A 56,778-nucleotide genomic window follows, 5' to 3' on the forward strand; every position below is an offset into this window, starting at 1 on the left:
CGTCATTCGGTGGCGGTGGCGCAAGGCCATATGAAGCCAACACTTGCGGCGAAAGCACGAGGTGGCGACATTGCGGGAAGCGCGTTGTTAACCAGTTAAGCCGCTTTTCAGGTTCGTAACCGCGTATTTCCGGCGACGAATAGCTGATGATACAAACCGTCTCGCACTGCTCAAGTGCCGTATTGATAAGCGCTTCATGGCCCTCATGTAATGGTGCGAATTTGCCTACCACCAGACCGTTGGCATACAGCTTCATTGCGCGCGGATCTCCTTACGCCACTGATACAGTCCATGCCATGCGTTAAACCAAAACAGCAGATATAACCCGGCGGTCAGATGCAAATCCCTCATCGCATACAGTGGTACCGCCAGCGTGTTAACGGCAATCCAGACGTACCAGTTTTCCAGACGTCGCCCCATCAACATAAACTGAGCAAGAACGCTGAATGTCAAAATGATGGAGTCCAGCCAGGGTGCCCAGGCGTTGGTGTAGAGATGCAATATCAGTCCGTACACCGCCGCCACGCTCATGGCACAGGCCAGGAGAATAAAAAAATGCCCCGGTCTGGTACGACGGACAGGCAATACGTCCCCGCTATTGCCTTTCAGCCAGTGCATCCAACCGGTTATGCTCGTGACAATGAAGAAGAATTGAAGCGTAACGTCAGCATAAAGCTGCACAGAATAAAAGACCCACGCGTAAAGCCCGCTGCCTATGATGCCAATCCACCACGTATGGATGTTATTTCTGGCGGCCAGCCAGACGGAGAGCGCATAGGCCAGACAAGCAGCGATTTCTGAAGGGGACATTATCCTTCCCTGGAATGAAACGTTAGTCGATGTACTTCATCGCCACCCTTGACGTCAGGCGCGTGATAAGTTCGTAAGCACTCACTTTCGCAATTTCAGCAATACGTTCGACGGGCAGCCCCTCGCCCCACATCACCACATCGTCACCGGGCTTATCCTGGGCTTCAGGCCCCAGATCGACACAAATCATGTCCATTGCCACGCGGCCAACAATCTTCACCTCGCGACCGTTGACCAGAACCGGCGTACCCGACGGTGCGGCGCGCGGATAGCCGTCACCATAGCCCATCGCCACTACGCCGAGACGGGTGTCACGCTCGCTGGTCCAGGTACCGCCGTAGCCCACAGGCTCGCCCGCTTTATGGTCACGCACGGCAATCAGGTTAGAGACCAGCGACATGACCGGCTGGAAGCCAAAGTCCGGCCCCCAGGGCTTATTCTCCAGCGGCGACACGCCGTAGAGAATGATGCCCGGTCGCGCCCAGTCGAAATGCGACTGCGGCCACAGCAGAATACCACCGGATGCCGCAATCGAGCGCATCCCCGGCTTGCCTTCGCAGAAGGTGTTAAAGATATCCAGCTGGCGCTCGGTCGCACCGCACTCGGGCTCATCGGCACGGGCGAAGTGGCTGACAATATTCACCGGCTGACGTACGTTTTTGCACCGGCATAAACGCTGATAAAACGCTTCCGCGCTTTCCGGACGCACGCCCAGACGGTGCATGCCCGTGTCGAGCTTCATCCAGACGGTCACCGGCTCGCTCAGTTCGGCGGTTTCGAGTGCGGCGAGCTGTTCTTCGTTATGTACCGCGGTATGCAGATGCTGGTCAGCAATGGTCGGTAAATCTGTGGCTTCGAAAAAGCCTTCGAGGAGCAGAATGGGTTGAGTAATGCCGCCCGCGCGCAGGCGGAGGGCTTCTTCAAGACGGGCGACGCCAAAGGCGTCGGCATCGGGGAGCGTTCGCGCGGTCTCCAGAAGACCGTGTCCGTAAGCGTTCGCTTTCACGACTGCAACGAGCTTGCTGGCGGGCGCCAGTTCACGCAGACGTTGCAGGTTGTGTCGCAGAGCGCGGCGGTTAATAACAACAGTTGCCGCTTGCATTTGAATTCCTTAGAAATTACTCATCATCATATTGAGGACCGGCATAGTTGTCGAAACGCGACCACTGTCCGTTAAAGGTCAGACGCACCGTCCCGATTGGGCCGTTACGTTGTTTACCAATAATAATTTCGGCGATCCCTTTCAGGTCGCTGTTCTCGTGATAAACCTCATCACGGTAGATGAACATGATTAAGTCGGCATCCTGCTCGATGGAGCCGGACTCACGCAGGTCAGAGTTGACCGGGCGCTTGTCGGCGCGTTGTTCCAGGGAGCGGTTCAGCTGCGACAGCGCGACTACCGGTACGTGCAGCTCTTTGGCTAACGCCTTGAGCGAGCGGGAAATCTCCGCGATTTCCAGCGTACGGTTGTCGGAAAGCGACGGAACGCGCATCAGCTGAAGGTAGTCGATCATGATGAGGCCGATGCCGCCGTGTTCACGGGCAATACGGCGCGCGCGGGAGCGCACTTCCGTCGGCGTCAGGCCGGAGGAGTCATCGATATAGATGTTACGTTTTTCCAGCAGAATGCCCATGGTGCCGGAGATGCGCGCCCAGTCTTCATCATCGAGCTGGCCGGTACGAATGCGGGTCTGATCCACGCGCGACAGCGACGCCAGAGAACGCATCATAATCTGCTCGGAGGGCATCTCAAGGCTGAAGATCAGCACCGGCTTATCCTGCAACATCGCCGCGTTTTCGACGAGGTTCATCGCAAAAGTGGTTTTACCCATCGACGGACGCGCGGCGACGATAATCAAATCCGACGGCTGCAGGCCGGCGGTTTTCTTGTTCAAATCGTCATAGCCGGTGTTCACCCCGGTGACGCCATCGTGCGGCTGCTGGAACAGCTGTTCGATACGGGCAACGGTGGCGTCGAGGACATCGGCGATGTTTTTTGGACCTTCGTCTTTATTGGCGCGGCTTTCGGCGATTTTAAAGACGCGGGATTCAGCCAGATCGAGCAGGTCTTCGCTGGTGCGCCCCTGCGGATCAAATCCGGCCTCGGCGATCTCGTTCGCCACCGAGATCATCTCGCGGACGACGGCACGTTCGCGCACGATATCGGCATACGCGCTGATGTTCGCCGCACTAGGCGTGTTTTTTGACAGCTCCGCCAGATAGGCAAACCCGCCGCAGCTGTCGAGCTGACCAAGACGCTCCAGCGATTCCGCAAGCGTGATCAGGTCGATCGGGCTGCCCGACTCCTGCAGACGCGCCATTTCGGTAAAGATGTGGCGGTGTGGGCGGGTGTAGAAATCTTCCGCGACGACGCGCTCGGCGACGTCGTCCCAGCGCTCGTTATCCAGCATTAAACCGCCCAACACCGACTGCTCCGCTTCAATCGAGTGCGGCGGGACTTTTAACCCTGCGACCTGGAAATCACGCTCGCGAGGTTCAGTCTGTTTGTTGAAGGGTTTGTTTCCTGCCATAGTGAATGGAGTTACCGAGATAAAGAGTGGGTCGAAAGATTACCATATTTTTCTTACGGAGGGAGCATGGCAACGCGCATTGAATTCCAGAAACACGGTGGGCCAGACGTACTGAAAGCGGTGGAGTTTACCCCCACCGCGCCTGGCGAAAACGAAGTGCAGGTTGAAAACAAAGCCATAGGCATAAACTACATCGACACCTATATTCGCGGCGGTCTCTACCCGCCGCCGTCAATGCCGAGCGGCCTGGGCACCGAGGCGGCCGGTGTCGTCGTCAAAGTGGGCAGCGCGGTTAAGCATATTAAAGAGGGCGACCGCGTAGTGTACGCGCAGTCTGCGCTGGGCGCTTACAGCTCCGTTCACAACGTTCCGGCGGATAAAGCCGCCCTGCTGCCTAACGCTATCTCCTTTGAGCAGGCGGCGGCCTCGTTCCTGAAAGGGTTGACGGTTTACTACCTGCTGCGCAAAACCTATGAAATTAAGCCCGACGAGCAGTTCCTGTTCCATGCCGCAGCGGGTGGCGTCGGGCTCATCGCCTGTCAGTGGGCAAAGGCACTGGGCGCGAAGCTGATCGGCACCGTCGGAAATGCACAAAAAGCGCAGCGCGCGCTGCAGGCGGGCGCCTGGCAGGTGATTAACTATCGTGAAGAGAGCATTGTTGAGCGGCTGAAGGAGATCACCAGCGGCAAAAAAGTGCGCGTGGTGTATGACTCGGTGGGGAAAGACACGTGGGAAGCTTCGCTGGACTGTCTGCAGCGCCGTGGTCTGATGGTCAGCTTCGGCAATTCGTCAGGCGCGGTAACCGGCGTTAACCTCGGTATTCTGAATCAGAAAGGTTCGCTGTATGTGACTCGCCCTTCCCTGCAAGGATACATCACCAACCGGGAAGAACTTGAGGAAGCCAGCAACGAGCTTTTCTCGCTGATCGCCAGCGGCGTCATCAAAGTGGAGGTGTCAGATGCGCAAAAATTCGCGCTGACCGATGCGCAGCGCGCGCATGAGGTGCTGGAGAGCCGGGCGACGCAGGGGTCGAGCTTGTTGATTCCCTGAGTCCCAAAAAGAAATTGGGCTTCCCGTAGGAAGCCCTTTCTTTTTTTAGTTCGGCTGTATGTAGGGTACAGCTCGATGAATTCTTTAACGGCAGTCATAGTGACAGATTCGATAACTAAATCCTATTCTGTTCTAAGCCATGCCGCCGGAAAAGTTACAAGTATGTGACGAACCCCTCAATACCTTAGTAACGGAAGCGGTTATTGCGCTGATAACTGGGCACTTTTGGCGCTTTTATCGCCCGAATCACCCACACGACCGCAATGGCCAGCAGTAGCCACGGCAGCAGTTTGATCGTCAGCGCAAACAGTCCGCCAATAAACATGACCACCGTCGCCACCACGATAGCCGCCAGAATGCCGAGCAGCGAAACGCCTGTCGCTAACAGCATGACAAAAAAGCCAATCACAAAAAGTAGTTCCAGCATGGTGCTCTCCCACGAGTTCCCGAGTAATGCAGTAAGCATTACAAGAACCATGCCAGCATTAACCTGTTGTTATTAAAGCAAAACGCCCCGCGAACGTTCGCAGGGCGTGGTGAATTTGACGAACTTTTAGCGAAAGTTATCGCTTGTCTGCCACCAGTCGCAGCGCATGTTCCAGCACCTCAATATCGGCTCCGGCTTTATGCGCATTCTCGCTCAGGTAGCGGCGCCACTGGCGCGCGCCCGGAATACCCTGGAACAGGCCAAGCATATGGCGGGTGATATGGCCGAGATACGTGCCATTGCTCAACTCGCGCTCAATGTAAGGGTACATCGCACGCACGACGGCAACCGGATCGGTGTCCGCACCTTCGATGCCAAAGATTTCGCGATCGACCGTCGCCAGAATGCCCGGGTTCTGATACGCCTCGCGCCCGACCATCACGCCATCCACATGTTCCAGATGCGCTTTGGCCTCTTCCAGCGACTTGATGCCACCGTTGATGGACATCGTCAGGTGCGGGAAGTCACGCTTCAGTTGATACACGCGCGGATAGTCCAGCGGCGGGATCTCACGGTTCTCTTTCGGGCTGAGGCCGGACAGCCAGGCTTTTCGCGCGTGGATGATAAACATCTCGCATTCTCCTTTCCCGGATACCGTGCTGATAAAGTCGCACAGGAACTCGTAGCTGTCCTGGTCGTCAATGCCGATACGGGTTTTGACCGTGACCGGAATGGAGACCACGTCGCGCATCGCCTTGATACAGTCCGCTACCAGTTGCGCATTCCCCATCAGACAGGCGCCAAACATACCGTTTTGCACGCGGTCGGACGGGCAGCCAACGTTAAGGTTGATCTCGTCGTAGCCGCGTTCTTCTGCCAGCTTCGCGCACTGCGCCAGCGCGGCCGGATCGCTGCCGCCCAGCTGCAGGGCAACCGGATGCTCTTCTTCGCTATAGGCCAGATAGTCGCCCTTCCCGTGAATGATTGCGCCCGTGGTCACCATTTCGGTGTACAGCAGCGTATGGCGGGAGAGCTGACGCAGGAAGTAGCGGCAGTGTCTGTCCGTCCAGTCGAGCATCGGCGCAATGGAGAAACGATGTGCAGGGAAAACGGTCTGTAATTCTGACGACATGGCGAAGTTTTAAGCATCTGGTGGAAAAGGGGCACTACTATAGCACAAAGAAAAGCCGGAGGCGCAGCGCCTCCGGTGGACTTTAGAACGTCATGCTCAGCTGAGCCCCGGCGCCCCAGGTTTCGTCCTCGCCGTACAGGCCCATCAGGTCAACATGAACGGTGCTGAACGGTGCGAAACCGACACCACCGGTAAAGACGTTGCTGTCGTTACCCTTCACGTCCGCGCGATAACCCGCACGCACCGCCAGCCAGCTGAGCGGCGTAACCTCGGCACCGACACCAACGTACTGCGACGTATCTTCGCTCTTGAAGCCTTTGGTTTCCGTCAGATCGCCATCGGCGGTCAGCGTCACCAGGTCGTTATGCCAGGCGGCACCGGCGGTCACCAGCGGACGGATCTGATAGGTGTCTTTATAGCTCACCACTTCTCCCGTACGGCCGTTGCGGATACGGATATCTTTGGTGTCGATGTCGCGCGACATCAGGTTTTGGCCGCTCACGCCAACGGTCCAGTGTTCGCCGAAATCAGCCGCAATACCGGCATCGACGTTAAAGCCCGTGTCGTCCGTGCGGTAGCGGCTGTCGTTCCACTTGTTACTGTCGTAATCGTAGATTGACGTGGTGTAGTTATAGACCCAGGTTTTTTGCAGCTTTGGCGTAACCCCTACGGAAACCGGGACGCCGCCGAGGTCAAACTGACGGGCAACGGCAACGCCGTAGTCGGACACAATCGCCGCACGGCCAGACGCCGTTGAGTTGAGGTTTTTAGTGATCTGATCCGTGCCGTTCAGCGCAGCGTCCAGGGCAACACCGGCAGCCACCACATTGCTTCGTTGAATACCGCGCAGATAATCAATATCTTGCTGATCGATAGACGAACTCACACGGCCATGGGCGTACCCTTTCGCCATAAAGGCCACGGAAAGCACATCGTTAGGAATACTCACGGCAAGCCCAGCGCCTGCCGTCGCGCGTGCGGTTTTACCCTTGAGATAGTCCAGCTCATCGGCCAGATCTTTGGCCGCGCCCTGGAATTGATTAATGGAACCTAACGGATTGGTGATGACCTGAATTGGCGTAAGGTTATCAACCACATCCTTATAATGATTGATTTTGTCGTTGATGGTATCAATCTCAGCCTGAAGATTGTCCTCATCCGTCACCTGGACGCCAACGGCCGGCAAAATGACCGTCACATCATCGTCCGGTTTTGCCTTTGCCAGCAACGCGGGGTTGATTAACGCCCCGCTACCATAGCTCCCGGAGGCAACGCCAGTGCCACCCATTGCGTCACTCCGTGATTCTGTCCAGGTATTGGCTGCTCCCGCCTGATTTGCCATAAACAAGGAAACAGCGATACTCACCACCGAAAATTTAAAATATTTTTTCACAGTATGCCCGTTATAGTCTGTTATGAAATAACCCCTGTCTGTTATCACCCAAACAGGAACGAACTATTGCTGTGAATAAGTAGTAAAAGACCCGCTATTTCTATCCCTAAGTAAAACTCCCTTACGGCCTGTTATATTTTGTGACGGCCCTCAATATTTATAGAAGAGGAAATTATTTTTTCCCAGGTTTTCCATCATGCGGTCCAAAAAACTGGGGCGGGTGGTCTACCCAGCGATCCTCACGGGTAGCGGCATACACGGGGTTAAGAGGATAGTAGATGCGGTTGTGCTTCTTGTTGGCCTCGCCAACGACTAGTAACCGCACCTCTTCGTCCGTGTTGTTGATAAAGGTGTGGCAAATACCGGTTCCGGCAGGAAACCCCACGCTGTCGCCCGGTTCAAGTTTCCATAAATAGCCATTGATCCACGCATCTGGATGACCTTCGAGCACATAAACGAACTCTTCTTCATCGCTTTCCGCATGCGGATAGGACGTCCTGCGCCCGGGCGGTAAACGCTCATGATGGATACCAATGCGCCCGAGCCCAAGCTTGCGCGCCAGCGGGGCACCGATAGAAAACAGCTCGTCGCTGTCGGGATAGGTCGAATCATCCGCGCCTTCTACGTCGCGCCAGTGCCGAATACAGTCAGGTTTTTTCATTGTTTATTTCCCGGTTTGTAATGGGTCAGGTATAGCACAGACTGGCGGATCTCGGCGTTTTTACCAGAACATGATAAAGTGAGGGTTTTCCGTCCTATAACATCCGGGGTGCTAAATGGATAAGTCCACAAAAGAGCTGTTAGCGCAGGCCGAAAAGCTGTGTGCGCAACGCAATGTGCGCCTGACTCCGCAGCGCCTTGAAGTCCTACGTCTGATGAGCCTGCAGCAGGGTGCCATCAGCGCCTACGATCTGCTCGACCTGCTCCGCGAAAGCGAGCCGCAGGCGAAACCACCGACCGTGTATCGCGCCCTGGATTTCCTGCTGGAACAAGGGTTCGTGCATAAGGTTGAGTCCACAAACAGCTATGTGTTGTGCCATCTGTTCGATCAGCCCACCCACACATCGGCGATGTTTATCTGTGACCGCTGCGGCGTGGTGAAAGAAGAGGCTGCGGAAGGTGTGGAAGATATTATGCATACGCTGGCAGCAAAAATGGGTTTTGCCCTGCGTCATAACGTGATTGAGGCGCACGGGCTGTGTTCTGCCTGCGTGGAAGTGGAAGCCTGCCGTCATCAGGACGCGTGTCAGCACGACCACTCTATTCTTGTGAAGAAAAAACCGCGTTAACGGCAAAAGAAAAGGCGGCTCATGGCCGCCCTCAGGGTGTACTTCCTTGTACTTGCGGGTATAGCCCGGTTACCAGCGGTAGTCGTTGCGTTTTTCCCAGTCGCCCACTTCTTTTTCCGCCTGGTCTTTCGCGTAGCCGTAACGCTCCTGGATTTTACCGACAAGCTGATCGCGTTTACCTTCAATGACGGTCATATCGTCATCGGTCAGCTTACCCCACTGTTCTTTCGCTTTACCTTTGAACTGCTTCCAGTTGCCGCCGATTTCGTCTTTATTCATCATCGTGTCCTCTTAGTTAAGCGTCGGGTCGTAACGTCCGTTACGTTCTTTTCTGCTGGACGTGATAATTATTGTAGTTAAGGACTCGGCAGTTGATTTCATATTCGGAATCTTTAACCGTTACGATATATCGTGCCGCGAGGGGAGCCAGGTATTGTTCTGCCAGTGGCGCCGCCAGATAAAAGCCAGCGATAACCCACGCAGCGAGAGGAAAACGGCCAGGGCCAGCCACAAACCGTGATTACCCAGCCAGGGAAGCGTCAGCAGCGTCAGGCCGAACCCTGCGGCCGCAACAGCCATGCTGTTTCGCATTTCGGCTCCGCGCGTCGCCCCAATAAACATGCCGTCCAGCAGATAACACCAGACGCCGACCACCGGTAAGATGACTTGCCAGATGAGATAGTGACTCGCCAGTTCGCGTAGCGCAGGGATAGACGTCAGCAATGCAACAATCTGCTCACCAAAGCAGGCGTAAACCAGGCCGAACGCCAGCGCCACCAGCCCTGACTGGCGGCAGGCTGCCCGCCAGACGTCCCGCAGCTGCCCGCTTTCACGCGCACCGTACGCCTGCCCGGAATGCGCTTCAACCGCATAGGCAAAACCGTCCAGCGCGTAGGCGGTGAACGTCAGCAACGTCATCAATACCGCGTTGACCGCGACGATTTCTGGCCCCAGTCGAGCCCCGAAAACCGTCAGCGCGCCGAAGCAGAGCTGAAGCAGCAGCGAGCGCAGCATGATGTCACGGTTGAGGGCCAGCAGCTTACGGATATTGCCGCGCCATGAGGTTTTGAGCAGCGTCAGGGAGATCCCGCGCATCGCCAGCACGCGCCAGACCATCCACAAGCCAATGATAAAGGTCCCGTATTCGGCAATTGCCGTCGCCAGCGCCGCGCCCCGCACGTTCATATGCAGGCCCATTACCAGCCAGACATCCAGCACAATGTTGAGAAGGTTGCCTACCACCAGCAAAATCACTGGCGCACGGGCGTACTGCACGCCCAGTAGCCACCCCAGCAGAACCAGGTTTGCCAGCGAGGCGGGCGCGCTGAGCCAGCGGATTTCAAGGAAACGGCGCGCCTGAGCCAGCACCGCCTCGCTGCCGCCGACAACATGGAGCGCAAGGTCGATCAGGGGCGCACGCAATACAATGATTAATGCTCCCGCACCAAGCGCAAGGATCAGCGGCTGGACCAGCGCGCGCGCCAGGCGCAGCGGATCTTTTGCACCATAAGCCTGTGCCGTGAGCCCAGTGGTGCTCATGCGCAAAAAGAGCAGCAGCATAAACAGGAAACTGGTTGCCGTCGCGCCAATCGCCACGCCGCCAAGATAAACAGGCGAACCAAGATGACCAATAACGGCAGTATCGACCAGACCCAGCAAGGGCACGGTGATATTGGAGAAAATCATCGGCAGAGCAAGACGCCACAATGCCTTATCTGATGCCGTCAGCAGTGACATGAAAAATACCGGGAGTGTGGAATGAAGCAGGCTACAGCGGCGCCATAGCCTGTCAGGAAGAGATTATAGCCATTCACCGTTGCGAATGACCCCAACCGCCAGTCCTTCGATAGAGAAGTTGTGTTCGCGAAGATCGACCACAATCGGGGAGAACTCGTTGTTTTCAGGCAGCAGCTGAACGGTGTTCCCCTGTTTTTTCAGACGTTTGACGGTAACTTCATCATCAATGCGCGCGACAACCACCTGGCCGTTACGCACATCCTGCGTTTTATGGACCGCAAGCAGATCGCCGTCAAGAATACCGATGTCTTTCATAGACATACCACTGACGCGCAGCAGGAAATCAGCGCTCGGTTTGAACATGCCAGGATCGACCTGGTAGTGGCCTTCAATATGCTGCTGTGCCAGTAAAGGCTCACCGGCGGCAACACGGCCTATCAGCGGAATGCCCGTCTCTTCTTCCACCAGCAGGCGGATACCGCGTGACGCGCCTGAAACAATCTCAATCACGCCTTTACGCGCCAGCGCTTTCAGGTGTTCTTCGGCAGCATTCGGAGAACGGAAACCCAGACGCTGCGCGATTTCCGCACGCGTGGGTGGCATACCCGTCTGGCCGATATGATCCCGGATGAGATCAAACACCTCTTGCTGCCTGGTCGTTAACGCTTTCATTCCGCCCCCTGGGTGTATATACAGTTATGCTGTGAGTATATACAGTCAAAGGCGATTTTGGAACCAAAAACTGCACAAAAAACCAGGGACTTAATTATTCCTCGAGGCTCATCGGAAATGTGACCAAAGCAGCGTGACCCAGGTGATAACGGCAGTGATAATCGCCAGCAATACGGCAGCAGAGCCCATGTCTTTTGCGCGGCCAGAAAGCTCGTGGAAATCTGAACCAATGCGATCGACAACGGCCTCAATAGCGCTATTAAGAATTTCCACTATCATCACCAGAAGCACGGAACCGATAAGAAGTACGCGGGTAATAGCATCAACATCAAGGAAACAGGCGACGATCACCGCGATGATAGCGGCGACGCCCTCCTGGCGAAAGGCGGCCTCGTTGGCCCATGCGGCACGGAAACCTTTCCATGAATAGCCGGCGGCTTTGATGATACGCGTTAACCCAGTGGTATTATTGGCCATTAAAAGAACCTTTTATGAAAAAAAGCGTCAGTAACAGGAACTGTAGCGCGTTTCGCTACAGCCTGAAGTATGACGGGTAACAACAGAAATTTTGCGCGCTTTCTGTTATCCTTGCGCCGCAATTGCATTATTAACCAGAGGCTTTACATCGTTTATGTCCGGCTGGCCACGAATTTACTACAAATTACTTAATTTACCATTAAGCATCCTGGTAAAAAGCAAGTCTATCCCAGCAGAACCCGCGCTGGAATTGGGGCTCGATACCTCGCGTCCTATTATGTATGTTTTGCCTTATAACTCGAAGGCAGACTTACTGACGCTTCGCGCCCAGTGTCTGGCGCATGACTTACCGGACCCGCTTGAACCGCTGGAAGTTGACGGCACTTTACTGCCGCGCTACGTGTTCATTCACGGTGGACCGCGCGTGTTTACCTACTACACGCCAAAAGAAGAGTCCATCAAGCTGTTCCACGACTATCTTGACCTGCACCGCAGCAACCCCGATCTGGATGTGCAGATGGTGCCGGTATCGGTGATGTTTGGTCGTCGTCCGGGCCGTGAAAAAGGTGAAGAGAACCCGCCGCTGCGCATGCTTAACGGCATCCAGAAGTTCTTCGCGGTCTCCTGGCTGGGACGCGACAGCTTTGTGCGTTTCTCCCCTTCCGTTTCGCTGCGTCGAATGGCGGACGAGCACGGTACCGACAAGATCATCGCGCAAAAACTGGCGCGCGTGGCGCGTATGCACTTCGCCCGCCAGCGCCTGGCTGCCGTAGGGCCGCGTCTCCCGGCGCGTCAGGATCTGTTCAACAAGCTGTTGGCCTCCAAAGCGATTGCCCGCGCCGTTGAAGACGAAGCGCGCAGCAAGAAAATATCGCATGAGAAAGCCCAGCAGAACGCCATTGCGCTGATGGAAGAGATTGCAGCGAACTTCTCTTACGAGATGATTCGCCTGTCCGATCGTATTCTCGGCTTTACCTGGAACCGCCTGTATCAGGGCATCAACGTTCATAATGCCGAGCGCGTACGCCAGCTGGCGCACGATGGCCATGAGATTGTCTATGTTCCCTGCCACCGCAGCCACATGGACTACCTGCTTCTTTCCTACGTGCTCTATCACCAGGGGCTGGTACCGCCGCATATTGCTGCCGGTATCAACCTGAATTTCTGGCCAGCAGGTCCGATTTTCCGCCGCCTGGGCGCGTTCTTTATCCGTCGCACCTTCAAGGGCAACAAGCTCTACTCCACCGTGTTCCGCGAATATCTGGGCGAGCTGTTCAGCCGCGGCTATTCCGTTGAGTACTTCGTGGAGGGCGGTCGTTCCCGTACCGGACGCCTGCTCGATCCGAAGACCGGCACGCTGTCGATGACCATTCAGGCGATGCTGCGCGGAGGAACCCGTCCAATCACGCTGGTGCCAATCTACATTGGCTATGAGCACGTGATGGAAGTGGGCACGTACGCCAAAGAGCTGCGCGGTGCGACCAAAGAGAAAGAGAGCCTGCCGCAGATGCTGCGCGGCTTGAGCAAGCTACGCAATCTGGGTCAGGGCTACGTGAACTTCGGCGAACCGATGCCGCTGATGACGTATCTGAACCATCACGTTCCCGAGTGGCGCGAATCCATCGATCCTATCGAAGCGATTCGTCCGGCCTGGCTGACGCCAACGGTCAACGGCATCGCGTCCGAGCTGATGGTGCGCATTAACAACGCCGGTGCGGCTAACGCCATGAACCTGTGCTGTACGGCGCTTCTGGCTTCGCGTCAGCGCTCGCTGACCCGCGAACAGCTTACGGAGCAGCTGGATTGCTATCTGGACATGATGCGCAACGTGCCCTATTCCGTTGATTCAACCGTGCCTTCTGCTACCGCCAGTGAGCTTATCGATCACGCGCTGCAGATGAACAAGTTCGAAGTCGAAAAGGACACGATCGGCGACATCATCATTCTGCCGCGCGAGCAGGCAGTGCTGATGACCTACTACCGCAACAACATCACCCATATGCTGATGCTGCCGTCGCTCATGGCGGCTATCATCACCCAGCATCGCCGTATTTCGCGTCAGGAGCTATTGCGTCACGTTGAGACGCTCTATCCGATGCTGAAAGCGGAGCTGTTCCTGCGCTGGAGCAAAGACGAGCTGGCGGGCGAACTGGACAAACTGACGGAGGAGCTGCGTCGTCAGGGGCTGATCACCGTCTCAAACGACGAGCTGCACATCAATCCGTCGCGTTCCCGTACACTGCAACTGCTGGCGGCTGGTGCGCGTGAAACGCTGCAGCGCTACGCCATTACGTTCTGGCTGCTGAGTGCGAACCCGTCTATCAACCGCGGCACGCTGGAGAAAGAGAGCCGGACGCTGGCACAGCGCCTGTCCGTTCTGCACGGCATTAACGCCCCTGAGTTCTTCGACAAAGCGGTCTTCAGCTCTCTGGTCCTGACGCTGCGTGACGAAGGCTACATCAGCGATACGGGCGATGCCGAGCCGGAAGAGACGCTGAAGGTGTACCAGATGCTGGCCGAACTGATCACCTCGGACGTTCGCTTGACGATCGAGAGCGCGACGCAGGGCGAGTGATGTGACAAAGCCGGGTGGTGATTTCACCTGACCCGGCCTAGCGTTCTGCAAAATATAAAGGCCCGGTAAGCGTTAACGCTACCGGGCCTTATTTTTGAGCCTTGTTAAATCACCGCATTCAGCTCAGCAGTGTGAAAGCAATCATCCCGACAATCGCACCCGTCGTGCCGAGGATGGTTTCCATCAGCGTCCAGGTTTTCAGGGTTTGCGCTTCGGTGGCGCCGGTAAATTTACCGAACAGCCAGAAGCCCGCGTCGTTAACGTGAGAGACCACAATCGAACCGCCCGCGATACAGATAGACAGCGCGGCCATCTGCGCACCGGAGTAGTTCAGCTGTTCAATCACCGGCATCACCAGACCCACGGCGGTTAAACACGCCACGGTGGCGGAACCCTGGATGATACGTACCGCCGCAGCGAGCACGAAGCAGGTGACCGCAATCGGCAGGCCCATCCCGGTCAGCGCTTCGCCCAGAGCCGGGCCCACGCCGGAATCCACCAGCACCTGCTTGAACACGCCGCCGGCGCCGATCACCAGGAGAATAATGCCCGCCGGCTGCAGCGCGGCACCGCAGATCTCCATCACCCGGTCTTTTGGCATTCCCTGACGCATCGCCAGGCCGTAAATCGCCACCAGACACGCCACCAGGATCGCCGTGAACGGGTGACCGATAAACTCAAACCATTCGTAGGCGCTGGAACCCACCGGCACAAAGCGCGCGGCGATGGTTTTCAGACCCACGAGAACCAGCGGCAGCAGGATCAGCGACAGGCTGAAGCCGAAGGACGGCATTTTGCCCTCGCCCAGGTGCGGCTCGGTGATGTCATCCGGAATATGCAGCTCAACGTAACGGCTGATGAAGTTGCCCCACAGCGGGCCGGCAATAATCATCCCCGGAATTGCCGCGCACAGGCCAATCAGGATCATCCAGCCAAAGTCGGCGTGCATCTGGGATGCCAGCAGCATCGGCGCAGGCCCCGGCAGCAGAAACGCTGCAGCCGCCGCCACGCCCGCAAACAGCGGAATGACCAGCTTCACGAGGTTAGTGCCGGTATGGCGTGCCATGGAGAACGCGACGCTTATCAGCAGCACAACGGCCACTTCGAAGAACAGCGGCAGCGCGCAAATCAGCCCCGCAAGACCAATCGCGTAGTGCGCGCGGCTGTGGCCGAAGGATTTCAGCATCTTGACGGCAATCTGGTCGACCGCCCCCGTCTCGTGCAAAATCTTGCCAAACATCGCGCCCAGCGCGACCACAATCGCCAGGAAGCCCAGCGTGCCGCCCATCCCTTTTTCCATCGTCGCGGCGATCTTGTCGAGCGGCATACCGGAAAAGAGACCTGCACCTATAGAAACCACCATCAAAGCAACAAAGGCGTGCATACGCGCCTTCATCACTAAAAACAGCAGCAGCAATACCGAACCCACTGCTGTCAAAACTAGCGTTAATGTACTCAAAACTTACTGCCTTTTATTGATGACCTCGATGGTGCTGGCAACAACACCCTCCAGTGACTGATCGATATCAACCACTAAGACGTCTTTCTCGTCTTCACCCGGCTCCTGCAGCGCTTCGAACTGCGTCACCAGCATCTGGGTTTTGAAGAAGTGACCTTTACGCGCCTTCAGACGACTTTCAATCACCTCGAAATCCCCTTTCAGGTAGATGAAAGAGAGGTTCGGGTTGCCGTCGCGCAGCAGGTCGCGGTAGGTTTTTTTCAGCGCGGAACAGACGATCAGGGAGACTTTGTTGGTGCGCTGCATCGCGAACGCGGCGTCATTCAGCGCCTGCAACCACGGTTTGCGGTCGTCATCGTTCAGCGGCTCGCCGGAGGCCATTTTCATGATGTTGCTGCGCGGATGGAGGAAGTCGCCATCAAGAAACGCAGCCTGGAGTTGATGCGCCACTTCGCTGGCTACGGCTGATTTCCCGCTACCGGAAACGCCCATCAGGACGTAGACGTGGTGATCGTGATTAGTCGTGCTCAAAGGGTGTCCCTCAGTCAATTGTTACGGGTAACAGTTATCGGTAACATTGTCCTGCCGGGGCAAAAGAGAAGCAATATCCAAACGTGCGCGAAGTGAATAAGTGTGAGCTACTTCAAATTTGTCAGTTCAAATAGATCCACCCGGTGACAAGGTGAAACCTAAATCTAACATTTTCGGGGTAACTGCCTCACCACGAATGCGCGCCAGCAGGCGTTCTGCGCCAATGCGGCCCATACGTTCACGCGGGGTCAGGACGCTCGCCAGACGCGGCTCCATCACCTGGCCGATGTCGTGGCCGTGGAAACCGGCGATCGCCATATCATCAGGGATCTTGAGCCCCAGACGCTGACACTCAAACGCCGCGCCAACCGCCAGGTCATCGTTAGTACAGAAAATACCGTCCAGTTGCGGATACTCGCGCCGCGCCTGACGCATCAGCTCAATACCCGACGTATAGGAGGAGGACTGCTCCACCATCACGCTGTACGGGGTTAAGTTCGCGTCGAGCATCGCCTGCTCGTATCCCTTCTGTTTGATGATAGTACGTTCATCAAGACGCGCACCCAGATAGGCGATATGACGATGCCCACGGGCAATGATGGCCGCCGTCATCTGCCGCGCCGCTTCGAAGTTATCGAACCCCACGGCGATGTCGAGGCACGGCGACTGGCTGTCCATCAGTTCCACTACCGGAATACCGGCCACTTCAATCATTTTGAGCGTGCGCGCAGTGTGGGTACGTTCGGTTAAAATCAGGCCGTCGATGTTCCAGGAAAGCATCGATTCAAGACGTTCCTCTTCCAGTTCCGGCTTGTACCCGTAGTGGGCGAGCATGGTCTGATATCCAAAAGCATCGGTGACGCTTTCAATGCCGCGCAAAACTTCGGCGAAAACCTGGTTGGTCAGGGAAGGAAGCAGGACGCCCACTGCGCGGCTGGTCGCATTGGAGAGAATATCTGGCGCGCGGTTGGGGATATAACCCAGTTCATCAAGGGCAGCGGCAATCTTGCCACGTAACGCCACGGAAACCTGTTCCGGGTTACGTAAAAAACGGCTGACCGTCATTTTGGTCACACCGACGCGATCGGCGACATCCTGAAGTACGGGGCGTTTCTTTTTCATCGTCCTGAGAAATCTTGAAGTGAGAGATTTGCTCAGTTTATCACGGACAAAGCCCATCCTTCCCCTGTCAAAGGGAAGGATGGGCATTTATTTATGATTTATTACACCGGCGGCAGGTCAAACAGCAGAATTTCACTTTCGCTGTCGGCATGCACGGAGAGCGCCTGCTCATCCCAGACGGCCAGGCCATCGGCGGTTGTCGCTTTGGTGCCGTTGATGGACACTTCACCTTTCACCACCTGGATCCAGACGCGGCGGTTGGCGGCAATCTGGTGCACAGACTGTTCGTCTTTCGCCAGCGCCCAGCGGTACAGCTCCATATCCTGATGCACCTTCAGGGAACCTTCACGCGCATCCGGGGACAGCACCAGCTGTTTGCCCTGTTTCGCGTCGAAGCGACGCTGCTCGTAGCGTGGCGTGATGCCGGTTTCTTCTGGAATGATCCAGATTTGGTACAGGTGCAGTTTTTCCGTTTTGCTCGGGTTGTACTCGGAGTGACGCACCCCGGTACCCGCGCTCATAATCTGGAACTCGCCCGCCGGAACCTGCTCTTTGTTGCCCATGCTGTCCTGGTGTTCCACCGCCCCTTCCAGCACATAGGTCAGGATTTCCATGTCTTTGTGCGGGTGGGTGCCGAAGCCCTGGCCTGCATCAATCACGTCGTCGTTAATCACGCGCAGTGCGGAGAAGCCCATGAAGTTCGGGTCGTAGTAGTCGGCAAACGAGAATGAATGCCATGAGTCCAGCCAGCCATGATTCGCGTGACCACGTTCGTTTGCTTTGCGTAAGTAGATCATTGTTTCACCCTCAGTTCGTTTCGATGGAGTAAGTGTGGACGCAAACGGCCTGGGATCATAGAGGGTGAAAATTGACTCCTCTGTTCAAAAATTATGAATAAGCGCAGAGGAGCCGTTTTTGCTTATTTCGCGAGGGTTATCGTGGCAGGAGAAGCCTGCTCGAAGGCCCGCTCGAGGATTTCTAGGTTGGTCAGAACGTCAGATTCCTTGACGTAATTCGCCGTGCCGGATGTGAGGGTTTCATACAGCGCATCGTAGACGCGGCCATAATCGCCAATTTCCGGTTTCAGCTCTTCCCTGACCGTCACGCCCTCATCGTTCACGTATTCCAGCACACCCACGGAATCGTCCGCCGCAAAACCCGGTTCGCCCGGCATGATGTTGGCCTTCAGGCTGGTCTCCTGCTGGTCGATGCCGTACTTAATGAACGAGCCTCGGGTGCCGTGAACGATAAATTTCGGATAGTCGATTTTCACCAGATGGCTGGTTTTGACGATGGCTTTCAGGTCGCCGTAGAACAGCTGCGCTTCAAAGGTGTCGTCCGGGTTAGCTTTGTTACGCAGGCTGCGGATGTCGTATGCGACATGATCCGGTCGGCCAAACAGGGAGATGATCTGGTCCATCGTATGCACGCCCAGACCAAAGAACGAGCCGTCCTGCGGCAGTCCGGGTTGCGTTTCCGCTACCGGACGGTAGTAATCGAAGTGGCTTTCGATTTCCACAATGTCGCCCAGCTTGCCGCTTTCAATCGCTTTTTTCGCCGTCAGGAAGCAGCTGTCAAAGCGACGGTTCTGATACGGCGTAACGGTCAGGCCTTTACTTTTCGCCAGCGCGAACAGCTCTTTTGCTTCGGCAATAGTTGGGGTGAACGGTTTTTCTACCAGCACGTTTTTACCCGCTTCCAGCGCGCGTTTGGCATAGTCAAAATGGCTGTCGGCGTGGGTGCAGACAACAACCAGTTTGACCTGCGGGTCGTTAAGCACTTCATCAAGATCGCTGGTGAAATGGATATGAGAATACTGCGGGGATTGCTCTTCCGGCTTCGCGCGGCGGCGATAGATATGGGCCACATGCCAGCTGCCTTTACGGTTGAGAACATACGGCAGGTGGTAGCGGGTCGTACTTTTACCAAATCCAATAAATGCGCAATGTAGTGTCATGGCTCAGTCCTTTTGGAAGGTTACTGAGTCTAACCATAACAAAAAAAAGCCAGCTAAAAGCTGGCTAAAGTAATACTGGAAGCAATGTGAGCAATGTCGTGCTTTCAGGTTCCCGTAGCGGTCTTCCTGAATGCAGAGCAATAATAATCATTCTCATTCGCACTTGTCCAATACTTTTTGCAAAAAATAGCGGTTGACTCAAATTTTAAAGTCATTGATGTTGGAAGGGACATTTAACTGACTGAGGAATAAGGAATGAGTGAGATAGTGATACGCCACGCGGAACCGAAAGATGCCGAAGCCTTACGCCAGAACTACATGCATCCCGGGGTGTATCACGATACGCTACAGCTACCTCATCCATCCCTTGAGTACTGGCAAGAACGTCTGATTACAAAACCAGGGCAAAGACGTCTGGTTGCCTGCATTGATGAACAAATCGTCGGCGATCTGATGCTTCAGGTGGAAGCCAGCCCGCGACGCAGCCATGTAGCAACGTTCGGCATCAGCGTTGCGGCGCACGCTCAAGGACGCGGCGTCGGGAGCGCGCTCATGCGCGAGATGATCAACCTGTGTGACAACTGGCTGCGTATTGAACGGATTGAATTAACGGTGTTTGCCGATAACCCTCCCGCTCTCGCGCTTTACCGAAAATTTGGTTTTGAAATCGAAGGGACCGGCAGGAAATTTGCACTGCGCAACGGCGAGTATGTGGATGCGTACTATATGGCGCGAATGAAGTAGTTTGTTGCCCTCACCCTAACCCTCTCCCACTGGGAGAGGGAATGATAAACGTAGGCCGGGTAAGGCGAAGCCGCCACCCGGCAACAACACGTTAATACCCCGCCGTCAAATCATCCACCGACCGCGGATCCGACGCGCCAAACAGCGCCCCGTCCGGCCCCACCATAATGCTCTGGGTGCTGCCCATCGCCTCCTTCACCGCCACCTTCTGCCCGCGCTGCTCCAGCAGCTTGATGGTGTCCGGGCTAAAGCCCTTCTCCACGCGCAGCTCGTCCGGCAGCCACTGGTGATGGAAACGCGGAGCGTTGGTCGCTTCGGCGACGTTCATCCCAAAGTCGATGCTGTTCACCACCATCTGCAGAACGGTAGTGATAATACGGCTCCCGCCAGGGCTTCCGGTCACCAGCCAGGTTTTCCCGTCTTTCACGACAATGGTGGGCGACATGGACGACAGCGGACGTTTCTTCGGCCCCACCGCATTCGCATCGCCGCCGACCAGCCCGTAGACGTTCGGCACGCCCGGCTTGGCAGAGAAGTCATCCATCTCGTTGTTCAGAAGAATGCCGCTATTGCCTGCCACAATCCCGGTGCCGAAAGTGGTGTTGAGCGTGTACGTCACCGCCACCGCGTTACCATCTTTATCCACCACCGAGAAGTGGGTGGTCTGGTTGCTTTCATACGGCGCCAGCTTGCCGGGGCGGATCTCGCTCGACGGTTTAGCCTTGTTGATGTCGATCTGATCGGCAATGGATTTGGCATACGCCTTGTTGGTCAGCGCCTGCCACGGCACCTTCACGAAGTCCGGATCGCCGAGATATTCCGAACGGTCGGCGTAGGCGCGTTTTTCCGCTTCCGCCATCACCTGCATGGCGTCCGCGCTGCCGAAGCCGAACTTGTGCATATCGAAGTTTTCAAGAATGTTGAGGATCTGCACGATGTGGATCCCACCGGAGGACGGAGGCGGCATGGAAAATACCTCGTATCCGCGATAGGTGCCGCTAATCGGCTCGCGCTCCACCGCCTTGTATTCCGCCAGATCCGCTTTGGTGATGAGCCCTCCATTCTTTTGCATCTCTTCGGCAATCTGGTCGGCAATCGCCCCTTTGTAGAAGGCGTCCGGACCGTGCTCCGCAATCAGCTCCAGGCTTTTGGCGAGGTTCTTCTGCACCAGCTTATCGCCCTTCTTCAGCGGCTCGCCGTCTTTCCAGAAGATGGCCTTGCTGTTTTCATGATTGGGAATGACTTCGCTGCCGTAGGTCTTAAGATCGTCCGCCAGCGCATCGTTCACCACAAAGCCGTCCCGCGCCAGTTTAATGGCAGGCTGCACCACCTTGTTCAGCGGCATCGTGCCGTATTTTTCCAGCGCCAGCGAGAAGCCCGCAACGGTGCCCGGCGTGCCGGTGGCGAGGTGCGAAGTCAGGGATTTTTTGCTGTCAGGGTTACCCTGGTCGTCGAGGAACATATCGCGGGATGCCTGAGAAGGCGCCATTTCGCGGAAATCGATGGCGGTGGTTTTGCCATCTTTGGTGCGCAGCATCATAAAGCCGCCGCCGCCCAGGTTCCCCGCCTGCGGATGCGTTACCGCCAGCGCATAGCCGACGGCGACCGCTGCATCCACCGCGTTACCGCCCTGCCTGAGAATATCGACGCCCACTTTTGTTGCCAGGGCATCCACTGACGCCACCATGCCATGGGTTGCCCGCACGGGATGAAAAACATCTTCCTCCACGCCGTAAGAGACCGGAGGTGCCGCTGGCGGGTTGGCCGCCACGCTAAATGTACCGCCTGCCATCAGCGCGGCGATGGCGACCCAGCGCAAAAACGTTGGTTTCATCATTATTGTTCTCCAGGTGAAGGGATCCATATTCCCCGCTTAAGCCTGGTTCACAACTCCTAAAAAATCATCGTCATGGTGAAATCAGGGTAAACTTAAGAGAGACCTCAAAAGGAGGAAATGACAATGAAACGCTTACTGATTCTTACGGCGCTGATCCCGTTTGCCGCGCTCGCACAGCCGCTTAACACCATGAACAACCCGAACCAGCAGGGTTATGTCATTCCGAGCCAGCAGCGTATGCAGACGGAGATGATGAGCCAGCAACAGCAGCAGAAAGGGATGCTTAACCAGCAGCTTAAAACGCAGACCCAGATGCAGCAGCAAAGCCTGCAAAATCAGATGAACGCCAACACCCAGCGCGTTCAGCAGGGTCAGGTGCGCGAGCAGCCGCTGCCGAATAAAAACGGCGGGATGTTAGGGGGAATGACGTCGTCAGGCAGCGGACAGCAGCACATGCTGCCGCCGCAGTCGAATGGCAGTATGCTTAATCCGCAGAACTAAAGTCCGGGCCGATCAGGTCGATTGCATCGGTACAGATACTGTCCACGCCCCAGCGCAGCAGTTCGGCTGCGCGCTGGGGTTTGTTAACCGTGTAGACCAGAATATGCAGGCCCGCGTCCTTCAGCATCTTCACCCGCGCCTCATCCAGCAGCCTGTGGTTGAGATGGATAGAGACACACGCTAAGCGTGTCGTCAGCTCGCGCCAGTCCTCGCGCCACTCGTCCAGCAGCAGCCCGCGCGGCAGCTCCGGCACGGCCGCCTGTGCGGCCTCCAGCGCATCGATTTCAAATGATGACAGCAGCGGTGCGGTCATCCCTTCCCACAGCTCGCGCGCGGCCAGGGCAATAACTTTGCCCGTCAGCGGCCCGGTGCCGGTGGTCGGTTTGATTTCGATATTGGCCATCATGCCGTGCTGGCGACAGCGGTCTGCCACTTCCGCCAGCAGCGGCAGCGGTTCGCCTTTGAACTCGCCACTGTACCAGCTTCCGGCGTCCACCTTCAGCAGATCGCGCCACGGCAGCTCGCCCGCCACGCCCCAGCCGTTGCTGGTGCGTTCGAGGTTATCGTCATGCAGCAGGAAAATTTCGCCATCTTTCGACAGCTTGGCGTCGAACTCGATCATCGTGTGACCGTAGCGCGCGCCAACGTCAATCGCCGCCAGCGTGTTTTCCGGGGCCAGCTTACCGCCGCCCCGGTGGGCGACGACGTGGGGATAAGGCCAGTTGCTCATACTCGTTGTCCTGTTTCACCGTCAAACAGGTGCAGATGGTTTTCCGGCAGGTGCAGCCACAGCGTGCTGCCGGCTTTAGGGCGCTCCTGATGTGCCAGGCGCACCACCATTTTTTGTTCGCCCCAGCGCCCGTGCGCCAGGTTATCTGCACCCAACATCTCCAGCGTGTCCATCACCAGCGGCACGCCGCCTTCCGCCTGAGAGGCTAAACCGATATGTTCCGGGCGGATACCGAGCGTCATCTTACGCCCGGCGTAGCCACGATAGTACCAGTTGATCGGCAACGCCATCCCGCTTTCCAGCTCAAAATGCGTGCCCGCGCTGCTGATACGCCCTTCCAGCAGGTTCATTGCCGGGCTGCCGATAAAGCTCGCCACAAAGCGGGTGGCCGGTTTCTCGTACACTTCCACCGGAGTGCCAATCTGCTCGGCGATGCCTTTGTTCATTACCATCACGCGCTGGGCGAGGGTCATGGCTTCGACCTGATCGTGGGTCACGTACAGGGAGGTTGTTTTCAGACGACGGTGCAGCTGCTGCAGCTCAAGACGCATCTGCACGCGCAGCTTGGCGTCGAGGTTAGACAGCGGCTCGTCGAAGAGGAATACCGCCGGGTCGCGCACGATGGCGCGCCCCATCGCCACGCGCTGGCGCTGGCCGCCGGAGAGCTCCCGCGGGCGGCGCTTCAGCAGGCCGTCGAGTTCCAGAATGCGCGCCGCTTCTTTTACGCGCTCGTCGATATGGCCTTTGCCCATGCCGCGGATTTTCAGCCCCCAGGCCATGTTCTCTTCCACGCTCATGTGCGGATAGAGGGCGTAGTTCTGGAACACCATCGCAATGCCTCTGTCTTTCGGCTCCATCTCGGTGACGCGCTGGCGGTCAATCCAGATATCCCCCGACGTCACGCGCTCCAGCCCCGCCACCATGCGCAGCAGGGTGGATTTGCCGCAGCCGGACGGGCCGACCATCACGATGAATTCCCCGTCCGCCACGTCGAGCGTGAGCGGCTGAATCACCTGGGTTTTGCCGTCCCAGCTTTTGGTTACTGCCTGAAGTTTTAAACCTGCCATCTTATTTCTCGCTATCGACCAGGCCGCGGACAAACGCGCGCTGCATGGCTAAAACAATGACTACGGGTGGGATAAGGGTGAGCAGCATCGCCGCCATCACCTGGTTCCAGAGGGTGGTGCCTTCGCCGGTGGCGATCATGCCTTTGATGCCCGCCACGGCGGTGCCGAGGTTAACGTCCTGAATAATCAGCAGCGGCCACAGGTACTGGTTCCAGCCGTAGATAAAGGTGATCACAAACAGCGCCGCAAGATTGGTTTTCGACAGCGGCAGCACGATGTCGCGGAAGAAGCGCATCGGCGACGCGCCGTCGATACGCGCCGCTTCAATCAGCTCGTCCGGCAGGGTCATAAAGAACTGGCGGAACAGGAAAGTGGCGGTCGCCGAGGCCATCAGCGGCAGGGTTAAGCCCGCGTAGCTGTCGAGCATCTTCAGGTTGGCAATCACCTCCACCGTCGGGAAGATACGCACCTCCACCGGCAGCATCAGGGTGATAAAAATCATCCAGAAGAAGAGGTTACGCAGCGGAAAGCGGAACCAGACGATGGCGAAGGCCGAAAGCATCGACACCGTGATTTTGCCCACCGTAATGCCGAACGCCATGATGAAGCTGTTGAGCATCATCAGCCAGAACGGCGCGCTGTTGGCGCCCACGCCCTGGGTCCAGATGGTTTTCATGTTCTCGAAAAGATGCGTGCCTGGGATCAGCGTCATCGGCGTGTCGAACACCGCTTTGGTGTCCAGCGTGGCGGCGACAAAGGCCACGTACAGCGGAAACAGGATGACGATAATCCCCAGAATCAGCATGGTATGGCTGAAAATCGTCAGCCCGCGACGGTTCTCAATCATTGGTAGCGCACCTTACTTTCGACATAGCGGAACTGCACCACCGTGAGGATGATGACGAGGAACATCAGCACGACGGACTGCGCGGCAGAGGCGGAGAGATCCAGCCCCGCAAAGCCTTCGCGATAGATCTTATAGATAAGCGTCGTTGTCGCCTGCACCGGGCCGCCTGCGGTCGCCGCGTCGATCACCGGGAAGGTATCGAAGAAGGCGTACACGAGGTTAACCACCAGCAGGAAGAAACTCACCGGGGCGATCAGCGGCAGCGACAGCCTGAAGAAACGACGAATGGGCCCTGCGCCGTCAATTGCCGCGGCTTCCACCAGCGAGCGCGGAATGGACTGCAGCGCGGCAAAGAAGAACAGAAAGTTGTAGCTGATCTGCTTCCACACCGAGGCGAACACCACCAGGAACATCGCCTGGCCGCTGTTCTGGGCATGGTTCCAGTCGTAGCCGAACTCTGCCAGGAAGTGGGTAATCAACCCGCGCCCCGGGTTAAACAGGAAGATCCACAGCACGGCGGCGACAGCGGGAGCTACGGCGTAAGGCAGCAGCATCAAGGTTTGATAAATACGGCTGCCGCGCACCACGTAGTCCACCAGCGCGGCGAAAAACAGCGAGGCAACCAGGCCGCTGACGGTGACCAGCGCGCTGAACTTCATCGTCGTCCAGAAGGAATCCAGGTAGTAGCTGTCGTGAAACAGCGCGGTAAAGTTGTCCAGGCCAACAAACTGGCTGGAAAGCCCGAACGGGTCGACGCTTTGTACCGAGTACCACAGCGCTTCGCCCGCAGGCCAGATAAAGAAGATAACGGTGATGACCAGCTGCGGCGCGACCAACAGGTACGGAAGCCAGCGGGAACGGAACACCGGACGGGATGATGACATTGAGATTTGGTTCCTGGCGATTTCGGTTTTCTCCCTCTCCCTGTGGGAGAGGGTTGGGGTGAGGGCATCAGGCCGCATTAATCCGTAAGCCCGGAACGCTGCGCGTCACCGGGCATTTTTTTACGATTTCGTCGACTGCTCAAAGCGGCGCAGCAGCTGATTCCCGCGCTCTACCGCAGAATCCAGCGCCTGCTGTGGCGTTTTCTTCCCGGTCCACACGCTTTCCAGCTCTTCATCCACGATGGTGCGGATCTGCGGCATGTTGCCCAGGCGCAGGCCTTTGGTGAACGGCAACGGCGGCTTGTTCAGCATCTGACGCGTCGCAATGTCCGCCCCTGGGTTCTTGCTGTAGAAGCCCTGCTCGCGGGTCAGGTCGTACGCGGCTTTGGTGATCGGCAGGTAGCCGGTCTTCTGGTGCCATTCGGCGGCGTTTTCAGGCTTGGCCAGGAAGTCGAGGAACTCGGCTACGCCTTTGTAGGTGCCCTTGTCTTTACCCTGCATCACCCACAGGCTGGCCCCGCCGATGATGGCGTTCTGCGGCGCACCCTTCACGTCAGCGTCGTATGGCATCATGCCCACGCCGTAGTTGAATTTGGCGTAGTGGCGGATATCCGCCAGCGATCCGGACGAGGCGGTGGTAATGGCGCAGTCGCCGTTGTAGAACTTCTCGGTGGATTCGTCTTTACGTCCGAAGTAGCTGAAGTCGCCCTTCTTGTTAAGATCGGCAAGCAGCGCGATGTGCTTCACCTGTTCCGGCTTGTTGAACTCCAGCACCGCGTCGGTACCGTCGAAGCCGTTGTTTTTGGTCGCAACCGGCAGGCCGTGCCAGGCGCTGAAGTTTTCAATCTGGATCCAGCCCTGCCAGCCGCTGGCGTAGCCGCACTTCATCCCCGCTGCTTTCAGCTTCGCGGTGTACTCCGCCAGATCCTGCCAGGTTTTTGGCGGCTGCTCCGGGTCTAAACCGGCTTTTTTGAAGGCGTCTTTGTTGTAGTACAGCACCGGCGTGGAGCTGTTAAACGGCTGGGACAGCAGGTGGCCGGTTTTGGAATCGGTGTAGTAACCCGCTACGGTCGGCACGAACTGCGACTCGTCGAAGTTGATGCCCGCTTCTTTGAACACTTCATAGACCGGCTTGATGGCTTTGGAAGCCATCATGGTGGCGGTACCCACTTCATAAACCTGCAACAGCGCAGGCGCGTTGCCGGTACGGAAGGCGGCGATACCCGCGCTCAGGCTCTGCTCGTAATTGCCTTTGTACACCGGCACAATTTTGTAATCCGGATGGGCGTCGTTGAAACGCTGCGCCAGGGAGTCAACTTCTTTACCCAACTCCCCTTCCATGGAATGCCAGAACGGAATGGTCGTCACAGCCATTGCGTTCGTCGCAAAAGCCAGACCCAGTGCCAGACCCAAAGCTGTGTGTCGTAACGATGTCATTGTCATCTCTCTTATTGTGCCGGATGCGCGATATCACGCGTTTTATGCTCGCGAGGTAACATGACATGCTCGAATTACAGAAAAATAACTGTTTGTTTACAGATAAGTGACAGCCAGGCGTCAGGGGGATGATGGTTGTGTGAAGGGGGGGTTGGTTTGGGTGCTGTCTGGTGCCCTCACCCACGGGGCGAGGGAGAAAACATTAAAAAAGGCAACTTGCGTTGCCTTTTTGCTTTTACCTATCCGCCCAGATACGCGCTCCGCACCGCTTCGTTCGCCAGCAGCGCGTCGCCGGTATCCTCCAGCACCACGCGGCCGTTCTCCAGCACGTAGCCACGGTCAGCGAGCTTCAGCGCCTGGTTGGCGTTCTGCTCAACGAGGAAGATGGTCATCCCCTCTTTGCGCAGCTGCTCGATAGTGTCGAATATCTGCTGGATGATGATCGGCGCCAGACCGAGCGACGGCTCGTCCAGCAGCAGCAGGCGCGGCTGGCTCATCAGCGCGCGGCCAATCGCCAGCATCTGCTGCTCACCGCCGGACATGGTGCCCGCACGCTGAATGCGGCGCTCCCACAGGCGCGGGAAGAGTTCGTACACCCACTTGATGCGGGTCTGGTATTCATCGCGGTGGGCGAAGAACCCGCCCATCGCCAGGTTCTCTTCCACCGTCATGCGGGAGAAGACGCGGCGCCCTTCCGGGACAATCGCCACCGCCTCGCGCATGATTCTGGCGGTCTGCCAGTCGGTAATGTCTTTACCATCGAACACAATCCGCCCGCTGGTGGCGCGCGGGTCGCCGCACAGGGTGCCGAGCAGCGTGGTTTTGCCCGCGCCGTTGGCGCCAATCAGGGTGACGATTTCACCCTGATTGATGTGCAGGCTGACGTCGTGCAGCGCCTGGATCTTGCCGTAGTGCGCGTTGACCTTGTCGAACGTTAACATCGCTTTTTCCATCTTATGCCTCACCAAGGTATGCGCGGATCACGTCCGGGTTGTTGCGGATCTCTTCCGGCGTGCCGTTTGCCAGCGGCGTGCCCTGGTTTACCACGTAGATACGGTCCGAAATGCCCATCACCAGCTTCATGTCGTGCTCAATCAGCAGGATGGTGGTGTCGTGACTGTCGCGCAGCTCGGCAATCAGCTCGTCCAGCTCTTTGGTCTCTTTCGGGTTGAGCCCTGCCGCCGGTTCGTCGAGCATCAGGATTTCCGGCTGCGTCACCATGCAGCGCACGATCTCCAGGCGACGCTGGTCGCCGTAGGCCAGGTTGCTCGCCTGACGGTTGGCGTGCTGCAGCAGGCCAATTCGGTCGAGCCAGGTCGCCGCGCGATCGAGCGCTTCATCCTGCGCGCGGCGGAAGGCCGGGGTTTTCAGCAGGCCGGAGAACAGCCCGGTTTTCAGCTGCTGATGCTGTGCCACCAGCAGGTTCTCAATCACCGTCATCTCGCGGAACAGACGCACGTGCTGGAAGGTACGCACCACGCCCATGCGGGCGATCTGCTGGCCCGGAAGCCCTTCCAGGTGCTGATCGCGCAGCATGATGGTGCCGCCCGTCGGCTTGTAGAAGCCGGTCAGACAGTTAAAGACCGTGGTTTTCCCCGCGCCGTTCGGGCCAATAAGGGAGACAATCTCTTTCTTGTGCAGATCCAGATTCACGTTGTTGACCGCCAGCAGGCCGCCAAAACGCATCATCAGGCCGTTAACGGATAATAATGGCTGACTCATGCCTGTTCTCCTTTCGCCTGAGTGCGTTTCAGCTTCAGCTGTGGACGGGTCATCGGCAGTAGACCCTGCGGACGCCAGATCATCATCAGCACCATCAAACCACCCAGCATCAGCATGCTGTATTCGTTAAAGTCGCGCATCAGCTCGCGCGAGACCACCAGCAGGATAGCCGCGAGGATAACGGCGAACTGCGAGCCCATCCCGCCCAGCACCACAATCGCCAGCACAAAGGCGGATTCGGCAAAGGTGAACGATTCCGGGCTAACGAAGCCCTGACGCGCGGCAAACAGCGTTCCGGCGAAACCGGCAAACGCGGCGCTGATGGTGAACGCGGTCAGCTTGATGCGGGTCGGGTTCAGGCCCAGAGAGCGGCAGGCGATCTCATCTTCACGCAGCGCTTCCCACGCGCGGCCCAGCGGCATGCGCAGCAGACGGTTGATCACAAACAGGGTAATCACCACCAGCAGCAGCGCCACCAGATAGAGCCAGATCACGCGGTCGGACGGGTCATACTTCACGCCGAAGAAGTTGCTGAAGGTATCCCAGCCGCCTTCGCGGGCGGTACGGCTAAATTCCAGTCCGAAGAAGGTCGGTTTCGGGATCTGGCTGATGCCGTTCGGGCCGCCGGTCACTTCGGTGTTGTTGAGCAGCAGGATACGGACGATTTCGCCGAAGCCTAAGGTCACAATCGCCAGGTAGTCACCGCGCAGGCGCAGCACCGGGAAGCCGAGCAGGAAGCCTGCGGCAGCTGAAACCAGCCCCGCCAGCGGCAGGCAGGTCCAGAAGCCGAGACCGTAATAGTGGTTCAGCAGCGCGAAAGTGTAAGCTCCGATGGCGTAGAAGCCGCCGTAGCCCAGCACCAGCAGGCCAGAGAGCCCCACCACCACGTTCAGACCGAGACCGAGAATCACGTAGATCATGGTCAGAGTGGCGATATCCACGGTGCCACGAGACACCACAAACGGCCACGCCACGGCGGCCACCAGCAGCGCCACGAGGAACAGCTTCTGCTTAACGGTAGACCCGTCGATTGCCGGCAGGACGAACTTCGGCCCGGAGACGTTTTTCAGCGTCTTCTGGAACAGCGGACGCAGCAGCTGGAACAGAAAGACCACGGCCGTACCGATAAATACCCACTGCCAGCGGATGTCAGCTGCGGTATCGACAACCAGTTTGGTGCCATTCAGCTCAAGCTGGACGCCCATAAAGACGCCCGCCAGCACGAAGAACATAGCGGCAGAGAGCAGCGCCATTGCAAAATGCATCGGTTTCATACTTTCTCTACCTCCGGACGACCCAGAATACCGGTAGGCATCACCAGCAGAACCAGAATCAGCAGGGCAAACGACACCACATCTTTATATTCCGTGCTCAGATACGCCGAGGAGAGCGCTTCCGCCACGCCCAGGATCAGGCCGCCAATCATCGCGCCCGGAATACTGCCGATACCGCCCAGTACCGCCGCGGTGAAGGCTTTCATCCCGGCCATAAAGCCGATGTACGGGTTGATCACGCCGTAGAACTGGCCCAGCAGGACACCCGCCACCGCCGCCATCGCTGCACCAATGACGAAGGTCAGGGCAATCACGCGGTCGGTGTTAATGCCGAGCAGGCTCGCCATCTTCAGGTCTTCTGCGCACGCGCGGCAGGCGCGTCCCATACGCGAGTAGCGGATGAACAGCGTCAGGGCGAGCATCGCAATAAAGGTCACGACCCAGATAACCAGCTGCATGGTGGTGATAGAGGCAGAGAAGTTTTCGCTGGCCCCCACAATCCACTGGCCGTTAAACAGGCTTGGCAGCGCCACGTCGCGCGAGCCTTCGGTCAGGCTGACGTAGTTTTGCAGGAAGATCGACATCCCGATTGCGGAGATCAGCGCAATCAGGCGCTTGGAGCTGCGCACCGGCCGGTAGGCCACGCGCTCGATGCTCCAGCCGTAGGCGCTGGCAATCACAATCGCGCCGACAAACCCGGCGGCGACCAGCAGCCAGCTGCTGTCGATGCCCATCATCATCAGGGCGGCGATAATCATAAAGGAGACGTAGCTACCGATCATGTACACCTCGCCGTGGGCGAAGTTGATCATGCCGATAATGCCGTAAACCATCGTATAGCCGATGGCAATCAGCGCGTAGGTGCTTCCCAGCGTGACGCCGTTAAACATCTGCTGCAGGAAATAGAGAAACTGCTCGGACATATGCAAACCTTTTTATACCCGCCCGTCATGCCGGGCGGTGGGATAATTATTTGGCGGCCGAGGATGAACCGTCGGCGTGCCACTTAAAGACACCAAACTCAAATCCCTTCAGATCGCCTTTCTCATCCCAGTTCAGCGGCCCAATCACGGTGTTCGCCCCGTGCGCTTTTAAATCTTTCACCAGATCCAGCGGTTCTTTACTGCCGGAGCGTTCCAGCGCGGTGGCCAGAGACTGTACGGCCGCGTAGGTGATCCAGACGTACGGACCACTCGGATCTTTCTTCTGCGCCTTGAGCGCATCCACGATAGCCTTGTTGGCCGGATCCTGGTCATAGCGTTTTGGCATCGTCACCAGCATGCCTTCGGCAGAATCCCCCGCGATGTTTGACAGGGATGCATTGCCCACGCCCTCTGGCCCCATAAACTGGGTCTTCAGACCGGTGGCGCGCGCCTGACGCAGCATCTGGCCCATCTCCGGGTAGTAGCCACCGTAGTAAACGAAGTCGATATTCTCTTTTTGCAGGCGAGCAATCAGCGCGGAGAAGTCTTTCTCACCGGCGGTAATGCCGTCGAAGAAGACGATGTTCGCGCCGCCTTTTTTCAGGCCGTCCTGCACGGAGCGCGCCAGGCCTTCGCCGTACTGCTGTTTGTCATGAATAATGGCAATGCGCTGTGGCTTAACGGTCTCGAGGATGTATTTGGCGGCGGTGGGGCCCTGCGAGGAGTCCAGACCGGCGGTACGCATGATGTGCTGGTAGCCGCGCTGGGTCAGCTCCGGGTTAGTTGCGCCCGGGGTGATCATCAGAATGCCTTCGTCTTCGTAAATATCAGAGGCAGGCTGCGTGGAGGATGAGCACAGGTGGCCGATCACATACTGAATACCGTCGTTAACGATTTTGTTGGCGACCGCGACGGCCTGTTTAGGATCGCAGGCGTCGTCATATTCCACGCCTACCAGCTTGTCGCCTTTGATGCCGCCCTTAGCATTGATGTCTTTGATGGCCTGGCGCGCGCCGTTGAACTCCATGTCACCCCACTGGGCAACAGGGCCGGACATCGCGCCCACTACCGCAACCTTAATGTCCTCCGCCATGGCGGCATGCGAGATCGACAGTGCGACCATCCCCGCGATTAACGTCTTCGCGTTCCTTTTCATCTCTGAATCCCCATTCGTGATGTCGTGTTTATATTTTGTTTTATTATGGTTAAAAAGCATTCTGTACTTTTAATGAACAACGCTATTTTTACCAGTGCCTTTAATGGTTTAGCGCAGTTTTTTGTCAAAAACCAGACTAAAATCTCTATTTTTCAGACTATTAAGCAAAGATAATATTCTGAAATCAGGCAGAGATAAACAAATAAAAGTGCAGTTTGCAGCATAAAATAACGGTACAAAGCGCCGAATAAATCACTACCATTCAGGTTAAAATTCTGCTTATTTTTCGATCCATGTGTTTTCAAACTGCCCATCGCGTTGCCAAAAAACTAATCACCTGGTTAATGAGAATAAAAAGAGGAAGCCGCTGAGTGAATAAATTGAGTACACTGCCTCTACTCAATTTGATTTGGACAAGTAGCTAATGAAACTGACTATCGTGCGTCTGGTGACCTTTAGCGACCAGGATCATATCGACCTGGGCAAGATCTGGCCGGAATATTCCCCTTCATCGCTGCGCGTTGATGAGACCCACCGCATTTATGCCGCGCGTTTTAACGAACGCCTGCTGGCAGCGGTTCGCGTCACCCTGAGCGGTACGGAAGGGGCGCTGGACTCGCTGCGCGTACGTGACGTCACCCGTCGTCGCGGCGTGGGCCAGTATTTAATTGAAGAAGTGATCCGCGAAAACCCGAGTGTGACTTCATGGTGGATGGCTGACGTGGGCGTGGAAGACCGCGGCGTGATGGCGGCGTTTATGCAGGCATTAGGGTTTACGGCGCAGGAGAGCGGGTGGGAGAAGCGCCAGGGCTGATTTGTGCTGCCTGATGCCCTCACCCCGGCCCTCTCCCTCTCCCCGTGGGAGAGGGAGAAAACATTAAAAAAGGCAACTTACGTTGCCTTTTTGCTTTTATTTTGCGTCAGTCGCCGTGCCGTTAGCATGCCAGTCAAACACGCCGAACTCGAAGCCCTTCAGGTCGCCCTTCGCGTCCCAGGAGAGTGGCCCCATGACGGTCTGGACCGTGTTCGCTTTCAGCCAGGTGGCAATCTCAGCCGGATCGGCCGACTGGTTCAGGCCCGCCTGCAGAGACTGCAGCGCCGCGTAGGTGGTCCAGACGAACGCGCCGCTTGGATCCTGTTTCTTCGCCTTGATGGCATCTACGATAGGTTTGTTCGCAGGGACCTGATCGTAGTTCTTCGGTTTGGTCACCAGCAGGCCTTCGGCTGATTCACCCGCAATGTTAGACAGGGAAACGTTCGCCACGCCTTCCGGGCCCATAAACTGGGTTTTCAGGCCCGCGGCGCGCGCCTGGCGCAGGATCTGGCCCATTTCCGGGTGGTAGCCACCGTAATAAACGAAATCAATATTCTCTTTCTTCAGACGCGCCACCAGGGTGGAGAAGTCTTTCTCACCGGCGGTGATCCCGTCGAAGAACACCACGTCGGCATTCGCTTTCTTGAGGTTGTCCTGCACTGAACGCGCCAGACCTTCACCGTACTGCTGCTTGTCATGAACGATAGCAATGCGCTTCGGCTTCACTTTTTCAACGATGTATTTCGCCGCGGTTGGGCCCTGGTCAGAGTCCAGGCCGGTGGTGCGCAGGATGAGCTTATAACCCCGCGACGTCAGCTCCGGTGCGGTCGCTGCCGGGGTGATCATCAGAATACCTTCGTCTTCGTAGATGTCAGACGCAGGCTGAGTAGAGGAAGAGCACAGGTGACCGATAACGTATTTGATCCCGTCGTTCACCACTTTGTTCGCGACCGCGACCGCTTGTTTCGGGTCACAGGCATCATCATATTTTACGATCTGCAGTTTTTCGCCTTTGATACCGCCCTTAGCATTAATGTCTGCAACCGCCTGTTCAGCGCCGGTAAACTCCTGGTCGCCGTACTGTGCTACCGGACCGGACATTGCGCCAACCACAGCCACCTTGATGTCTGCCTGTGCCATGGTGCTGAATGCCAACGCGATACATCCTGCCAGTAACGCTTTACCCTTCATGTTCATCCTGAGATTCCCCATTATTATGGTTATTACGATTGTTGTGATGTTGTTGTGCAGCGCTTTATGTCATTTATAGGTGTGCTGTCCGCGCTTTTTCAGCATACTCTGCTAAAACATACCCGATTTTTATGATTTTGGAATAGCTAATTTGAAATGAATATATGATAGGCCCGGCAGGGATTTTCGCCGGGCATATGGCTTTAACGTGTCAGCGACGCGGAGATAATGTCCAGCGCTTTACGGAACTGCGCTTCGGGGATCGTCAGCGGATACAGGAAACGAATGACGTTGCCGTAGACGCCGCAGCTCAGAAGAAGCAGCCCTTCCTGCAACGCGCGCTCCTGCACCTGGCGGGTAAATTCCGGCGAAGGCTGACCCGTTTGCGGGTCGTTAAACTCCACCGCCACCATCGAGCCCTGGGCGCGAATGTCAGCGATATACGGGCAGTGTTCCTTTGCTTTGTTCAGCACTTCCACCAGGTGATGGCCAAGATGCGCCGAGCGCGTGCAGAGATCCTCTTCATCAATCACGTCGAGCACGGCATGCGCCGCGGCAATCGCCAGCGGATTTCCGGCGTAGGTACCGCCCAGCCCGCCAGGCGCGGGCGCATCCATCACTTCAGCACGGCCCGACACCGCAGAGAGCGGCATCCCGCCCGCCAGGCTTTTCGCCATGGTGATCAGATCGGGCTTCACGCAGTGGTGTTCCATCGAGAATAGCTTGCCGGTACGGGCAAAGCCGCTTTGCACCTCGTCGGCAATCAGCAAAATACCGTGGGTGTCGCACAGGGCGCGCAGCGCCTGCATAAAATCAGCTGGCGCAATGTTGAAACCGCCCTCTCCCTGAACCGGTTCGAGAATAATGGCCGCGACCTGGTCAGGTGCGATATCCGCTTTAAAGATACGTTCCAGGCTTTTCAACGCTTCCGCCGTGCTGACGCCGTGCAGTTCATTCGGATACTGCGCGTGATAAACCGAACCGGGGAACGGGCCAAAGCCGAGCTTGTACGGCGCAACTTTGCCGGTCAGCGCCATGGTCATAAAGGTGCGGCCGTGGAACGCGCCGCCAAAGGTGATAAGGCCAGGACGTTTGGTGTACGCCCGGGCAATTTTGACCGCGTTTTCGACCGCCTCAGCCCCCGTGGAGAAGAACGCGGTTTTGGCCGGACCGTCAACGGGCACGCGCTGGTTGATGCGCTCGGCAAGCGCCACATAGCCTTCATACGGCACGATCTGGTACGCCGTATGGGTAAAGGCGTGGAGCTGTTTTTCGATGGCGGAAATGACTTTGGGATGGCGATGGCCGGTATTCAGCACCGCGATCCCGGCGGCGAAGTCGATGTACTCGTTGCCTTCCACGTCCCACACCGTGGCGTTTTCAGCTTTATCGGCATAGAAGTTACACATCACGCCGATACCGCGCGGCGTCGCCTGTAAACGCCGGTCGTTCAGTTCGTTATTTTTCACCCTGTCCCCCTGAGAAAGTCGCCTGCTTAGCGCATCAGTAAGTGTTTGCCAGGGGGAGAGAATTCGCCAGAGCGGGCGCTAAAAAAACAAAACCCCCAGACTTTCATCCAGGGGTTCTCGGTGTACTTCGCGAAAATTACGCTTCGATAGCGGCGCGAAGTTTTTTCATGGCGTTCTTTTCAAGCTGACGGACACGTTCCGCAGAAACGCCGTAGCGGTCGGCCAGCTCCTGCAGCGTGGACTTGTTGTCTTCGTCCAGCCAGCGGGCGCGGATAATATCCTGGCTACGTTCGTCGAGGCCTTCCATCGCATGGGTCAGCTTGTTCGCGGCCTGATCTTCCCAGTTATCTTCTTCGATGCCGTCAGCAAAGTTAGAGGTTTTATCCTGCAGATACAGAACCGGGGCCATCGGCTGGCTGTCAGATGCGTCGTCGTCGGAGGACATATCAAAGGTCATGTCCTGCGCGGCCATACGGGATTCCATCTCACGCACGTCTTTGCTGGTTACGCCCAGCTCGCGCGCCACCATTTCCACTTCATCCTGGTTGAACCAGCCCAGACGCTGCTTGGTTTTACGCAGGTTAAAGAACAGTTTACGCTGCGCTTTTGTCGTGGCGACTTTCACGATACGCCAGTTGCGCAGCACGTATTCGTGAATTTCTGCTTTGATCCAGTGTACGGCGAAGGAGACGAGTCGCACACCCACTTCCGGGTTGAAGCGACGTACAGCCTTCATCAGACCGATGTTACCTTCCTGAATCAAGTCCGCCTGCGGCAGGCCGTAGCCCGCATAATTACGAGCAACGTGAACAACAAAGCGCAGGTGAGACAGGATCAGCGTCTTAGCTGCTTCCAGATCGCCCTGGTAATGCAGCTTTTCAGCAAGCTCCTTTTCTTCCTCGGCCGTTAACATCGGCCAGGTGTTCGCAGCCCGGATATAAGATTCCAGGTTACCAACAGGGGCTAAAGCTAAAGTTTGCATTTCTTTGGTCATTCATTCCTCTCAATGTTTCTTCTGGTCCAGGTTGTCCCCGTCAGGCAACAACCATGCCAAAGCGTTTGAGCAACGAGATTAGCATTCACTCTTTTATCAGACAGTGATTTTATCCACAAGTTCCAGGTGCAACGGTGAATAAATTACGCACAAATTGTGACATGGAGATGATAACAGGGGAAGCGACAACAGGGACGCTTTCCCTGCAGAGCGAACTTATCGGTGCAGGGAAAGATTATATCACGCTTTTATTAGTCGGGAGTAAAGTGACGTAAATGTTGAACGGTTGCCAGCCAGGCTGCCACCCACCCAATCATCGAACAAACCAGCAGCAGCAACAGGCACTCATCGAAGCCTAAGCCACTGATATCAAACTTCGTTCCGAAAACCTGCGCCACTTCAGTGACGGCAGACGAGAGCCGCATCACCAAAATTTCTGACAATATCAGTGAAAGAAATGCACCGGAAAAACCGAGCAGTGCGCCACCGTAAAGGAACGGTCGAAGGATGAAGCCATCCGTCGCACCAATCAGTTTCTGCACGTTGATGGTATCGCGACGGGCAAAGATGCTCAGGCGCACGCTGTTGCCGATGACGAGGAAGACCGCCGCCACCATCAGCACGCCAATCATCGCCGCGACGCGTCCTACCAGCCCGGTCAGGGCTGAGAGACGCGCAAACCAGCTGTCGTCCATGCGCACTTCATCAATGCCCTTAATGCGCGTGATGCGATCGCGCAGGGTGTTAAGCGAATCGGTCCCCTGGAAATCCAGCTTCGGGATCACCACCGCCACGGCGGGCAGCGGGTTCTCTTCAAGCATATCCAGCGCGCCGCCAAAGCCAGACCAGTTACGGAACTCGCCTAGGGCGTCTTCACGCGAGAGATAGTTGACCTTCTCCACGCCCTGCTCGGCCTGGATTTGCCCAACCACCTGCGCGGCGGCGTTATCGTCGAGGGCTTTATCCAGATAGACCGTGATCTGCGGAGACGGATAATACTGTGAGGCCGCCTGGTTGACGTTTTTATAGACCATATAGCAGACGCTTGGCAGCGTCAGGGAGATGGCGATCACCATCACCGTCAGGAACGTCGCCAGCGGTTTGCTTTTCAGGTCCTGCAGCGCGCCGTGGAAAGCGTAGCGCACCTGCTCGTTGAACACGTTGGTTTTACGGGAGGCCGGTTTTGGCGCGGCCTTCTGGCGCTTCGGCGCATTACGATTGCCATCACCACCGCCCTGCGGCTTACGGAAACGGTCAAACCGGTTTCCGAACTGCCGAATCTGGTTTATTGCATCACGCTTATTCACCGTGGCCTCCGTGCAAATGACCGTCGCTCAGGGTCAGCATGCGGTACGAACGACGGGAAATCAGCCCGATGTCGTGCGTCGCCATCAATACCGTGACCCCTACGCGGTTGAATTCCTCAAACAGACGCAAAATCCCTTCTGACAGGGCATCGTCCAGGTTACCGGTCGGTTCATCCGCCAGCAGCACCGCAGGCTTGTTCACCACCGCGCGGGCGATGCCCACGCGCTGCTGTTCACCGCCGGAGAGCTGGATCGGGAAGTTCTTCGCTTTGTCCAGCAGCCCGACCTTATCCAGCGCCGCAGAAACGCGACGGCGGATATCGTCATAGCTGGCACCGGCAATAATCAGCGGAATGGCCACGTTATCGAAAACGGTGCGATCCATCAGCAGGTGGTGATCCTGGAAAATCATGCCGATCTGACGACGCAGGAACGGCACTTCGCGGTTTTTCAGGCGGCTGATCTCATGGCCGCCGAAAAAGATTTTCCCGGCGCTTGGCCGCTCGATCCCACAGATAAGCTTGAGCAGGGTACTTTTCCCCGCGCCGGAATGGCCGGTCAGGAATGCCATCTCACCCGGCTGCAGGTGGAATGTCACCCCCTGCAGCGCTTGTCTCCCACCGAGATAGGCCTTGCTGACGTGTTCAAAGCGAATCATTGTTAGTCCTCTCGGGCAAATAATGCCTCAATAAAGTCGTCCGCCTTAAACGGACGCAAATCCTCAATACGCTCGCCCACACCGATGTAACGGATAGGAATGCCGAACTGGTCGGCCACGGAGAAGATCACCCCGCCTTTCGCGGTGCCGTCCAGCTTGGTCAGCGCGATCCCCGTCAGTCCTACCGCTTCAGTGAACAGCTTCGCCTGACTGATGGCATTCTGTCCGGTGCTGGCATCAATGGTCAGCATAATTTCATGCGGTGCGTCTTCGTCCAGCTTCTTCATGACGCGAACGATTTTCTTCAACTCTTCCATCAGGTGCGATTTGTTCTGCAAACGCCCTGCGGTATCGGCAATCAGCACGTCCACGTTGCGCGCCTTCGCCGCCTGGATGGCATCGAAGATCACGGACGCGGAGTCAGCGCCGGTATGCTGGGCAATCACCGGAATGTTGTTGCGCTGGCCCCAGACCTGCAGCTGCTCAACCGCTGCCGCGCGGAAGGTATCGCCCGCCGCCAGCATCACCGATTTGCCCTGCTGCTCGAACTGACGCGCCAGCTTGCCGATGGTGGTGGTTTTACCCACGCCGTTCACGCCGACCATCAGAATAACAAATGGCGTTTTGCCTTCAATATTAAGCGGTTCGTCAACTTTTGCGAGAATTTCGCCCATCTCGTCTTTCAGCAGACCGTACAGCGCTTCGGCGTCGCGCAGCTGTTTGCGGCTCGCCCCTTCGGTCAGGTTGGCGATGATCTTACGGGTGGTTTCCACGCCGACGTCCGCAATCAGCAACTGTTCTTCCAGCTCTTCAAAGAGATCGTCGTCGATCTTCTTGCCGCGGAACAGACTGATAAATCCGGAACCTAAGTTTTCTTTGGTTTTGAGCAGGCTGCGCTTCAGGCGCGCAAAGAAACCTTCTTTGGTCGGTTTTTCCTGCTCCTGGACGATCTCGTCTTCGGCCTGCTCTTCCACCGGCACGACGATGACCGCTTCTTCCGCGGCTTCTGCCGCCAGCGCCTGGGCTTCCAGCTCTTCGTCGGTCAGCTCTGGCTCGAGTGCCGCTTCTTCTTCCACCGCCTCAACAATTTCAACGGTTTCCGCTTCCGCCTGCCACTCTTCTGCAGAGACCTCTTCCGCTTTCACCTCTTCCGGTAGCGGCAGCTCTTCGTGCTCGATAACGGCCTGTGGCGCTTCGGTAATGTCCTCAACGATAATCGGTTCTGGCTTCTCGCTCTCCTGAACCTGTTCCGTGACCTCAACCACCTCTTGTGCAAAGGTTTCAATCTCTTCTTTGCTGTGCGCCGTTTCTTCCGCGTCGACAACCGCGGCGGTTTCTACAGGCGTTTCAGGCTGTGACTGCTCTTCAACGGCTTGTTGCTCTTCGGTTTTCTGTTCTGTTTCTTGCTCTTTTTCACCGAAGCCCAGCCAGGAAAAGAAGCCACGTTTTTTTTGTTTTGCCATCTGCGACTACACTCCTCGCGGCGCTATATACATGGAAGCTAAAAAAATGATGAAATAGTCTAACACTTTACTTAATTGACATCACCGCCCGCAATCGCAGGCCAATTGTTAACAGAGCTTTCCTGAGATGAAGAAACCCAACCGCGCCCCGGCCGGTCAAATTCGTATTATCGGCGGTCAGTGGCGAGGCCGGAAATTACCGGTGCCGGACAGCCCCGGTTTACGCCCTACCACCGACCGCGTGCGCGAGACGCTGTTTAACTGGCTGGCCCCGTCAATGGTAGACGCCCACTGCCTGGACTGCTTCGCCGGAAGCGGCGCGCTCGGACTGGAAGCGCTGTCGCGCTATGCCGCCAGCGCCACGCTGCTGGAGATGGAGCGCGGCGTTGCGCAGACGCTGCAGCAAAATCTGGCGACGCTGAAGGCGAGCAACGCCAAAGTCGTGAACACCAACACGCTGAGTTTTCTTGCGCAGAAAGGCACGCCGCATAACGTGGTGTTTGTCGACCCGCCGTTCCGCAAGGGGCTGCTGGAAGAGACGTTATCCCTGCTGGAGCAAAACGGCTGGCTGGCGGATGACGCGCTAATTTACGTTGAAAGCGAAGTGGAAAACGGTTTACCACCTGTTCCCGCCCACTGGGATCTGCACCGCGAAAAGGTCGCTGGTCAGGTGGCCTATCGTCTTTATCACCGTCAGGCACAAGGAGGCTCCGATGCCGGTACTGATTAACCTGGGACGTTTGCTGATGCTGGGCGTCTGGGCGTTCCTGATTCTGAATCTGGTGCACCCGTTCCCGCGCCCGATGAATATTTTCGTTAACGTCGCGCTGATTTTCACGTCGTTTATGCACGCCCTGCAGATGGTGATGCTGAAAAACGGTCTGCCGAAAGACGGCCCGCAGATGACGGGCTGGCAGCAGCTTCGCGTATTTATTTTCGGCGTGTTTGAGCTGCTGGTGTGGATGAAGAAATTTAAGGCGCAGGTGAAGAAGTAAGGTGCGGCCTGATGGCCTCAGTCTAACCCTCTCCCACAGGGAGAGGGGACCGTGCGTGCATTATTCCGTCCTGAACCCTTCAAACCGCGTCCCTTTGTAGCTCAGAGTTCCTTTCTCCCCCACCGTCAGCTGATGGTACTGCTGCGCCTCCAGGCGGAAGGTCATCTCCAGGCCGCCCGTTTCCGGCCTAAAGCTCGCCTCATAGCGCATTGCTGTGCCCGCAGGCGTCACCTGCTGCTGGCGCGAGCGGCGATCGTTGAGCGGTTTCTCGCGTTTGTTGGTCACCACCACGCGCTTTTGCATCAGCGGTGCGGCATCGTTATCCGCCTTCTCGCGGCGCTGCTGCACGAAACGGAACGAGGCGGCAATGACGATAATCGCCACCACGATAATGAAAAAAAGCGGCATCTTGCTCATTCGACAATCCCATCAGATTTTGCGGAATTCAGGATACCTTGCCTCCCCCGCCATTGCCAAACGCCCGCCCGCGTCACTACACTGGATCAGAAACTGATTATTCAGACTTAACAGATACAGGGAGTTAATATGCTTTGGTCATTTATCGCTGTCTGTTTTTCCGCATGGCTTTATGTCGATGCGTCGTACCGCGGTCCCACATGGCAGCGCTGGTTGTTTAAACCGGTCACGCTGTTGCTCCTGCTGCTGCTGGCCTGGCAAGCGCCGATGTTTAACGCCGTCAGCTATCTGGTGCTCGCCGGGCTTTGTGCATCCCTGATTGGCGATGCCTTAACCCTGCTGCCGCGCCAGCGTCTGCTCTATGCTGTGGGCGCGTTCTTCCTCTCCCATCTGCTGTATACCATCTACTTTGCCAGCCAGATGACGCTCTCCTTCTTCTGGCCGCTGCCGCTGGTGCTGCTGGTGATTGGCGCGCTGCTGATTGCGGTGATCTGGTCACGACTGGAAGAGATGCGTTTGCCGGTCTGTACGTTTATCGCCATGACGCTGGTGATGGTGTGGCTGGCAGGCGAGCTGTGGTTCTTCCGTCCGACCGCTCCGGCGATGTCCGCTTTCTTCGGCGCCGCGCTGCTGCTGATCGGGAATGTCGTCTGGCTGGGCAGCCACTATCGCCGCCGCTTCCGGGCGGATAACGCGATTGCCGCCGCGTGTTACTTTGCCGGGCATTTCCTGATTGTGCGTTCGCTGTATATCTAAATAGCGCTTGACTCTGGAGTCGACTCCAGAGTGTATGCTGCGGTTAATGAGAAAATTATCATTGCCGGAGACTGCCATGTCGACTCCAGAAATACCTAAAAAAGTACCTCAATTCTCGGCACTTAAGCTCAGCCCGGTGCCGTCGAAAGACGACTGCTGCTGCGAAGGCGCGTGCGAAACGCCAACTCAACCCCTTCCTGAAAGCGGCAACCGCTACAGCTGGGTCGTCAACGGCATGGACTGCGCGGCCTGCGCCCGCAAGGTGGAAAACGCCGTCAAACAGGTGCCGGGCGTGAGTCACGTTCAGGTGCTGTTCGCCACCGAAAAGCTGCTGGTTAGCGCCGATACCGACGTCAGCAAACAGGTTGAAGCCGCCGTCAGCAAGGCGGGCTATACCCTGCGCAGCGAAACGACGCCCGTTGAAAAAGCCTCCACCCTGAAAGAAAACCTGCCGCTCGTTACCCTCATCATCATGATGGCCCTGAGCTGGGGGCTGGAGCAGATTAACCATCCGTTCGGCAATCTGGCGTTTATCGCCACCACGCTGGTCGGCCTGTTCCCGATTGCCCGTCAGGCGCTGCGCCTGATGAAAAGCGGCAGCTGGTTTGCCATCGAAACGCTGATGAGCGTGGCGGCAATCGGCGCGCTGTTCATTGGCGCGACGGCAGAAGCGGCGATGGTACTGCTGCTGTTCTTAATCGGCGAACGCCTTGAGGGCTGGGCGGCGAGCCGGGCGCGTAAAGGGGTCAGCGCGCTGATGGCGCTGAAGCCGGAAACCGCCACGCGCGTGGTAAACGGCACGCGTGAAACGGTCGCCATCACTACGCTGCGTCCGGGCGACGTGATTGAGGTGGCCGCAGGGGGGCGTCTGCCTGCAGACGGCGCGCTGCTTACCGCCACCGCGAGCTTTGATGAAAGCGCCCTGACCGGGGAATCCATTCCGGTAGAGCGCGCCGCGGGTGAAAAAGTGCCTGCTGGCGCCACCAGCGTCGACCGTCTGGTGCAGCTCACCGTGCTTTCCGAGCCGGGCGACAGCGCCATCGACCGTATCCTTAAGCTGATTGAAGAGGCCGAAGAGCGCCGCGCGCCGGTCGAACGCTTTATCGATCGCTTCAGCCGAATTTATACCCCTGCCATCATGCTGGTTGCCCTGCTGGTCACCGTCGTCCCGCCGCTGTTATTTGGCGCGCCGTGGGAGGGCTGGATTTATAAAGGGCTGACGCTGCTGCTGATTGGCTGCCCGTGCGCGCTGGTGATTTCCACCCCGGCTGCGATTACCTCAGGTCTTGCGTCGGCGGCGCGTCGCGGGGCGCTGATTAAGGGCGGCGCGGCGCTGGAGCAACTGAGCCAGGTCCAGCATATCGCCTTCGATAAAACCGGTACGTTAACCGTGGGTAAGCCGCAGGTAACCGGCGTATATCCGCAGGAAATCAGTGAAGATGAGCTGCTGACCCTGGCCGCCGCCGTTGAACAGGGGTCCACTCACCCGCTGGCGCAGGCGATGGTGCGAGAAGCGCAGTCGCGCGGGCTGGACATCCCTCCGGCAATCGCCCAGCGGGCGCTGGTCGGGTCAGGGATTGAGGCCATCGTTGACGGTAAAAAGGTGCTGATTGTCGCGGCGGGCAAGTCTTCTAATCCAGAGGTTGAGGCGTTAGAACAGACCGGACAAACCGTCGTGATCGTCCTGCAGGACGGCGTCGCGAAAGGGATGCTGGCACTGCGCGATACCCTGCGCGATGACGCCAAAGGAGCCGTGGCGGCGCTGCACAAGCTGGGCGTGCAGGGCGTTATACTCACCGGTGATAACCCTCGCGCGGCGGCAGCGATTGCCGGTGAGCTAGGGCTGGAGTTTAAAGCCGGACTGTTGCCTGCGGATAAGGTCAGCGCCGTGACGGAGCTGAACGCTCGCGCGCCGCTGGCAATGGTCGGTGACGGGATTAACGATGCCCCGGCGATGAAAGCGTCCACCATCGGTATAGCGATGGGCAGCGGCACCGACGTGGCGCTGGAAACGGCCGACGCGGCATTGACGCACAACCGCCTGACCGGGCTGGCGCAGATGATTAGCCTGGCGCGCGCGACGCGGGCCAACATCCGTCAGAACATCGGCATTGCGCTCGGGCTGAAAGGAATTTTCCTCGTGACGACGCTGCTCGGCATGACCGGACTGTGGCTGGCGGTGCTGGCGGATACCGGGGCAACGGTACTGGTGACGGCGAACGCGCTGCGGCTGCTTCGTCGCCGGTAAAAAAAGCCCGGTGGCGCTAGCGCTTACCGGGCCTCCATGTCCTGCTAACTCGTAGGTCGGGTAAGGCGAAGCCGCCACCCGACTTTTTTATAAGAAATAGCTCATCGCCAGGCCTAAAAACAGCACCAGACCAACGTAGTTATTGTTCATAAACGCTTTAAAACAGGCGTCACGTTCACGCTTAGCAATCAGCTTTTGCTGGTACGCAAACAGCAGTCCCGCCACCAGCACGGACCAGTAAAACTCCCAGTTCAGCCCGTTCAGGCGACCAATCGCGACCATCAGCGCCAGTACCGCAACCTGCAGGATACCGATAATCAGCTTGTCCTGACGACCAAAGAGGATGGCGGTGGATTTGATGCCAATTTTCAGGTCATCGTCGCGGTCTACCATCGCGTATTGCGTGTCATACGCCACGGCCCAGAGAATGTTCGCCAGAAACATCAGCCAGCAGCTGAGCGGTAAGGACTCACTAACCGCCGCAAACGCCATCGGAATCGACCAGCCAAACGCCGCACCCAGCACCACCTGAGGCAGGTGGGTATAGCGTTTCATAAACGGATAAACCCAGGCCAACGCCAGCGCCGCAACGGAAAGCAGAATGGTCATGGTGTTGAGGGTTAACACCAGCAGGAAAGAGAGCAGCACCAGAACAATAAACAGCACGCGGGCTTCTTTCCCGGTGACCTGCCCGCTGGGTAACGGACGACCGGCAGTACGCTTAACATGACCGTCGAATTTACGATCGGCATAGTCGTTGACCACGCAGCCCGCCGCGCGCATCAGCCAGACGCCGGCAACGAACACGCCAAGGATCCACAGCGGCGGCACGCCCGGCGTGGCGAGCCACAGCGCCCACAGGGTCGGCCACAGCAGCAGTAGCGCGCCAATGGGTTTATCGGTACGCATTAAGCGGTGATACGCCAACAGCTTATTCTGCGTCAGGCTCCACTCCATTTTTTCTTCCTCTTAGTACAACGGTGATGCCGGTAAAAAAAGCTCCGTCAGAATTAACGGTTTACCGCTCAGGCGAAGGCGGGAACGACGCCCCCACAGTTCGGCATCACGACCAATCTCAATAAAATCCCGGGTAAGCTCAGACGAGGTGAAAAGGTAACGCCCCAGCGGCGTTTTCCCCAGACGTTGCAGCGCCAGCTCTGGCCCGGAAAGAGTTGACTCGGGCACCACCGTCCGTCCGGCAAGCCACGGCTCACCATCAGCACAGAGTAAAATTTCGCGCAGCCAGTAGCGTGGCTCTTGCGGCAGCAGCGGCAGCTCGCTGGCGATCTCATCGCCAGAGACAAACCCTTCCTGAATCAGGGTCACCGTGACCGTTTTACCCTGTTGCTCAAAACGTTTCGTCATGGAATCTTCCAGCAACAGCCAGTCCAGTTGCTGCGGATCAAGCGCAGGTATTTGGTCGAAATAGCGCAGCGCACGCAGTTGCGTTAGCGCAGGGTGTGACATGCCAGACTCTCCGATACATAACGTAATGGCATTGTATCGCAGAAACACGGATTGAGGGGGGCCAAACGTTATTTAACGATCACGATCGCAACATAGGCGCAACAGCCTGGCGGATACGAAAAAAAGTGCGCCCACTCAGGCGCACCAAACTACTAACAAATCAGCACTGTGGGGAAACGGTTACCCCTTGCCTTTTACACTGCTGATAAAGGTGGAACGGGCAGTGGTTGAACCTAAACGTTCGGCTTCATCAAGCAGTTTCAGCGCTTTATCGACATCGCCGCGCTTCACCGCCTGCTTAATGGCGTTGTTGAAGTATTCTTCGGTGTCGTTCAGCACCGGCTCAGCCTTCTTCGCCGGGGCAGGCGCTGCGGCCGCTACCGGTGCGGCTGCCGTGGAAGCTGGCGCGGTATAGGCAGGTGCAGCTGTGTTACCTACAGTGACAGGGCCGGAACCGGAAGAGCCAAACAGCGGGCCGACCAGCACGCTGGAACCGCTGTTCGTTTTCACCTTCAGCTTTAACGTTCCGTCGGTGACGTGACGAGCAATCGGGTCTGGAATATCAGGAATCGCGTTACCGGTACCTTTTGCGTAGGCTTTAGCCGGATCGAGCAACGTGGTGGTCTTCTGAAGATCTTGCTCAGTAGTAAAGACCAGCACGTAGAGTTTTTGCTGGCCGAGCGCTGGCGTAAGGCGCATGACGCCTTCCAGACGGTCGGCGCTCATTACGCCGGGTTCCTGATATGTAAAGTATTCACTAGGGAAAAAGGCAGATGGCGTCATGTTCTGATCGAGAATAAGCACGTTTGGTGCAAATACGCTCGTCTGCTTGTTAACCTCACTGGTCAACGTAATGGCCAGTTCACCGATATTGGCGGGTACGCTATACGCAGCGACAGGGCCGGTAATACCCGGAACATTAAGTGACTGACCAGCCGTTGAAAGCTGGGTGGTCTGGGTTTTAGACTGATCGACAGGGGTCCAGACCAGCTGTTGCAATGCCGCTGTCGGAATGGCTGGCGCGGATGTTGTGTTTTGTGGAACGAAATTGACGTTAGCGAGCGTTACAGAAGGCGCGCTCGCCAGCAGCCCTGCGGTTAAACAAAGGGCAAGGAGAGTTTTGTTCATTTTCATTGTTATCACCTCAAAATGCACAGGTTCAGCGGTAGCCAGGCAATAGCGCGCCGTCCCAAGGATTGAGGGGCTTGCGCCCCTCAGTTTGGTCATTACGTCAGGTTAAGACGGGATTACCACCAGATTTCCATCTGGGCGCCGAAGGACCACTCGTCGTTGTCGCCGCGGCTGAAGCTTTTCGCAGTGGTATCGCTATAGGCCATGCCTGGGGTGTAACCCGCAACGGAGTTTTTACCTGAAGGCGCATAACCCCATTTTTCATCCCACTTGGCATAGGTGGCGAAGACGCGGATTGCTGGACGTGACCAGATGCTGTCGCCAGCCTGCCACTGTTGTGCCAGGGTGATTTTATACTGGTTGTTGGTTTCGCCAGTTTCCTGAGATTTGACGTTGTCGTAGCCCACTTCAAGCAGAGTGCTCATGATAGGCGTCCATTTGTACATAGGACGAACGCCTACGGTCCACCATTTCGTACCGTTGTTGTTATCCCAGTTGATATCCTGGTACATACCGACGTACATCAGGTCCCAGCTATCGCCCAGGGAGATAGCACCGTGGTCAAGTACGCGCCACAGGTGCCCGTTGTTGTTGATGCCGTAGTTGATATCGTCAGTGGTGCCAATGTTCGAACCTTGCGACAGACCTTTACCCTGAGAGGTCATAGAGTCAGTTGCATATTGCAGAACAAACTTGTTGTAGCCTTTCAGCATGCTCTGCGTGTGTTCAGCGGTGAACATCCAGCCATCTTTAGATGCGCCGTCGATCAGGTGATAATCATCACGTGGGTTTGCACGGCCGTAATCAGCCCCCAGCTCCAGGGTACCGCCCGGGTTAATTTCCATCTGGGCTAAACGCACGTCAAAGACATCGTTCGCCGTACGAGTGGTGTAGTCATAAACGCTGTTGCTGGCGAAGGATGAAGAACCGCCGGCTTCAGAAGAACGGGTTGCAGCCAGAGAGAGCTTACCAAAACCTACGTCGATGTTTTCCAGACCCGCACCAGGACCTGAAATATCCCAGTAGTAGAAGTCGATCATGTGGACGTCATGACGCTGATAGAAGCGCTTACCGGCCCAGATAGTCGAACCTGGCAGCCATTCAATCAGGTTTTTACCCTGCACGTTGGCTTCACGGAACGCCGGGTCAGTGGCCTCCCAGTCGTTCTGTTGCGCCACGGAATACGCGACGTTGGTGTCGAAGTAGAAGCTCTTATCGCCTTCTTTCCACACTTCCTGGCCCAGTTTCAGTTCCGCATAGGTTTCACATTCGTTACCCAGACGGTATTTACTTTGAGCACCGGTTGCCTGGAAGCACTGTTGTTCGCCGCCACTACCCGTCCAGCCGATACCGGAACGAGCATAACCATGGAAATCCACGGCCAGTGCCTGAGCAGACATTACGCCCGCTGCGACGGCAACTGCCAGAGGAAGTTTGCGCAGAGTAATCATCATTCTATCTCCTGAGATCATTGCTTTTCTTTGAACACTTCACCTGTCGGTTTCGTGTCTTCTTTTGGGATTGCTTAAACGCCTGGCTCTTTGTGCAACCGACGACATGCAGTGCCATCCTCACGGAACAGATGGCAACGCTCTGGCGGCAAGCCGATAGCGAATGTGGCACCCTCTTCTACCAACACCACGTCGTTCTGGCGGTAGACCAGGTTCTGACGGATGGCGGGGATCTGGATATGAATCTGTGTTTCGTGACCAAGCTGTTCGACGACCTGAACGTCACCTTCCAGGGTCACATCAGCGATGTGGCTCGGCAGCAGATGCTCAGGACGAATACCGAGGGACATGTTTGCCCCGACCTGTACGTTGGCGCTGTCGACCGGCAGCCAGACCTGCTGGCGGTTTGGCAGCTCCACCTGTACCTGTTCAATGGCTGTCGCGGTCACTTTGACGGGCAGGAAGTTCATCTTTGGCGAGCCAATAAAGCCCGCAACAAAGCGGTCTGCCGGGTAGTGGTACAGCTCCAGCGGTTTACCCACCTGCGCCACGCGACCGGCATCCAGCACCACGATTTTGTCGGCGAGGGTCATCGCTTCCACCTGATCGTGGGTGACGTAAATCATCGTGCGGCCAAGACGCTTATGCAGACGGGAGATTTCAATACGCATCTGGACGCGCAGGGCGGCATCCAGGTTAGAGAGAGGTTCATCGAGCAGGAACACGCGCGGTTCGGCCACCAGCGTACGGCCAATCGCCACACGCTGACGCTGCCCGCCGGAAAGCGCTTTCGGTTTACGCTCCAGCAGATGCGCCAGCTGTAACACTTCCGCCACCTGCGTCACGCGCTGGTTAATCACCTCTTTCTTCGCGCCGGCCAGCTTCAGGCCAAAGGACATATTTTCGGCAACGGAAAGGTGGGGATAGAGTGCATAAGACTGGAACACCATGCCTACGCCACGTTCGGCAGGCGGGATGTCGTTCATTCGGGTATCACCAATCAGCAGGTCGCCGCTGGTAATCGTTTCAAGACCGGCAATCATACGCAGCAGAGTAGATTTACCACAGCCTGATGGGCCAACAAACACCACGAATTCGCCTTCGTTGATGTCCAGATTGATGTCTTTCGACACCACAACGTCACCCCAGGCTTTCGTTACATTACGCAGCTGTACGCTCGCCATGCCCTTCTCCCTTCGTTACAACCTGTCACCGACAGAAACATTCAAGATAAGTTCACTATGGGGTATCCATTACTTTCCCGAATCCTCCACCCCCCGCCTTTTTTATGGGGGAGGAGGCGGGAGGATGAGAGAGCAGGCTCTGCGACCGCCGTAGGCGGGCTGAGGCAAAATTCGTGAAGCCGCCTGCAAAATTCGGTGGGTTTTTATGTGCGCCAGCACTCATAACTTAAATTTATGCAACGGAGATCACACAAACGGGGGGTGGGGCGTAGGGGTTAGGAGGATGGAAAGAGGATGTCAAATAAGGAGACTGAGACACGTTGAACCACTGAAGTCATACCACGAGACATCACCAAAAAGGATGGCAGCTATGAATATCAAGACTGGCGCACGCGTTTTCGCATTGTCCGCCCTCGCAGCAATGATGGTTTCCGCACCGGCGCTCGCCAAAATTGAAGAAGGCAAACTGGTTATCTGGATTAACGGCGACAAAGGCTATAACGGCCTGGCCGAAGTGGGCAAAAAATTCGAGAAAGATACCGGCATCAAAGTGACCGTAGAACACCCGGACAAACTGGAAGAGAAGTTCCCGCAGGTTGCAGCAACCGGCGACGGCCCGGACATCATCTTCTGGGCGCATGACCGTTTCGGGGGTTACGCGCAGTCTGGCCTGCTGGCTGAAGTGACGCCGGACAAAGCTTTCCAGGACAAACTGTTCCCGTTCACCTGGGACGCCGTTCGCTATAACGGCAAGCTGATCGCATACCCTATCGCGGTTGAAGCCCTGTCTCTGATTTACAACAAAGACCTGGTACCAAACCCACCGAAAACCTGGGAAGAGATCCCGAAACTGGATAAAGAGCTGAAGGCGAAAGGTAAATCCGCGCTGATGTTCAACCTGCAAGAGCCGTACTTCACCTGGCCGCTGATTGCTGCCGACGGCGGTTACGCGTTCAAGTTTGAAAACGGCAAATATGACGTTAAAGACGTGGGCGTGGACAACGCTGGCGCGAAAGCGGGTCTGACCTTCCTGGTGGATCTGATCAAGAACAAACACATGAACGCGGATACCGACTACTCCATCGCGGAAGCGGCGTTCAACAAAGGCGAAACCGCGATGACCATCAACGGTCCGTGGGCCTGGACCAACATCGACAAGAGCAAAGTCAACTACGGCGTGACGCTGCTGCCAACCTTCAAAGGCAAGCCATCTAAACCGTTCGTTGGCGTGCTGAGCGCGGGCATCAACGCCGCCAGCCCGAACAAAGAGCTGGCGAAAGAGTTCCTGGAAAACTACCTGCTGACCGATCAGGGTCTGGATGAAGTGAACAAGGACAAACCGCTGGGCGCCGTCGCGCTGAAATCCTTCCAGGATCAGCTGGCGAAAGACCCACGTATCGCGGCCACCATGGATAACGCCCAGAAAGGCGAAATCATGCCGAACATCCCACAGATGGCTGCGTTCTGGTACGCCACGCGTACCGCGGTCATCAACGCTGCAAGCGGTCGTCAGACTGTCGATGCCGCGCTGAAAGATGCTCAGGGTCGTATTACTAAGTAATGACGTAGTCCCCTCTCCCTCTCCCCCAGGAGAGGGAGAAAAGATCAAACGTTGTAGAGGAAAAACCCCATGGATGTCATTAAAAAGAAACGCTGGTGGCAAAGCGACGCGCTGAAGTGGTCAGCGATAGGTCTGCTGTGTCTGCTGGTGGGTTACCTTGTTGTTTTAATGTACGTACAAGGGGAATATCTGTTTGCCATCATGACGCTGATTTTAAGCTCTGCTGGCCTGTATATTTTCGCTAATCGTAAAGCCTATGCCTGGCGCTATGTCTACCCGGGCGTGGCCGGGATGGGGCTGTTTGTCCTGTTCCCGCTGATTTGTACCATCGCCATTGCGTTTACCAACTACAGCAGCACCAACCAGCTTGCGCAGGAACGCGCGCAGCAGGTCCTGCTGGATCGCTCATATCAGGCAGGCAAGACCTTTAACTTCGCCCTGTATCCTGCCGGGAACGAGTGGAAGTTAGCGCTTACTGACGAAGCAAGCAGCAAATACTATGTCTCCGACGCGTTCAAATTTGGCGGCGAGCAGAAGCTGGCCTTAAAAGAGGCACAGGCCCTGCCAGAGGGTGAACGTGCCAACCTGCGCGTCATTACCCAGAACCGTCAGGCGCTGACCCAGCTCACCGCCGTCCTGCCAGACGAAAGTAAGGTGACCATGAGCTCGCTGCGCCAGTTCTCCGGCACGCAGCCGCTCTATACCCTGGCGGACGACGGCACGCTGACCAACAACCAGAGCGGCGTGAAATACCGTCCGAATAACGACATTGGTTTCTATCAGTCCGTTACTGCCGACGGCAAATGGGGTGATGACAAGCTCAGCCCGGGCTATACCGTCACCATCGGCTGGGACAACTTTACCCGCGTGTTTACCGACGAAGGCATTCAGAAACCGTTCTTCGCCATCTTCGTCTGGACGGTGGTCTTCTCCGTACTGACGGTGATCCTGACCGTGGCCGTGGGCATGGTGCTGGCCTGTCTGGTCCAGTGGGAATCCCTGAAAGGCAAAGCGATTTACCGCGTGCTGCTGATCCTGCCGTATGCCGTACCGTCGTTTATCTCGATTCTGATTTTCAAAGGGCTGTTTAACCAGAGCTTCGGTGAAATCAACATGATGCTGAGCGCCCTGTTCGGCATCAAACCGGCCTGGTTCAGCGACCCGACCACCGCTCGCTCGATGATTATCATCGTGAACACCTGGCTCGGTTATCCGTACATGATGATCCTCTGCATGGGCCTGCTGAAGGCTATCCCGGACGATCTGTATGAAGCCTCGGCGATGGACGGCGCGGGCCCGTTCCAGAACTTCTTTAAAATTACGCTGCCGCTGCTCATTAAGCCGCTGACGCCGCTGATGATTGCCAGCTTCGCCTTTAACTTTAACAACTTCGTGCTGATTCAGCTGTTGACCAACGGCGGCCCGGACCGCCTTGGCACCACGACGCCAGCAGGCTATACCGACCTGCTCGTGAGCTACACCTACCGTATCGCCTTCGAAGGCGGCGGCGGCCAGGACTTCGGTCTGGCGGCGGCGATTGCCACCCTGATCTTCCTGCTGGTTGGCGCTCTGGCGATTGTGAACCTGAAAGCCACACGTATGAAATTTGACTAAGGAGGGCATCGATCATGGCAATGGTACAACCCAAATCTCAAAAACTGCGCCTCCTGGCGACGCACTTAGGCCTGCTGATTTTCATCGCGGCGATCATGTTCCCGCTGCTGATGGTTATCGCCATCTCCCTGCGTTCGGGTAACTTCGCGACGGGGAGCCTGATCCCGGACGAAATCTCCTGGGAACACTGGAAGCTCGCGCTGGGCTTCAGCGTGGAACACGCGGATGGCCGCGTCACGCCGCCGCCGTTCCCGGTGCTGCTGTGGCTGTGGAACTCGGTGAAAATCGCCGGGATCACCGCGATAGGCATCGTGACGCTCTCCACGACCTGTGCGTACGCTTTCGCCCGTATGAAGTTCCCGGGCAAAGCCTCACTGCTGAAAGGGATGCTGATTTTCCAGATGTTCCCGGCCGTGCTGTCTCTGGTGGCGCTGTATGCCCTGTTTGACCGTCTGGGCCAGTACATACCGTTTATCGGTCTGAACACCCACGGCGGCGTGATCTTCGCCTACCTTGGCGGTATCGCACTGCATGTGTGGACCATCAAAGGCTATTTCGAAACCATCGACGGCTCGCTGGAAGAAGCGGCCGCGCTGGATGGCGCAACCCCGTGGCAGGCGTTCCGCCTGGTGCTGCTGCCGCTGTCGGTGCCTATCCTGGCGGTAGTGTTTATTCTGTCGTTTATCGCTGCGATCACCGAAGTACCGGTTGCCTCACTGTTACTGCGTGATGTGAACAGCTACACCCTGGCCGTAGGTATGCAGCAATACCTCAACCCGCAAAACTACCTGTGGGGCGACTTTGCCGCGGCGGCCGTACTCTCTGCCATCCCGATTACCGTGGTGTTCCTGCTGGCGCAGCGCTGGCTGGTCAACGGCCTGACGGCGGGCGGTGTGAAAGGTTAAGTTTCATTTTGTTATGCCACTGCAACCCTCAACTTTAGACGTATTGTATTGACCCAACTTGTGACTGTTGTTAGGCGGCCTCCGGGCCGCCATTTTTTTATTCGCGCTTCAGCCGCTTCGAATTACACAGCCAGAGGGTGATCACCAGCAGCAGGATCGCCGCCGAGTAGATCAGCACGTCGAGCGGGGATTTATGATCGACGATGATCAGCCGCACTATCGCAGTGATCCCAATGTAGACAAAATAACGCAGCGGGAAGTGAAAGCCGGACTGAAAGTACTTCACAATCAGGGCGATAAATTCAAAGTAGAGAAAGTAGACCACCAGGCCTTCCACCAGCGCATATTTGCTGGTTTGTTCAGGGGCGAACAGCACATCCGCAAGATGCACCGTCTCTTTACCCAAAAAGACGACCAGTATCAGGCCAAGGCTCAACAGACCGAGGTTCAGCACGGTCTGGAGGATAGTTGAGATAAACTCAACGCGCGGGCGAGTCAGGGATGTCATACAGCACCTCATTCTCCAGGGCGAGGTTCCTGTATAACGCAAAAATGTGACGGGGATCTATATTTTTTGTTTATGTTTGACGCAATGGAGAGGATTCCCCTCTCCCCTTAGGGGAGAGGGTGAGAGGCATCAGCGGAAGTTAATGTTCTTATCGCTCGTCATGTCATACAGCTGGAACTTACGTCCAAGCTGTTGACCCCCGTCACGCGTCAGCGGCGTCCAGCCTACTGCCGCACGGCTGCGGGTTGGGCCTGACGAGAACAGATCCAGCGGAATCGACACGTAGACCCCTTTGGTGAAGTCCCCTTCCCCGTACTCGTCCGGCGAAACGTTGGTGATGGTGGCGTAGCCGCCCACCACGACGCCGCTGTCGAAGTGTTTAGAGATATCCAGCGTACCGCCCTTATCGCCCGCCAGGTACTGGCCGACGCTGGCTTTCACCAGCACGTCAGGTGCGAACGACGGCGTCCAGTAGGCGGTCAGATGGCCCGTTTTGACGCTGTAGTCGGTGAACTTCATCATGTCCTGCGCGCTGCGCCAGTCACGCTGCTTGACGTAGTTGGCATCAAGCCCGAACGCCCAGTTGCTGTCGACAGGACGATAAAGCACTTCCGCCCCCGCGCCGCCGTACATGGTTTCCAGATACCCGCCGTACACCTGGCCGTAGAAGCCGTTGCCGAAGTACTGGAAGTAGTTGGCCTGCAGGTTATTCACGTAAGCATCGTTCTGCACGTATTCACGCACGCGAGTACGCACGCGCGGCAGCTGTGAGTCTTTTGGCGGATTGGTGTAGTTGAACTTGTCGTAGTTGTTAGCGATGTTGCCGAACAGGCTACCGGTGGTCAGCAGGTGGTCGGTAAGCCACAGATCCGCCGTCGCCATGACGCCCAGCTGATACATGTAGAAGTTTTCCGGCCCGCCCACGGACTGGTTCAGCACCGGATCGATATGGAAATCGAAGCGCGATTTGTCGATATACCAGCCCTGCTCGGTGGTTTCCGGCACGATCGGTTCTACGCGTTTTTGCACCAGCTCGGTTTCATGCCCGAGCGGTTCACCTTCCAGATGGCGCTTGAGGCTGGCAACGTCCGTTTCCGTCGTCACCTGCGGCAGGTTAAGGCGGTTTTCCGTCACGCGGATCGTGCGGATCCCCTCCGGCAGATCGTTCATCACGATCCGGTTAGCGCGTTCGATCCCTTCGCGCGAGTCGCGGTATTTCACCTGCTCGCCGGTGACGTACAGCGTATCGCCTTTCACCTGAATTTTCGGATCCGCCAGGCCGGCATTGTATTTCAGCAGCGTCAGCTGGTTTGCCACCACGGAGTGCTGCAGAATCGCGTCCTGCGGCTCCGGCTGGTATGCAGGGCGCGCGTTATCATTGTAGTGTGGCCGCATATCGTTAAAGTTGGTGCGCAGCGTGAAGCCAAACATCACGGTGTTGCCGCGCTCGTAGCTGAGGTTAACGTCGGCCCAGTCGGTGACGCGATAAATGGCGCCGACGTTAAACTTGCTCTTCTGCTCAATCTTCCCGGCGAAGTCCTGCGAGTAGTCATTCCCTTCATATTCCAGCTTCAGGCGTAATGGCTGCCAGGGCGTTTGATACTCCACGCCGCCAAACAGCGATGCCGGACCGTGGAACATCTGATCCCCGTTGATGGAACCCGCTTTCTTATAGCTGTTATCGCGGTAGCAGTATTTATCGCTGTAGGAGCAAAACGGATTTTTCACGTTACCGCCAGTGCCCAGGTAGCCCCATCCCAGGCCGAGCGAGAAGTCGAACGGCCCCCAGGCTTTACTGGCCACGATGTATTCAGCATCAAACAGACCGGTACCACCGATATCTTTGGCGCCCACGGACACCTGCGGCATCCAGTAGCTCTCTTCCCACAGGCGCAGCTTGACGTCGAAGGCTTTATCTTTGTAGGTCTGGTCGCCGGAGAACGCATCAACGCTGCTGTACTGTTTCGTACGCACGTCGGTGTAACGCAGCGTGGTTTCAAGCCACGGGAACAGCTGCACCGACGCCGAGTAGTAACGATACTGATCGTTATCACGGTAGTTAAGGCTAATTTCCCCTTCGCGCGCCATCCGCGCTGTGGGCGTTTGCAGCAAACCGACGCCGCCGAAGTCTGACTGAGACGGGCCAATAGGTGCCGGATACGTTTCTGCATGGCACGCGGCACTCACGCAGAGCGCCAGCATGCTGTAGAGATAGGTTCTTTTCATTATTCCGGTATCCGCTGAATCAGGGAGTGAAGGATATCGGCGTTAAGCCCGTCATACGCCTTCGTCCAGAAATGGTCGGCAAAACCGACAAAAATGATGCTGCCCGGCATAGGTTCGATATGCCGTTTATTCCAG

General features: G+C 56.9%; 56 protein-coding genes (2 of these 56 only partly in view). 13 read left to right on the forward strand and 43 right to left on the reverse strand.

Translation table 11 applies throughout. The annotated features are described in order from the left end of the window. The 4 genes in view from NUX24_RS16065 to dnaB are tightly spaced (at most 22 nt apart) and all read right to left on the reverse strand, a layout consistent with a single transcriptional unit that may run on beyond the window. Positions 1–256 carry the 5' portion of an AAA family ATPase gene (locus NUX24_RS16065; protein WP_257832779.1) on the reverse strand. Its footprint begins 755 nt before the window's first position, so 256 of the gene's 1,011 nt are visible here — the first part of the coding sequence; it begins with the start codon at positions 254–256; its stop codon lies off the left edge, out of view. Then, complete coding sequence (gene pnuC, locus NUX24_RS16070; protein ID WP_214577510.1) at positions 253–810, reverse strand: nicotinamide riboside transporter PnuC; 558 nt, start codon at positions 808–810, stop codon at positions 253–255. Before pnuC ends, NUX24_RS16065 begins: the two co-directional genes overlap by 4 nt. A gap of 22 nt (positions 811–832) precedes the next feature. Next, on the reverse strand, positions 833–1,912 hold the full coding sequence (gene alr, locus NUX24_RS16075; protein ID WP_257832783.1) for an alanine racemase: 1,080 nt from the start codon (positions 1,910–1,912) through the stop codon (positions 833–835). Between the two features lie 16 nt (positions 1,913–1,928). After that, complete coding sequence (gene dnaB, locus NUX24_RS16080) at positions 1,929–3,341, reverse strand: replicative DNA helicase (protein ID WP_023310046.1); 1,413 nt, start codon at positions 3,339–3,341, stop codon at positions 1,929–1,931. Positions 3,342–3,407: 66 nt separating this feature from the next. Between dnaB and NUX24_RS16085 the strand changes: the two genes are divergently transcribed. Then, the gene (locus NUX24_RS16085; protein WP_149323976.1) at positions 3,408–4,391 is read left to right on the forward strand and encodes a quinone oxidoreductase; all 984 of its coding nucleotides are present in this window, start codon (positions 3,408–3,410) and stop codon (positions 4,389–4,391) included. A 184-nt stretch (positions 4,392–4,575) separates the two neighbouring features. On the opposite strand, the gene pspG is transcribed toward NUX24_RS16085, so the two are convergent. The 4 genes from pspG to NUX24_RS16105 form a co-directional block, all read right to left on the reverse strand. Beyond that, positions 4,576–4,818 (reverse strand): envelope stress response protein PspG, encoded by a 243-nt coding sequence (gene pspG / locus NUX24_RS16090; protein WP_023310044.1) that lies wholly within the window; start codon positions 4,816–4,818, stop codon positions 4,576–4,578. Between the two features lie 136 nt (positions 4,819–4,954). Next, positions 4,955–5,950, reverse strand: a complete 996-nt coding sequence (gene dusA / locus NUX24_RS16095; RefSeq protein WP_257832786.1) for a tRNA dihydrouridine(20/20a) synthase DusA — start codon at positions 5,948–5,950, stop codon at positions 4,955–4,957. Between the two features lie 82 nt (positions 5,951–6,032). Next, positions 6,033–7,292: a conjugal transfer protein TraF gene (locus NUX24_RS16100; protein WP_257832860.1), complete on the reverse strand. Its 1,260-nt coding sequence runs from the start codon at positions 7,290–7,292 to the stop codon at positions 6,033–6,035. A gap of 223 nt (positions 7,293–7,515) precedes the next feature. Then, positions 7,516–8,004: a cupin domain-containing protein gene (locus NUX24_RS16105; RefSeq protein ID WP_214577514.1), complete on the reverse strand. Its 489-nt coding sequence runs from the start codon at positions 8,002–8,004 to the stop codon at positions 7,516–7,518. A 115-nt stretch (positions 8,005–8,119) separates the two neighbouring features. On the opposite strand from NUX24_RS16105, the gene zur reads away from it, so the two are divergent. Then, positions 8,120–8,632, forward strand: coding sequence for a zinc uptake transcriptional repressor Zur (gene zur / locus NUX24_RS16110; RefSeq protein WP_008503369.1), 513 nt, complete (start codon positions 8,120–8,122; stop codon positions 8,630–8,632). A 69-nt stretch (positions 8,633–8,701) separates the two neighbouring features. Here zur and NUX24_RS16115 read toward each other — a convergent pair whose 3' ends face one another. The 4 genes from NUX24_RS16115 to NUX24_RS16130 form a co-directional block, all read right to left on the reverse strand. Beyond that, positions 8,702–8,911 (reverse strand): CsbD family protein, encoded by a 210-nt coding sequence (locus tag NUX24_RS16115; RefSeq protein ID WP_014830284.1) that lies wholly within the window; start codon positions 8,909–8,911, stop codon positions 8,702–8,704. A gap of 120 nt (positions 8,912–9,031) precedes the next feature. Next, positions 9,032–10,369 (reverse strand): MATE family efflux transporter DinF, encoded by a 1,338-nt coding sequence (gene dinF, locus NUX24_RS16120; RefSeq protein ID WP_257832789.1) that lies wholly within the window; start codon positions 10,367–10,369, stop codon positions 9,032–9,034. Between the two features lie 63 nt (positions 10,370–10,432). Next, positions 10,433–11,041, reverse strand: coding sequence for a transcriptional repressor LexA (lexA, locus tag NUX24_RS16125; protein WP_023310039.1), 609 nt, complete (start codon positions 11,039–11,041; stop codon positions 10,433–10,435). A gap of 108 nt (positions 11,042–11,149) precedes the next feature. Continuing rightward, positions 11,150–11,518, reverse strand: a complete 369-nt coding sequence (locus NUX24_RS16130) for a diacylglycerol kinase (protein ID WP_111964212.1) — start codon at positions 11,516–11,518, stop codon at positions 11,150–11,152. Between the two features lie 154 nt (positions 11,519–11,672). Here NUX24_RS16130 and plsB point away from each other — a divergent pair, with 154 nt between their 5' ends. After that, positions 11,673–14,093, forward strand: coding sequence for a glycerol-3-phosphate 1-O-acyltransferase PlsB (plsB, locus tag NUX24_RS16135; protein WP_033144402.1), 2,421 nt, complete (start codon positions 11,673–11,675; stop codon positions 14,091–14,093). Positions 14,094–14,211: 118 nt separating this feature from the next. On the opposite strand, the gene gntU is transcribed toward plsB, so the two are convergent. From gntU to NUX24_RS16160, 5 genes are all read right to left on the reverse strand, one after another. After that, positions 14,212–15,552, reverse strand: coding sequence for a gluconate transporter (gene gntU, locus NUX24_RS16140; protein ID WP_010436459.1), 1,341 nt, complete (start codon positions 15,550–15,552; stop codon positions 14,212–14,214). A gap of 3 nt (positions 15,553–15,555) precedes the next feature. Next, the gene (gntK, locus tag NUX24_RS16145) at positions 15,556–16,083 is read right to left on the reverse strand and encodes a gluconokinase (protein ID WP_008503362.1); all 528 of its coding nucleotides are present in this window, start codon (positions 16,081–16,083) and stop codon (positions 15,556–15,558) included. Between the two features lie 126 nt (positions 16,084–16,209). Continuing rightward, positions 16,210–17,205: a gluconate operon transcriptional repressor GntR gene (gene gntR / locus NUX24_RS16150; RefSeq protein ID WP_024906706.1), complete on the reverse strand. Its 996-nt coding sequence runs from the start codon at positions 17,203–17,205 to the stop codon at positions 16,210–16,212. Positions 17,206–17,306: 101 nt separating this feature from the next. After that, complete coding sequence (locus NUX24_RS16155) at positions 17,307–18,002, reverse strand: pirin family protein (RefSeq protein WP_003861565.1); 696 nt, start codon at positions 18,000–18,002, stop codon at positions 17,307–17,309. Between the two features lie 122 nt (positions 18,003–18,124). Then, on the reverse strand, positions 18,125–19,162 hold the full coding sequence (locus tag NUX24_RS16160; protein ID WP_257832798.1) for an oxidoreductase: 1,038 nt from the start codon (positions 19,160–19,162) through the stop codon (positions 18,125–18,127). Positions 19,163–19,417: 255 nt separating this feature from the next. On the opposite strand from NUX24_RS16160, the gene yhhY reads away from it, so the two are divergent. Further along, on the forward strand, positions 19,418–19,906 hold the full coding sequence (gene yhhY / locus NUX24_RS16165) for an N-acetyltransferase (protein WP_214577521.1): 489 nt from the start codon (positions 19,418–19,420) through the stop codon (positions 19,904–19,906). 91 nt (positions 19,907–19,997) lie between these two features. Here yhhY and ggt read toward each other — a convergent pair whose 3' ends face one another. After that, on the reverse strand, positions 19,998–21,743 hold the full coding sequence (ggt, locus tag NUX24_RS16170) for a gamma-glutamyltransferase (RefSeq protein ID WP_185807274.1): 1,746 nt from the start codon (positions 21,741–21,743) through the stop codon (positions 19,998–20,000). 123 nt (positions 21,744–21,866) lie between these two features. Here ggt and NUX24_RS16175 point away from each other — a divergent pair, with 123 nt between their 5' ends. Next, on the forward strand, positions 21,867–22,244 hold the full coding sequence (locus tag NUX24_RS16175; protein WP_032650582.1) for a DUF2756 family protein: 378 nt from the start codon (positions 21,867–21,869) through the stop codon (positions 22,242–22,244). On the opposite strand, the gene ugpQ is transcribed toward NUX24_RS16175, so the two are convergent. From ugpQ to livK, 10 genes are all read right to left on the reverse strand, one after another. Beyond that, a complete protein-coding gene (gene ugpQ, locus NUX24_RS16180) occupies positions 22,228–22,974 on the reverse strand; it encodes a glycerophosphodiester phosphodiesterase (protein WP_045888354.1) in 747 nt (248 codons plus the stop codon). The two genes, NUX24_RS16175 and ugpQ, sit on opposite strands and share 17 nt — an antisense overlap. Next, on the reverse strand, positions 22,971–24,041 hold the full coding sequence (locus NUX24_RS16185) for a sn-glycerol-3-phosphate import ATP-binding protein UgpC (RefSeq protein WP_126331154.1): 1,071 nt from the start codon (positions 24,039–24,041) through the stop codon (positions 22,971–22,973). Before NUX24_RS16185 ends, ugpQ begins: the two co-directional genes overlap by 4 nt. Position 24,042: 1 nt before the next feature. Beyond that, complete coding sequence (gene ugpE, locus NUX24_RS16190) at positions 24,043–24,888, reverse strand: sn-glycerol-3-phosphate ABC transporter permease UgpE (protein WP_013099125.1); 846 nt, start codon at positions 24,886–24,888, stop codon at positions 24,043–24,045. Further along, on the reverse strand, positions 24,885–25,772 hold the full coding sequence (gene ugpA / locus NUX24_RS16195; RefSeq protein WP_033144396.1) for a sn-glycerol-3-phosphate ABC transporter permease UgpA: 888 nt from the start codon (positions 25,770–25,772) through the stop codon (positions 24,885–24,887). Before ugpA ends, ugpE begins: the two co-directional genes overlap by 4 nt. Positions 25,773–25,892: 120 nt before the next feature. Continuing rightward, on the reverse strand, positions 25,893–27,209 hold the full coding sequence (gene ugpB / locus NUX24_RS16200) for a sn-glycerol-3-phosphate ABC transporter substrate-binding protein UgpB (protein ID WP_059445326.1): 1,317 nt from the start codon (positions 27,207–27,209) through the stop codon (positions 25,893–25,895). Positions 27,210–27,448: 239 nt separating this feature from the next. Continuing rightward, positions 27,449–28,162: a high-affinity branched-chain amino acid ABC transporter ATP-binding protein LivF gene (livF, locus tag NUX24_RS16205; protein ID WP_008500102.1), complete on the reverse strand. Its 714-nt coding sequence runs from the start codon at positions 28,160–28,162 to the stop codon at positions 27,449–27,451. A gap of 1 nt (position 28,163) precedes the next feature. Continuing rightward, complete coding sequence (gene livG / locus NUX24_RS16210; RefSeq protein WP_023310024.1) at positions 28,164–28,931, reverse strand: high-affinity branched-chain amino acid ABC transporter ATP-binding protein LivG; 768 nt, start codon at positions 28,929–28,931, stop codon at positions 28,164–28,166. After that, positions 28,928–30,205, reverse strand: coding sequence for a high-affinity branched-chain amino acid ABC transporter permease LivM (locus NUX24_RS16215; RefSeq protein ID WP_257832808.1), 1,278 nt, complete (start codon positions 30,203–30,205; stop codon positions 28,928–28,930). The genes livG and NUX24_RS16215 overlap by 4 nt, the downstream gene beginning before the upstream one ends. Continuing rightward, positions 30,202–31,128 carry a high-affinity branched-chain amino acid ABC transporter permease LivH gene (livH, locus tag NUX24_RS16220; protein ID WP_013099131.1) on the reverse strand — a complete coding sequence of 309 codons (927 nt, stop codon included), beginning with the start codon at positions 31,126–31,128 and terminating at the stop codon, positions 30,202–30,204. The genes NUX24_RS16215 and livH overlap by 4 nt, the downstream gene beginning before the upstream one ends. Before the next feature lie 46 nt (positions 31,129–31,174). Next, the gene (gene livK / locus NUX24_RS16225) at positions 31,175–32,284 is read right to left on the reverse strand and encodes a high-affinity branched-chain amino acid ABC transporter substrate-binding protein LivK (protein WP_047653117.1); all 1,110 of its coding nucleotides are present in this window, start codon (positions 32,282–32,284) and stop codon (positions 31,175–31,177) included. Positions 32,285–32,708: 424 nt separating this feature from the next. Between livK and panM the strand changes: the two genes are divergently transcribed. Beyond that, positions 32,709–33,098 (forward strand): aspartate 1-decarboxylase autocleavage activator PanM, encoded by a 390-nt coding sequence (gene panM, locus NUX24_RS16230; RefSeq protein WP_023310021.1) that lies wholly within the window; start codon positions 32,709–32,711, stop codon positions 33,096–33,098. A 96-nt stretch (positions 33,099–33,194) separates the two neighbouring features. Here panM and livJ read toward each other — a convergent pair whose 3' ends face one another. The 6 genes from livJ to ftsY all read right to left on the reverse strand — a co-directional run bounded on the left by livJ (position 33,195) and on the right by ftsY (position 40,180). Then, positions 33,195–34,295, reverse strand: coding sequence for a branched chain amino acid ABC transporter substrate-binding protein LivJ (gene livJ, locus NUX24_RS16235; RefSeq protein WP_148103336.1), 1,101 nt, complete (start codon positions 34,293–34,295; stop codon positions 33,195–33,197). Positions 34,296–34,492: 197 nt separating this feature from the next. After that, complete coding sequence (locus NUX24_RS16240; protein WP_029741816.1) at positions 34,493–35,758, reverse strand: 4-aminobutyrate--2-oxoglutarate transaminase; 1,266 nt, start codon at positions 35,756–35,758, stop codon at positions 34,493–34,495. Positions 35,759–35,894: 136 nt separating this feature from the next. Then, positions 35,895–36,752 (reverse strand): RNA polymerase sigma factor RpoH, encoded by an 858-nt coding sequence (gene rpoH / locus NUX24_RS16245; RefSeq protein WP_024906692.1) that lies wholly within the window; start codon positions 36,750–36,752, stop codon positions 35,895–35,897. Between the two features lie 251 nt (positions 36,753–37,003). After that, positions 37,004–38,059 carry a permease-like cell division protein FtsX gene (gene ftsX, locus NUX24_RS16250; protein WP_045909157.1) on the reverse strand — a complete coding sequence of 352 codons (1,056 nt, stop codon included), beginning with the start codon at positions 38,057–38,059 and terminating at the stop codon, positions 37,004–37,006. Beyond that, positions 38,052–38,717, reverse strand: coding sequence for a cell division ATP-binding protein FtsE (ftsE, locus tag NUX24_RS16255; RefSeq protein WP_025758973.1), 666 nt, complete (start codon positions 38,715–38,717; stop codon positions 38,052–38,054). The genes ftsX and ftsE overlap by 8 nt, the downstream gene beginning before the upstream one ends. Positions 38,718–38,719: 2 nt before the next feature. Continuing rightward, the gene (gene ftsY / locus NUX24_RS16260) at positions 38,720–40,180 is read right to left on the reverse strand and encodes a signal recognition particle-docking protein FtsY (RefSeq protein WP_257832818.1); all 1,461 of its coding nucleotides are present in this window, start codon (positions 40,178–40,180) and stop codon (positions 38,720–38,722) included. 127 nt (positions 40,181–40,307) lie between these two features. Between ftsY and rsmD the strand changes: the two genes are divergently transcribed. Together rsmD and NUX24_RS16270 are read left to right on the forward strand one after the other, a co-directional pair. After that, complete coding sequence (gene rsmD / locus NUX24_RS16265) at positions 40,308–40,910, forward strand: 16S rRNA (guanine(966)-N(2))-methyltransferase (protein WP_023310014.1); 603 nt, start codon at positions 40,308–40,310, stop codon at positions 40,908–40,910. Beyond that, entirely contained in the window at positions 40,894–41,175 is a 282-nt protein-coding gene (locus NUX24_RS16270; protein WP_010436509.1) for a DUF1145 family protein, read from the forward strand. The genes rsmD and NUX24_RS16270 overlap by 17 nt, the downstream gene beginning before the upstream one ends. Before the next feature lie 60 nt (positions 41,176–41,235). Here NUX24_RS16270 and NUX24_RS16275 read toward each other — a convergent pair whose 3' ends face one another. Further along, positions 41,236–41,592, reverse strand: coding sequence for a DUF2500 domain-containing protein (locus tag NUX24_RS16275; RefSeq protein WP_047650910.1), 357 nt, complete (start codon positions 41,590–41,592; stop codon positions 41,236–41,238). 129 nt (positions 41,593–41,721) lie between these two features. Here NUX24_RS16275 and NUX24_RS16280 point away from each other — a divergent pair, with 129 nt between their 5' ends. Together NUX24_RS16280 and zntA are read left to right on the forward strand one after the other, a co-directional pair. Further along, positions 41,722–42,348, forward strand: coding sequence for a lysoplasmalogenase (locus NUX24_RS16280; protein ID WP_024906687.1), 627 nt, complete (start codon positions 41,722–41,724; stop codon positions 42,346–42,348). 76 nt (positions 42,349–42,424) lie between these two features. Then, positions 42,425–44,596, forward strand: coding sequence for a Zn(II)/Cd(II)/Pb(II) translocating P-type ATPase ZntA (gene zntA / locus NUX24_RS16285; protein WP_257832822.1), 2,172 nt, complete (start codon positions 42,425–42,427; stop codon positions 44,594–44,596). Between the two features lie 87 nt (positions 44,597–44,683). Here the strand turns inward: zntA and ubiA are convergent, their stop codons facing one another. From ubiA to malK, 5 genes are all read right to left on the reverse strand, one after another. Continuing rightward, a complete protein-coding gene (ubiA, locus tag NUX24_RS16290) occupies positions 44,684–45,553 on the reverse strand; it encodes a 4-hydroxybenzoate octaprenyltransferase (RefSeq protein WP_047650908.1) in 870 nt (289 codons plus the stop codon). Positions 45,554–45,565: 12 nt separating this feature from the next. After that, positions 45,566–46,063, reverse strand: coding sequence for a chorismate lyase (ubiC, locus tag NUX24_RS16295; protein ID WP_023334136.1), 498 nt, complete (start codon positions 46,061–46,063; stop codon positions 45,566–45,568). Between the two features lie 180 nt (positions 46,064–46,243). After that, positions 46,244–47,197, reverse strand: coding sequence for a maltose operon protein MalM (gene malM / locus NUX24_RS16300; RefSeq protein WP_257832826.1), 954 nt, complete (start codon positions 47,195–47,197; stop codon positions 46,244–46,246). Between the two features lie 113 nt (positions 47,198–47,310). Beyond that, positions 47,311–48,648 (reverse strand): maltoporin, encoded by a 1,338-nt coding sequence (locus NUX24_RS16305; protein WP_121426216.1) that lies wholly within the window; start codon positions 48,646–48,648, stop codon positions 47,311–47,313. 71 nt (positions 48,649–48,719) lie between these two features. Continuing rightward, positions 48,720–49,829: a maltose/maltodextrin ABC transporter ATP-binding protein MalK gene (gene malK / locus NUX24_RS16310; RefSeq protein ID WP_023310005.1), complete on the reverse strand. Its 1,110-nt coding sequence runs from the start codon at positions 49,827–49,829 to the stop codon at positions 48,720–48,722. 370 nt (positions 49,830–50,199) lie between these two features. Here malK and malE point away from each other — a divergent pair, with 370 nt between their 5' ends. From malE to malG, 3 genes are all read left to right on the forward strand, one after another. Beyond that, positions 50,200–51,390, forward strand: a complete 1,191-nt coding sequence (gene malE / locus NUX24_RS16315) for a maltose/maltodextrin ABC transporter substrate-binding protein MalE (protein WP_033144384.1) — start codon at positions 50,200–50,202, stop codon at positions 51,388–51,390. Positions 51,391–51,459: 69 nt separating this feature from the next. Then, complete coding sequence (malF, locus tag NUX24_RS16320) at positions 51,460–53,004, forward strand: maltose ABC transporter permease MalF (protein WP_257832831.1); 1,545 nt, start codon at positions 51,460–51,462, stop codon at positions 53,002–53,004. A gap of 14 nt (positions 53,005–53,018) precedes the next feature. Next, entirely contained in the window at positions 53,019–53,909 is an 891-nt protein-coding gene (gene malG / locus NUX24_RS16325; protein ID WP_047650903.1) for a maltose ABC transporter permease MalG, read from the forward strand. Positions 53,910–54,006: 97 nt separating this feature from the next. On the opposite strand, the gene psiE is transcribed toward malG, so the two are convergent. The 3 genes from psiE to NUX24_RS16340 all read right to left on the reverse strand — a co-directional run. Further along, positions 54,007–54,417, reverse strand: a complete 411-nt coding sequence (psiE, locus tag NUX24_RS16330; RefSeq protein WP_000202963.1) for a phosphate-starvation-inducible protein PsiE — start codon at positions 54,415–54,417, stop codon at positions 54,007–54,009. Between the two features lie 129 nt (positions 54,418–54,546). Beyond that, a complete protein-coding gene (locus NUX24_RS16335; RefSeq protein ID WP_214577530.1) occupies positions 54,547–56,643 on the reverse strand; it encodes a YjbH domain-containing protein in 2,097 nt (698 codons plus the stop codon). Next, positions 56,643–56,778, reverse strand: partial view of a capsule biosynthesis GfcC family protein gene (locus NUX24_RS16340; protein ID WP_257832834.1) — the 3' portion only. The gene runs 602 nt beyond the window's last position; only the last 136 of its 738 coding nucleotides appear in the window; its start codon lies off the right edge, out of view; it ends in the stop codon at positions 56,643–56,645. Before NUX24_RS16340 ends, NUX24_RS16335 begins: the two co-directional genes overlap by 1 nt.

It is taken from the genome of Enterobacter sp. HG048, assembly GCF_024702055.1.
GTDB classification, from domain to species: Bacteria; Pseudomonadota; Gammaproteobacteria; order Enterobacterales; family Enterobacteriaceae; genus Enterobacter; species Enterobacter dykesii.

Excerpts from the sequence above, each read along its gene's own strand:
- yhhY (WP_214577521.1), top strand. The coding sequence starts at position 19,418 with ATGAGTGAGATAGTGATACGCCACGCGGAACCGAAAGATGCCGAAGCC.
- gntR (WP_024906706.1), bottom strand. The coding sequence starts at position 17,205 with ATGAAAAAGAAACGCCCCGTACTTCAGGATGTCGCCGATCGCGTCGGT.
- NUX24_RS16185 (WP_126331154.1), bottom strand. The coding sequence starts at position 24,041 with ATGGCAGGTTTAAAACTTCAGGCAGTAACCAAAAGCTGGGACGGCAAA.
- NUX24_RS16270 (WP_010436509.1), top strand. The coding sequence starts at position 40,894 with ATGCCGGTACTGATTAACCTGGGACGTTTGCTGATGCTGGGCGTCTGG.
- pspG (WP_023310044.1), bottom strand. The coding sequence starts at position 4,818 with ATGCTGGAACTACTTTTTGTGATTGGCTTTTTTGTCATGCTGTTAGCG.
- malK (WP_023310005.1), bottom strand. The coding sequence starts at position 49,829 with ATGGCGAGCGTACAGCTGCGTAATGTAACGAAAGCCTGGGGTGACGTT.
- zur (WP_008503369.1), top strand. The coding sequence starts at position 8,120 with ATGGATAAGTCCACAAAAGAGCTGTTAGCGCAGGCCGAAAAGCTGTGT.
- NUX24_RS16160 (WP_257832798.1), bottom strand. The coding sequence starts at position 19,162 with ATGACACTACATTGCGCATTTATTGGATTTGGTAAAAGTACGACCCGC.
- rpoH (WP_024906692.1), bottom strand. The coding sequence starts at position 36,752 with ATGACCAAAGAAATGCAAACTTTAGCTTTAGCCCCTGTTGGTAACCTG.
- NUX24_RS16305 (WP_121426216.1), bottom strand. The coding sequence starts at position 48,648 with ATGATGATTACTCTGCGCAAACTTCCTCTGGCAGTTGCCGTCGCAGCG.
- ugpB (WP_059445326.1), bottom strand. The coding sequence starts at position 27,209 with ATGACATCGTTACGACACACAGCTTTGGGTCTGGCACTGGGTCTGGCT.
- NUX24_RS16115 (WP_014830284.1), bottom strand. The coding sequence starts at position 8,911 with ATGAATAAAGACGAAATCGGCGGCAACTGGAAGCAGTTCAAAGGTAAA.
- lexA (WP_023310039.1), bottom strand. The coding sequence starts at position 11,041 with ATGAAAGCGTTAACGACCAGGCAGCAAGAGGTGTTTGATCTCATCCGG.
- NUX24_RS16130 (WP_111964212.1), bottom strand. The coding sequence starts at position 11,518 with ATGGCCAATAATACCACTGGGTTAACGCGTATCATCAAAGCCGCCGGC.
- plsB (WP_033144402.1), top strand. The coding sequence starts at position 11,673 with ATGTCCGGCTGGCCACGAATTTACTACAAATTACTTAATTTACCATTA.
- ugpE (WP_013099125.1), bottom strand. The coding sequence starts at position 24,888 with ATGATTGAGAACCGTCGCGGGCTGACGATTTTCAGCCATACCATGCTG.
- NUX24_RS16175 (WP_032650582.1), top strand. The coding sequence starts at position 21,867 with ATGAAACGCTTACTGATTCTTACGGCGCTGATCCCGTTTGCCGCGCTC.
- ugpA (WP_033144396.1), bottom strand. The coding sequence starts at position 25,772 with ATGTCATCATCCCGTCCGGTGTTCCGTTCCCGCTGGCTTCCGTACCTG.
- NUX24_RS16335 (WP_214577530.1), bottom strand. The coding sequence starts at position 56,643 with ATGAAAAGAACCTATCTCTACAGCATGCTGGCGCTCTGCGTGAGTGCC.
- malG (WP_047650903.1), top strand. The coding sequence starts at position 53,019 with ATGGCAATGGTACAACCCAAATCTCAAAAACTGCGCCTCCTGGCGACG.
- livH (WP_013099131.1), bottom strand. The coding sequence starts at position 31,128 with ATGTCCGAGCAGTTTCTCTATTTCCTGCAGCAGATGTTTAACGGCGTC.
- livF (WP_008500102.1), bottom strand. The coding sequence starts at position 28,162 with ATGGAAAAAGCGATGTTAACGTTCGACAAGGTCAACGCGCACTACGGC.
- NUX24_RS16275 (WP_047650910.1), bottom strand. The coding sequence starts at position 41,592 with ATGAGCAAGATGCCGCTTTTTTTCATTATCGTGGTGGCGATTATCGTC.
- dnaB (WP_023310046.1), bottom strand. The coding sequence starts at position 3,341 with ATGGCAGGAAACAAACCCTTCAACAAACAGACTGAACCTCGCGAGCGT.
- NUX24_RS16085 (WP_149323976.1), top strand. The coding sequence starts at position 3,408 with ATGGCAACGCGCATTGAATTCCAGAAACACGGTGGGCCAGACGTACTG.
- alr (WP_257832783.1), bottom strand. The coding sequence starts at position 1,912 with ATGCAAGCGGCAACTGTTGTTATTAACCGCCGCGCTCTGCGACACAAC.
- rsmD (WP_023310014.1), top strand. The coding sequence starts at position 40,308 with ATGAAGAAACCCAACCGCGCCCCGGCCGGTCAAATTCGTATTATCGGC.
- malE (WP_033144384.1), top strand. The coding sequence starts at position 50,200 with ATGAATATCAAGACTGGCGCACGCGTTTTCGCATTGTCCGCCCTCGCA.
- pnuC (WP_214577510.1), bottom strand. The coding sequence starts at position 810 with ATGTCCCCTTCAGAAATCGCTGCTTGTCTGGCCTATGCGCTCTCCGTC.
- ubiA (WP_047650908.1), bottom strand. The coding sequence starts at position 45,553 with ATGGAGTGGAGCCTGACGCAGAATAAGCTGTTGGCGTATCACCGCTTA.
- panM (WP_023310021.1), top strand. The coding sequence starts at position 32,709 with ATGAAACTGACTATCGTGCGTCTGGTGACCTTTAGCGACCAGGATCAT.
- psiE (WP_000202963.1), bottom strand. The coding sequence starts at position 54,417 with ATGACATCCCTGACTCGCCCGCGCGTTGAGTTTATCTCAACTATCCTC.
- malM (WP_257832826.1), bottom strand. The coding sequence starts at position 47,197 with ATGAAAATGAACAAAACTCTCCTTGCCCTTTGTTTAACCGCAGGGCTG.
- dinF (WP_257832789.1), bottom strand. The coding sequence starts at position 10,369 with ATGTCACTGCTGACGGCATCAGATAAGGCATTGTGGCGTCTTGCTCTG.
- NUX24_RS16100 (WP_257832860.1), bottom strand. The coding sequence starts at position 7,292 with ATGGCAAATCAGGCGGGAGCAGCCAATACCTGGACAGAATCACGGAGT.
- livJ (WP_148103336.1), bottom strand. The coding sequence starts at position 34,295 with ATGAACATGAAGGGTAAAGCGTTACTGGCAGGATGTATCGCGTTGGCA.
- zntA (WP_257832822.1), top strand. The coding sequence starts at position 42,425 with ATGTCGACTCCAGAAATACCTAAAAAAGTACCTCAATTCTCGGCACTT.
- ubiC (WP_023334136.1), bottom strand. The coding sequence starts at position 46,063 with ATGTCACACCCTGCGCTAACGCAACTGCGTGCGCTGCGCTATTTCGAC.
- malF (WP_257832831.1), top strand. The coding sequence starts at position 51,460 with ATGGATGTCATTAAAAAGAAACGCTGGTGGCAAAGCGACGCGCTGAAG.
- ftsE (WP_025758973.1), bottom strand. The coding sequence starts at position 38,717 with ATGATTCGCTTTGAACACGTCAGCAAGGCCTATCTCGGTGGGAGACAA.
- ggt (WP_185807274.1), bottom strand. The coding sequence starts at position 21,743 with ATGATGAAACCAACGTTTTTGCGCTGGGTCGCCATCGCCGCGCTGATG.
- livG (WP_023310024.1), bottom strand. The coding sequence starts at position 28,931 with ATGAGTCAGCCATTATTATCCGTTAACGGCCTGATGATGCGTTTTGGC.
- ftsY (WP_257832818.1), bottom strand. The coding sequence starts at position 40,180 with ATGGCAAAACAAAAAAAACGTGGCTTCTTTTCCTGGCTGGGCTTCGGT.
- livK (WP_047653117.1), bottom strand. The coding sequence starts at position 32,284 with ATGAAAAGGAACGCGAAGACGTTAATCGCGGGGATGGTCGCACTGTCG.
- NUX24_RS16105 (WP_214577514.1), bottom strand. The coding sequence starts at position 8,004 with ATGAAAAAACCTGACTGTATTCGGCACTGGCGCGACGTAGAAGGCGCG.
- ugpQ (WP_045888354.1), bottom strand. The coding sequence starts at position 22,974 with ATGAGCAACTGGCCTTATCCCCACGTCGTCGCCCACCGGGGCGGCGGT.
- NUX24_RS16155 (WP_003861565.1), bottom strand. The coding sequence starts at position 18,002 with ATGATCTACTTACGCAAAGCAAACGAACGTGGTCACGCGAATCATGGC.
- NUX24_RS16215 (WP_257832808.1), bottom strand. The coding sequence starts at position 30,205 with ATGAAACCGATGCATTTTGCAATGGCGCTGCTCTCTGCCGCTATGTTC.
- dusA (WP_257832786.1), bottom strand. The coding sequence starts at position 5,950 with ATGTCGTCAGAATTACAGACCGTTTTCCCTGCACATCGTTTCTCCATT.
- NUX24_RS16280 (WP_024906687.1), top strand. The coding sequence starts at position 41,722 with ATGCTTTGGTCATTTATCGCTGTCTGTTTTTCCGCATGGCTTTATGTC.